This is a genomic window from Terrimonas sp. (assembly GCF_003075435.1).
In the GTDB taxonomy this organism is placed as follows: Bacteria; Bacteroidota; Bacteroidia; order Chitinophagales; family Chitinophagaceae; genus Agriterribacter.
Genome location: NZ_QCZJ01000006.1, coordinates 1 through 57671 on the forward strand (window position 1 = coordinate 1; position 57671 = coordinate 57671).

At 42.2% G+C, this 57671-nt stretch carries 41 protein-coding genes, 13 tRNA genes and 1 riboswitch; of the genes, 46 read left to right on the plus strand and 8 right to left on the minus strand.

Features of this window, described 5'->3' with window-relative positions; all coding sequences use genetic code 11:
• Positions 1 to 37: 37 nt before the first annotated feature.
• On the minus strand, positions 38 to 1321 hold the full coding sequence (locus tag DC498_RS08320; RefSeq protein ID WP_116873702.1) for a UDP-N-acetylmuramoyl-tripeptide--D-alanyl-D-alanine ligase: 1284 nt from the start codon (positions 1319 to 1321) through the stop codon (positions 38 to 40).
• 338 nt (positions 1322 to 1659) lie between these two features.
• Here DC498_RS08320 and DC498_RS08330 point away from each other — a divergent pair, with 338 nt between their 5' ends.
• Together DC498_RS08330 and DC498_RS08335 are read left to right on the plus strand one after the other, a co-directional pair.
• Positions 1660 to 2556, plus strand: coding sequence for an aldo/keto reductase (locus DC498_RS08330; protein ID WP_116873876.1), 897 nt, complete (start codon positions 1660 to 1662; stop codon positions 2554 to 2556).
• A gap of 196 nt (positions 2557 to 2752) precedes the next feature.
• A complete protein-coding gene (locus DC498_RS08335) occupies positions 2753 to 3721 on the plus strand; it encodes an ABC transporter ATP-binding protein (protein ID WP_116873704.1) in 969 nt (322 codons plus the stop codon).
• 74 nt (positions 3722 to 3795) lie between these two features.
• Here the strand turns inward: DC498_RS08335 and DC498_RS08340 are convergent, their stop codons facing one another.
• From DC498_RS08340 to DC498_RS08350, 3 genes are all read right to left on the minus strand, one after another.
• Positions 3796 to 4116 (minus strand): hypothetical protein, encoded by a 321-nt coding sequence (locus DC498_RS08340; protein WP_116873705.1) that lies wholly within the window; start codon positions 4114 to 4116, stop codon positions 3796 to 3798.
• Positions 4113 to 5222, minus strand: a complete 1110-nt coding sequence (locus DC498_RS08345) for a PA0069 family radical SAM protein (protein ID WP_116873706.1) — start codon at positions 5220 to 5222, stop codon at positions 4113 to 4115. Before DC498_RS08345 ends, DC498_RS08340 begins: the two co-directional genes overlap by 4 nt.
• A 268-nt stretch (positions 5223 to 5490) precedes the next feature.
• Positions 5491 to 6102 (minus strand): 2'-5' RNA ligase family protein, encoded by a 612-nt coding sequence (locus DC498_RS08350; protein ID WP_116873707.1) that lies wholly within the window; start codon positions 6100 to 6102, stop codon positions 5491 to 5493.
• A gap of 73 nt (positions 6103 to 6175) precedes the next feature.
• Here DC498_RS08350 and DC498_RS08355 point away from each other — a divergent pair, with 73 nt between their 5' ends.
• On the plus strand, positions 6176 to 6610 hold the full coding sequence (locus tag DC498_RS08355) for a LexA family protein (protein ID WP_116873877.1): 435 nt from the start codon (positions 6176 to 6178) through the stop codon (positions 6608 to 6610).
• Positions 6611 to 6713: 103 nt separating this feature from the next.
• Here the strand turns inward: DC498_RS08355 and DC498_RS08360 are convergent, their stop codons facing one another.
• Positions 6714 to 7226 carry a DUF4251 domain-containing protein gene (locus tag DC498_RS08360; protein WP_116873708.1) on the minus strand — a complete coding sequence of 171 codons (513 nt, stop codon included), beginning with the start codon at positions 7224 to 7226 and terminating at the stop codon, positions 6714 to 6716.
• A 169-nt stretch (positions 7227 to 7395) separates the two neighbouring features.
• Between DC498_RS08360 and DC498_RS08365 the strand changes: the two genes are divergently transcribed.
• Positions 7396 to 9933 carry a phosphocholine-specific phospholipase C gene (locus tag DC498_RS08365; protein ID WP_116873709.1) on the plus strand — a complete coding sequence of 846 codons (2538 nt, stop codon included), beginning with the start codon at positions 7396 to 7398 and terminating at the stop codon, positions 9931 to 9933.
• Positions 9934 to 11139: 1206 nt separating this feature from the next.
• On the opposite strand, the gene DC498_RS08370 is transcribed toward DC498_RS08365, so the two are convergent.
• The 3 genes from DC498_RS08370 to DC498_RS08385 form a co-directional block, all read right to left on the minus strand.
• Positions 11140 to 14418 carry a S41 family peptidase gene (locus tag DC498_RS08370; protein ID WP_116873710.1) on the minus strand — a complete coding sequence of 1093 codons (3279 nt, stop codon included), beginning with the start codon at positions 14416 to 14418 and terminating at the stop codon, positions 11140 to 11142.
• Positions 14419 to 14643: 225 nt separating this feature from the next.
• On the minus strand, positions 14644 to 15753 hold the full coding sequence (corA, locus tag DC498_RS08380) for a magnesium/cobalt transporter CorA (RefSeq protein WP_116873712.1): 1110 nt from the start codon (positions 15751 to 15753) through the stop codon (positions 14644 to 14646).
• 28 nt (positions 15754 to 15781) lie between these two features.
• Positions 15782 to 16297: a ferritin gene (locus tag DC498_RS08385; protein WP_116873713.1), complete on the minus strand. Its 516-nt coding sequence runs from the start codon at positions 16295 to 16297 to the stop codon at positions 15782 to 15784.
• A 232-nt stretch (positions 16298 to 16529) separates the two neighbouring features.
• Between DC498_RS08385 and DC498_RS08390 the strand changes: the two genes are divergently transcribed.
• The 42 genes from DC498_RS08390 to DC498_RS08585 all read left to right on the plus strand — a co-directional run bounded on the left by DC498_RS08390 (position 16530) and on the right by DC498_RS08585 (position 57573).
• Positions 16530 to 17126, plus strand: a complete 597-nt coding sequence (locus DC498_RS08390) for a NifU family protein (RefSeq protein ID WP_116873714.1) — start codon at positions 16530 to 16532, stop codon at positions 17124 to 17126.
• 89 nt (positions 17127 to 17215) lie between these two features.
• Entirely contained in the window at positions 17216 to 17800 is a 585-nt protein-coding gene (locus DC498_RS08395) for an AAA family ATPase (RefSeq protein ID WP_240627929.1), read from the plus strand.
• Between the two features lie 59 nt (positions 17801 to 17859).
• Positions 17860 to 18110, plus strand: a riboswitch (cobalamin riboswitch).
• Between the two features lie 105 nt (positions 18111 to 18215).
• Complete coding sequence (locus tag DC498_RS08400) at positions 18216 to 20102, plus strand: TonB-dependent receptor plug domain-containing protein (RefSeq protein ID WP_116873715.1); 1887 nt, start codon at positions 18216 to 18218, stop codon at positions 20100 to 20102.
• Positions 20103 to 20249: 147 nt separating this feature from the next.
• Positions 20250 to 21113, plus strand: coding sequence for an AraC family transcriptional regulator (locus DC498_RS08405; RefSeq protein WP_116873716.1), 864 nt, complete (start codon positions 20250 to 20252; stop codon positions 21111 to 21113).
• Between the two features lie 418 nt (positions 21114 to 21531).
• Positions 21532 to 24318 carry an alpha-L-rhamnosidase gene (locus DC498_RS08415; RefSeq protein WP_116873718.1) on the plus strand — a complete coding sequence of 929 codons (2787 nt, stop codon included), beginning with the start codon at positions 21532 to 21534 and terminating at the stop codon, positions 24316 to 24318.
• A 14-nt stretch (positions 24319 to 24332) separates the two neighbouring features.
• Positions 24333 to 25079 (plus strand): SDR family NAD(P)-dependent oxidoreductase, encoded by a 747-nt coding sequence (locus DC498_RS08420; RefSeq protein WP_116873719.1) that lies wholly within the window; start codon positions 24333 to 24335, stop codon positions 25077 to 25079.
• Positions 25080 to 25085: 6 nt separating this feature from the next.
• Positions 25086 to 25712: a cyclase family protein gene (locus DC498_RS08425; protein WP_116873720.1), complete on the plus strand. Its 627-nt coding sequence runs from the start codon at positions 25086 to 25088 to the stop codon at positions 25710 to 25712.
• Between the two features lie 304 nt (positions 25713 to 26016).
• On the plus strand, positions 26017 to 27036 hold the full coding sequence (locus DC498_RS08430; RefSeq protein WP_116873721.1) for a zinc-dependent alcohol dehydrogenase: 1020 nt from the start codon (positions 26017 to 26019) through the stop codon (positions 27034 to 27036).
• Between the two features lie 10 nt (positions 27037 to 27046).
• Positions 27047 to 27994: a C-terminal binding protein gene (locus tag DC498_RS08435; protein ID WP_133176799.1), complete on the plus strand. Its 948-nt coding sequence runs from the start codon at positions 27047 to 27049 to the stop codon at positions 27992 to 27994.
• 405 nt (positions 27995 to 28399) lie between these two features.
• Entirely contained in the window at positions 28400 to 29158 is a 759-nt protein-coding gene (locus tag DC498_RS08440; RefSeq protein WP_116873723.1) for a UDP-2,3-diacylglucosamine diphosphatase, read from the plus strand.
• Positions 29155 to 29988 (plus strand): hypothetical protein, encoded by an 834-nt coding sequence (locus DC498_RS08445; RefSeq protein WP_116873724.1) that lies wholly within the window; start codon positions 29155 to 29157, stop codon positions 29986 to 29988. Before DC498_RS08440 ends, DC498_RS08445 begins: the two co-directional genes overlap by 4 nt.
• A 14-nt stretch (positions 29989 to 30002) precedes the next feature.
• Complete coding sequence (locus DC498_RS08450; RefSeq protein WP_116873725.1) at positions 30003 to 31079, plus strand: mechanosensitive ion channel family protein; 1077 nt, start codon at positions 30003 to 30005, stop codon at positions 31077 to 31079.
• A 766-nt stretch (positions 31080 to 31845) separates the two neighbouring features.
• A tRNA-Ala gene (locus DC498_RS26135) sits at positions 31846 to 31919 on the plus strand.
• Between the two features lie 4 nt (positions 31920 to 31923).
• A tRNA-Glu gene (locus DC498_RS26140) sits at positions 31924 to 31996 on the plus strand.
• Between the two features lie 4 nt (positions 31997 to 32000).
• Positions 32001 to 32072 (plus strand) — tRNA-Asp (locus DC498_RS08460).
• Between the two features lie 90 nt (positions 32073 to 32162).
• Positions 32163 to 32234: transfer RNA gene (locus DC498_RS08465), tRNA-His, on the plus strand.
• Positions 32235 to 32547: 313 nt separating this feature from the next.
• A tRNA-Ile gene (locus tag DC498_RS08470) sits at positions 32548 to 32620 on the plus strand.
• Between the two features lie 7 nt (positions 32621 to 32627).
• Positions 32628 to 32698 (plus strand) — tRNA-Met (locus tag DC498_RS08475).
• A 5-nt stretch (positions 32699 to 32703) separates the two neighbouring features.
• A tRNA-Ile gene (locus tag DC498_RS08480) sits at positions 32704 to 32776 on the plus strand.
• Between the two features lie 6 nt (positions 32777 to 32782).
• Positions 32783 to 32854 (plus strand) — tRNA-Val (locus DC498_RS08485).
• A 6-nt stretch (positions 32855 to 32860) separates the two neighbouring features.
• A tRNA-Lys gene (locus tag DC498_RS08490) sits at positions 32861 to 32935 on the plus strand.
• A gap of 324 nt (positions 32936 to 33259) precedes the next feature.
• Positions 33260 to 33343, plus strand: a tRNA-Ser gene (locus DC498_RS08495).
• Between the two features lie 104 nt (positions 33344 to 33447).
• Positions 33448 to 33532, plus strand: a tRNA-Ser gene (locus tag DC498_RS08500).
• 69 nt (positions 33533 to 33601) lie between these two features.
• A tRNA-Phe gene (locus DC498_RS26145) sits at positions 33602 to 33694 on the plus strand.
• A 6-nt stretch (positions 33695 to 33700) separates the two neighbouring features.
• Positions 33701 to 33772 (plus strand) — tRNA-Trp (locus DC498_RS08505).
• 177 nt (positions 33773 to 33949) lie between these two features.
• Positions 33950 to 34708 carry a hypothetical protein gene (locus DC498_RS08510; protein ID WP_116873727.1) on the plus strand — a complete coding sequence of 253 codons (759 nt, stop codon included), beginning with the start codon at positions 33950 to 33952 and terminating at the stop codon, positions 34706 to 34708.
• A gap of 19 nt (positions 34709 to 34727) precedes the next feature.
• Positions 34728 to 35216 (plus strand): ribonuclease H-like YkuK family protein, encoded by a 489-nt coding sequence (locus tag DC498_RS08515; RefSeq protein ID WP_116873728.1) that lies wholly within the window; start codon positions 34728 to 34730, stop codon positions 35214 to 35216.
• 60 nt (positions 35217 to 35276) lie between these two features.
• Positions 35277 to 36425 (plus strand): AAA family ATPase, encoded by a 1149-nt coding sequence (locus DC498_RS08520; protein ID WP_116873729.1) that lies wholly within the window; start codon positions 35277 to 35279, stop codon positions 36423 to 36425.
• An 87-nt stretch (positions 36426 to 36512) separates the two neighbouring features.
• Positions 36513 to 36728 carry a hypothetical protein gene (locus tag DC498_RS25985; RefSeq protein WP_133176800.1) on the plus strand — a complete coding sequence of 72 codons (216 nt, stop codon included), beginning with the start codon at positions 36513 to 36515 and terminating at the stop codon, positions 36726 to 36728.
• Between the two features lie 122 nt (positions 36729 to 36850).
• Entirely contained in the window at positions 36851 to 37540 is a 690-nt protein-coding gene (locus tag DC498_RS08525) for an endonuclease/exonuclease/phosphatase family protein (RefSeq protein WP_206197560.1), read from the plus strand.
• Between the two features lie 442 nt (positions 37541 to 37982).
• Positions 37983 to 38807: a polysaccharide deacetylase family protein gene (locus DC498_RS08530; protein ID WP_116873731.1), complete on the plus strand. Its 825-nt coding sequence runs from the start codon at positions 37983 to 37985 to the stop codon at positions 38805 to 38807.
• A 17-nt stretch (positions 38808 to 38824) separates the two neighbouring features.
• Positions 38825 to 41860: a PVC-type heme-binding CxxCH protein gene (locus tag DC498_RS08535; protein ID WP_116873732.1), complete on the plus strand. Its 3036-nt coding sequence runs from the start codon at positions 38825 to 38827 to the stop codon at positions 41858 to 41860.
• 145 nt (positions 41861 to 42005) lie between these two features.
• Entirely contained in the window at positions 42006 to 43850 is a 1845-nt protein-coding gene (locus DC498_RS08540; RefSeq protein WP_240627931.1) for a neutral/alkaline non-lysosomal ceramidase N-terminal domain-containing protein, read from the plus strand.
• A gap of 265 nt (positions 43851 to 44115) precedes the next feature.
• On the plus strand, positions 44116 to 44706 hold the full coding sequence (locus tag DC498_RS08545) for an RNA polymerase sigma factor (RefSeq protein ID WP_116873734.1): 591 nt from the start codon (positions 44116 to 44118) through the stop codon (positions 44704 to 44706).
• A gap of 144 nt (positions 44707 to 44850) precedes the next feature.
• Positions 44851 to 46029, plus strand: a complete 1179-nt coding sequence (locus DC498_RS08550; protein WP_165813796.1) for a FecR family protein — start codon at positions 44851 to 44853, stop codon at positions 46027 to 46029.
• A 223-nt stretch (positions 46030 to 46252) separates the two neighbouring features.
• Positions 46253 to 49801 carry a TonB-dependent receptor gene (locus DC498_RS08555; protein WP_116873736.1) on the plus strand — a complete coding sequence of 1183 codons (3549 nt, stop codon included), beginning with the start codon at positions 46253 to 46255 and terminating at the stop codon, positions 49799 to 49801.
• Positions 49802 to 49820: 19 nt separating this feature from the next.
• Entirely contained in the window at positions 49821 to 51641 is a 1821-nt protein-coding gene (locus DC498_RS08560) for a RagB/SusD family nutrient uptake outer membrane protein (RefSeq protein ID WP_116873879.1), read from the plus strand.
• 250 nt (positions 51642 to 51891) lie between these two features.
• Positions 51892 to 53097, plus strand: a complete 1206-nt coding sequence (locus DC498_RS08565; RefSeq protein ID WP_116873737.1) for a beta-galactosidase — start codon at positions 51892 to 51894, stop codon at positions 53095 to 53097.
• A gap of 137 nt (positions 53098 to 53234) precedes the next feature.
• The gene (locus tag DC498_RS08570) at positions 53235 to 53435 is read left to right on the plus strand and encodes a hypothetical protein (protein WP_133176801.1); all 201 of its coding nucleotides are present in this window, start codon (positions 53235 to 53237) and stop codon (positions 53433 to 53435) included.
• Positions 53436 to 53672: 237 nt separating this feature from the next.
• On the plus strand, positions 53673 to 55646 hold the full coding sequence (locus DC498_RS08575; RefSeq protein WP_116873739.1) for a sialate O-acetylesterase: 1974 nt from the start codon (positions 53673 to 53675) through the stop codon (positions 55644 to 55646).
• A 59-nt stretch (positions 55647 to 55705) separates the two neighbouring features.
• The gene (locus tag DC498_RS08580) at positions 55706 to 56296 is read left to right on the plus strand and encodes an RNA polymerase sigma factor (RefSeq protein ID WP_165813797.1); all 591 of its coding nucleotides are present in this window, start codon (positions 55706 to 55708) and stop codon (positions 56294 to 56296) included.
• A gap of 95 nt (positions 56297 to 56391) precedes the next feature.
• Positions 56392 to 57573 (plus strand): FecR domain-containing protein, encoded by a 1182-nt coding sequence (locus DC498_RS08585; protein WP_116873741.1) that lies wholly within the window; start codon positions 56392 to 56394, stop codon positions 57571 to 57573.
• Positions 57574 to 57671: the final 98 nt, after the last annotated feature.

The following is a 57671-nucleotide window of genomic DNA, read 5'->3' on the forward strand; positions in this document are numbered from 1 at the left end:
TGCTGCAGATGAACAAATGTTAATGCATTATGACAACTCACAACACATCTAATATGGTTTCCATCTTCATACTCCTCGAACCCTTTACCAGCAATGAACTATTTACCGGCTTGTGTTGCTTTAACCAGGCTGTAGCTTCGGTTGCATTTTTAAAATATACAAAAGGCTCAGCAATACCTTCAAAATCTCCTCCCACCAAAATCACATTGCTCCACGTATAATTTTTTATCAGGGAAACAATGTCCTGGTGTTCTTTTTTACTTTCAGGGCCAAGTTCCATCATAGCCCCTAATACCAATACTTTATTGTCAGCCCGGATTTTTGAAAAATTCTCTATTGCCAGCTTCATGCTGCTCGGGTTGGCGTTATAGGCATCCAGTATAATTTTATTGCTTCCTTTTTCAATCAACTGTGAGCGGCTGTTTGAAGGTGTGTATTGCTGAATAGATGCAATGATCTTTTCATCAGGAACTTTAAAATATTTGCCTGCAGCAATAGCAGCCAGCACGTTTGGCAGGTTATAATCGCCTACCAGTTGTGTTTGAACAGGCATAATATTGCCGGCTTTTATCCAGCCTATTTCAAGAAAAGGTTCGCTTTTAATGGTATTGCCGGTTATATTAGCCGCATCCGTTCCATATGTATATATGGTAGGAATTCCTTTGCTCATCTCCCGCAGGTAATCATAATCCCACATTACGAAAGCAGTGCCATTATTCAGGCGCAGGTAATCAAACAGTTCCCCCTTTCCTTTTCTTACGCCTTCAATGCCGCCAAAACCTTCAAGATGAGCTTTGCCGCAATTAGTGATCAAACCGTGAGTAGGCGCAGTATATACACAATAGCCTTCTATTTCTTTAAGATGGTTAGCACCCATTTCCACTACGGCTATTTCCGCGTCTTTTTGTATAGCCAGTAATGTAAGTGGTATACCGATATGGTTGTTTAAATTTCCCTGGGTGGTATAGGTTCTGTATGCAGAAGAAAGCACAGCATGAACCAGCTCCTTGGTCGTTGTTTTTCCGTTGCTGCCGGTAATAGCAATAACAGGAATATTGAATTGCCGCCTGTGATAACCCGCAAGCTCCTGCAGGGTAGTAAGTACATTAGCCGTGCGGATGATCCTGTTATCAGAAAAGCCCGGGTCTTCATCTACCACCACAAAAGCGGCGCCTTCATCAAGCGCCTTTTTGGCAAAAAGATTGCCGTTGAAGCTTGGGCCTTTCAAAGCAAAAAAAATATCACCGGGCTTAAGTTTCCTGGTATCTGTTTCTACAGATGAAAATTGCAGGAAATGATCATATAGCTGTTCTATGCGCATAGCTGCAAAAGTAGGTAAGATTGAGCAGTCAGCGGTCATGGGTCAGCTATCAGCAGTCAGCTATCAGCTAAGGGCTGTGAGCGGTGGGCGGTTGCTGAAGTCTGAGATTGGTGTATGGATATTGAACAGAGTACAAGGTAAGGGTGTCAGGTCAATGCAGATCAGTGGTGGATAGCAGTTGTATTTTACCTGGCATGGGTGAAGCTTTAGCATCAAAATTTTTTATCCCCTAAAAGCAAAACAGTGGGCTTAGCTCTTTAGCTGACTGCTGATAGCTGAAAGCCGATAGCTCCCCGCTCCCCGCTAATCCCCTAACTTTGTATAACAAAGCATTTTCCATGAAATACCACACACCTGGAAAGTCAACCTTATCTGTAAGCGAAGTGGTGTTTGGCTGCATGTCTCTTGGCAGAGATGATGATGCCAATGCCATGTTGATTCACGAAGCAATTGATTCGGGTATAAATTGCTTTGATACCGCCAATATTTACCAGGATGGCTTTAATGAAGAGACACTTGGCAAAGCAATTAAAGAAAAAAGAAGCAAAGTAATTATTGCTACCAAGGTGGGCAACCGCCGCAGGCCAGATGGTAAAGGACTTGACTGGGATCCCCGGAAAGAGCATATGCTTACCGAAGTGGAAGAAAGCCTTAAAAGATTGCAAACAGATTATATTGATCTTTACCAGCTACATGGTGGTACAATTGATGACCCGATAGATGAAACAATCGAAGCTTTTGAAATCCTGAAGCAACAGGGCAAGATCAGGTTCTATGGTATTTCTTCTATAAGGCCGAATGTTATACGTGAATATGTGCAGCGCGCTGCTATAGTGAGCGTGATGATGCAGTATAGTTTGCTTGACCGGCGGCCGGAAGAAACCTGTTTTTCTTTGCTGGAAGAAAACAGGATTGGCATTTTGACGAGGGGAAGCTTAGCAGGAGGATTACTTGCGGGCAAACACGCTAACCCATACCTTAATTATGATGAAGACCAGGTATATAAAATGGCATCTGCGGTGCAGGCTATTTCCGGGTTGCAGAGAAATGCATCGCAAACAGCTTTACAGTTTGTGCTGGCCCGGCAGGAAGTAACAGCAGCAGTTGTGGGCATACGCACGCCTGAGCAGCTCCGCGATATTATTGCGGCTACGCTTGCTCCACCACTTACTGAAAATGAAATAGCGTATCTGCGTTCCCAGCTCCCGGTGAATTATTATGAGTTGCATAGGTAGCACATCGTAGACCGGAATTGAGTATTTTAAGCACATAGGATATATGCCGGCAAAGGTTACTTTAAATTTTTGTTTTTTTGCTTCCGCAACCGGCTAACCAGGTTACTGGTAGAAATTGCAGATGGTGTATCGGCATAATTTTTACCTGCTAATTACGGGCGTTTTAAAAACCTAAGCCTATAAACTTAATCAGCAAATGGACTTTTTAAAAATATCGGAAGTAAATAGAAAGGATGAGCTTGGATTTGAAATCAAAAACATTAACCTTTCCGTTGCTCAGTTCAGCAAAACGGCAATAGCAGGTGCAACGGGCTCAGGCAAAAGCACTTTGCTAAAAATTATTGGCGGACTAGCGCATGCCGATTCCGGAGTAGTACTGTTCAGGGGAGAAAAAGTTTTAAGCCCGCTTGAAACACTAATACCCGGGCATAAAGGCATTGCATACCTGTCGCAGCATTTTGAATTAAGAAATAACTATCGCGTTGAAGAAGTATTATCGTACGGCAATACGCTCGAAGAAGATGAAGCACAAAATATTTATACCATCTGCCGCATTGATCATTTACTGAAACGTTGGACAAATCAAATTTCAGGGGGAGAAAGGCAGCGTATAGCGCTTGCTAAATTATTGGTTAGTTCTCCCCAATTACTGTTGCTTGATGAACCCTTTTCCAATCTTGATTTTACACACAAAACCATTTTAAAATCTGTTATAGAAGATATTGGTAAAAGGCTGCAGCTTACCTGTATCCTTGTTTCTCATGATCCGCAGGATGTATTATCGTGGGCAGATAATATTTTAATCATACAAAACGGAGCAGTTATTCAGCAGGGCTCTCCTGAGGAAATTTATAAAAGACCGGTTAACGAATATGCAGCAGGGCTTTTTGGTAAATATATTTTACTGCCTGGAAGTGTAATAAATTATACTGTGCCGGATGGAAAAAATCTTTTTATACGTTCTTCTCAATGCACGGTTAACGGCACACAAAAACCAATGCTGAAAGGCGTGGTGAAGAAAGTATTATTTACCGGGGATTATTACGACGTTGATATTGCCATCAATCAACATATTGTTACTATCAAAACTGAAACCGACAGTTTAAGCGTTGATCAGCAGGTTACGGTGTCTATACAAATTCCGGAAGTGCCGTGGTTTTTGTAATGAATGGGCAATAGTGAATAGCAACAGTGAAAGTTTTAAAAGTTATTTAGCAGCAGGAGACAGGAAGCAAAAAATCATTTGTTACAATACCGGAATAATTTGATTATATCTTCCTCCTTTTTAAAATCAATTGCATTGGCTTTTATAAAATGGTTAAACCTGTCGCCAATAAAGTACTTAACTACAGGATAATATCTTACTTTGTCGATGTGAAACATCCCTGTCCGGGTTTTGGGGCCTTCAAAAGAAATGCTTTCGGAATCCACGCGCTGGTAAAATTTTATAGTTTTCTTAATGGCAATCTTATACACGTTGTCTTTACGAACCTGAAGGAGATATCCTTTGTCATAATAATACACCAGGTCATTAATCACCAGGCTACAATATTCCTTCAAAACAACTTCCCCTGTTCTCCCGGTCTTCTGAAGATCGTAGTATCCAATCCCTGCCTTCCCTCATTCATATGATAGAGCTTGCCATATTTTTTATACTGCTGCGCTATGATCTGCGCTATGGCGCCTTCACCACGCATACGCAGGCCCCAGCGGGTATCATTTACCTTACCATCGTGACTTTGTTCTATCATGTGCCAAACCTTATCCGCCCGGTCGGGGAAATTTTTATACAGCCAGTCGTGAAACAAAAATTTGATGGCGCCATTCAAACGGATAAATGTATACGCCGTAAACGTTGCACCTGCATCTGCCGCCGACTTCATGATGCGCTGCATTTCATGGTCATTAAGCCCGGGTATCATCGGACCCATCATAATGCCCATTTTTATACCGGCATTGCTTAGTTCTTCAATTACTCTCAATCGCTGAACCGCTGTAGCTGTTCGCGGCTCCATTACGCGGCGCAGCTCTTCATTAAAAGAGGTAATGGAAACCATTGCTGTTACCAGTTTTTTTTGTGCAAGTTCCTGCAATACATCTTTATCTTTTATGATCCAGGCATTTTTGGTGAGTATACCTACGGGATGATTAAATTCATTACAAACCTGTAATAATCCTCTTGTTAAGCGATACTTCTGTTCCGCCGGTTGGTAGCAATCTGTATTACCACTAACCATTATCGGCATTACTTCCCATTTGGGATGCATAAGCTGCTTGCGCAGTAATTGAGGTGCGTTCATTTTTACGATGATCTTTCTTTCAAAATCAAGTCCTGCACTGTAGCCCCAGTATTCATGCACATTGCGGGCATAACAGTATATACAGCCGTGTTCGCAGCCTGCATAGGCATTCATGCTGTAAGCCATTCCAACATCAGGGCTATCCACTTTATTCACAATGGTTTTGCTTTGCTGTTCTATATATTGGGTGGGAACATTAGGGTCTGTCCAGTCATCAATGCCTTCAATATGTTCGCGGGTAATTTCGTCTTTTAAGAATTTGTTTTTGGTATTAAACTGGGCGCCCCTGCCATGCAGGTATTGCTCGGCTTCTTCTTTATCCCGAGCAGATACTTTATAGTGATCTTGTTGTAATTTGTTGGACATATAATTTTGTTGCATCACAGAAGCAGTGAGAATACAGTGAGTCACGCGGGTCATGTATTCATATCTGCATAGCGTGATAAATTATAAAATCATTCTTTTAATTCCTTCTTTCATAGGAAGTGTGTAGCTGTATCCATCATTTGAGATGCTGACTGCTTTTCTTTTTCAGAAAGCGTTTATACAGCTGTGCTATATATTGTTCCATAATTTTCAGTAATTAAAAATTCTCTGTGAAACTCAGTGTCCCAGTATCTCCGTGATTATCCAATCAGAACAACTCACCCTGCCTCGTCATCACCGGCAAATTCTGAAATACAAACCGCTCCGCTATCTGGTATGCTTTTTCGCCAACACGCCTTTTCAGCAGCAGCATGCTATCTGCAATAAAACGTCCGGTAAAATGCCGGTGACTGTATTCCTGCCAGCCTTTTTCATATTGCCAGGGCGCCAGTTTGCGTGCAATAGTAAGATGTGGCTCCAGCATAAAATGCGGCTTATTATCATCATTTAATTTCATGAGCCGCTGTGTTTCTGTACGGATTTCCTTAACCAGGTTCTGCACCGGTATTTTTGATAGCACATTTATATATATGGTGTGCGAAGGAAAACTTCCGTAATCTTTCAGCTCCAGCTTAAATGCCGGCGAACCCATTGCCACTGTTTTCAACCGGTGTATGATTCTTGATTCCATCATTTCATACTGCACAAAGTTTACCAGGGAGATATGCGGTTTGCCCCACCTGGCAGTATCTGTTTTGTAGGTGTTGGCAAAATCTTCTTTTATCTTCATGATCTTGTGCCACAGCTCTTCCGGCGGACTTAGCACCAGCAGGTATTCGTTTACGTTATACCCGGGTAATGCCTGAATTATTTTTTGCATAACGATGATTTTGATCAATCAATTATTTAGCATAAATTTACTAAATATTTTAGTAAAACAAATTTTTAAATATATGGAAGAGAAAGTTTTTTATAAATCCAGTTATAACGGAACAAAAAAATTCAGCCAGTGGGATGTGGAGCATTCGGATGCTACAGGATTCGGAGCTGCTGCAGATGATTATATGGAACGCAGTATTGATTTGAATGAAGAATTGATGAGAAATAAACCCGCTACATTTATAATGCGTGTAGGCGGCGATGCTATGATTGATGCAGGTATTTCCAATGGTGATATTGTAATAGTAGACCGGTCGGTGAAGGCAGCCAATGGTAAAATTGTGATTGCTGTGCTCAATGGTGAAATGCTGATACGGCGGTTAGAAAAAACTTTTAACAAAACAAGGCTTATTCCTGAATGCAAAAATCTTTCACCGATTGACGTTGATATATCGGGAGCAGATTTTGCCGTGTGGGGCGTGGTTACGTATTGTATACATGCATGTTAGAAGCCAGCTTAGGAAGAAAATCTGTTTTAGCTTATAAAACGACGGATATTACGATTCGCAAAATGCAATATCCATCGTTTAAATATAACAGGCTGCCAACCAGTTATTTTACCGGCATTACCCTGCCACTGAAGCTGACAGGGCTCCTGTTGGTAAGCTGCACATTTAACTGAGCCGAGCCATTGGTAAATAAAGTAAAATTATATACCTGAACTTCGCGAACATCATTTGCCCTGATATTGATGTCCCATCTTCCTGTACCTGATTCATTCTTGTTCAGGGTAAAATTTGTTGAGCTGAAATCTAACGGGCTTGTTGTTTCGCCTATGGGTGCGGTATAGGCACGTCCAAAATAAGGAAGCGCTGATGTAAGTGTATCATTATTTAAAATAACAGTGTAGCGTGAGGTAAGCGTTCGTGAGCGGCCACGTTGAGGCATAACCTGGTTGGCAACAAATATCCATTTACCTGATGTGATCGCCTGCGCCATCTCTGCCTCAGACGCACCCACTACTTCAACAGGTTGTTTTGTGGTGGAGCAGGAAGCAAAAAAATACAGGCAAAAAAATAACGCGATACCTGGAGCAATAAAGCGAAATTTATTATACTGTTTCATAAAAGCTATTTTATGTCTATAAAGTTACAACACAGGTTATCCTTAATACAAGTGTTTGGAAAATTTTATTATGACATTGAGAAAACAATAAAAATAATAATAGCTATTAGGTATAATGTACGATATTTGAAAGGGTTGCTATTGCTCATATTAATTCAATAAATCTGTTATGGATACCCGAAGAGAATTCCTTCGTAAGTCAATGCTGCTGTCCGGCGCTGCAGGCCTTTCATCTTTTGTTCCTGAATCTATCCAAAAAGCATTTGCTATTGATCCTGCCCCCGGCAGTACATTTATGGATGCGGAGCATATTGTAATAATGATGCAGGAGAACAGGTCTTTTGATCATTGTTTTGGAACGTTGCAGGGCGTAAGAGGCTTTAATGATCCGAGAGCCATTTTGTTACCGGATAAAAAACCTGTTTGGTTTCAAACCAATGATAAGGGAGAAACTTATGCACCGTTCAGGCTTGATATAAAAGATACTAAAGTAACATGGATGGGTGATCTTCCCCACTCCCGGCCAAGCCAGGTAGATGCGCATAACGGGGGGAAGTACGATAAGTGGTTGCAGGCAAAAAAATCGGGCAATAAAAACTATTCAGATATGCCTTTAACTATGGGGCATTATACAAGAGCTGACCTGCCATTTAATTTTGGCATGGCGGACGCTTTCACCGTTTGCGATCAGAATTTTTGCTCAGCAATGACGAGCACAACGCCCAACCGCTCTTTTTTCTGGACGGGTAAAATAACCAATATAGAAAACGATATTCCCAAAGCTAATATCCGTAATGATAATTACAGCTATGGCAAAATGCAGTGGCAAACATTTCCTGAGCTATTGCAGGAGAACGATATATCGTGGAAGTTTTATCAGAATGAGATAAGCTGCGGTGGTGGCTTCCAGGGAGAAGAGCGATCATGGCTGGCAAACTTTGGTTGTAACCTGCTGGAATTTTTCGCGGCATACAATGTAAAATTTTCTCCCCGATATATTCAAAACTTACAAAAACTTGCCGATGAATTACCCGGTCAAATAACAAAACTGCAGGAAGAAAGTCCTTCAAGCGAAGATGCCGCTAAAAAAATACAAACTGAAATTGCGAAAAAACAAGAGGTGCTTGGTAATGCCCAGGAAGAATTAAAGAAGTGGAATAAGGCAACATTTGAGCAGCTGCCTGAAAAGGAAAAAAATCTTTATCGCAATGCCTTTGTTGTAAACGAAGGCGATCCAAACTATCGCAGTATTACACAGCTAAAGTACAGGGATGGCAATGAGGAAAGAACAGTAACCATACCTGCAGGAGATATACTACATCAATTTCGTAAAGATGTGAATGAAGGAAAACTTCCAACCGTTTCATGGTTTGCCGGCCCGCAAAACTTTTCTGATCATCCCAGCGCACCCTGGTATGGAGCATGGTATGTTTCTGAAGTACTGGATATACTCACTAAAAATCCGGAGGTATGGAAGAAAACCATTCTCATTTTAACCTACGATGAAAATGATGGCTACTACGATCATATACCACCGTTCTCCATACCGGATAATAATAAGCCGGGAACCGGCAAATGCTCTGAAGGCATTGATACGGAAATAGAACATGTAAGACTAGAACATGAATTAAAACACGGTATTCCTGAAAAGCAGGCAAGAGAAGCACCGGTTGGCTTAGGCTTCAGAGTGCCTATGGTCATTGCATCACCATGGAGCAGGGGCGGTAAGGTATGTTCAGAAGTATTTGATCACACATCCACCCTGCAGTTTCTTGAAACTTTCATCAATAAAAAATTCAATAAAAATATCCACTTAGATAATATCAGTAAATGGCGGCGTACTATATGTGGAGACCTTACCTCGGCATTCAGCCCCTTTGATGGTACACCGGTAAACAAAGTTCCTTTTTTGCAGAGAAATGAATTTGTAGAAGATATTTATAATGCTAAGTTTAAGAATGCGCCGGCCAGCTATAAAAATATCTCAACCAGTGAAATTGAGCAATCAGTAAAGAAAGCCGATTTATCAGGATTGATGTCATCACAGGAAGAAGGAACAAGAAAAGCCACTCCTTTATCGTATGAATTATACGCTGATAGCCGGTTAAGCAGTGATAGAAAAAACATAGCAATTAAGCTGACAGCAGGTAACGCAGTTTTCGGAAATCAATCCTGCGGATCACCATTCAGCATATATGCCCCGGGAGCGTTTACAGATGAAAAAGGTAAAACTGAAAATGGAAAAAACTGGGCGTTTGCAGTTGTAGCAGGCGATAGCCTGACATACGAATGGCCGGTTGATGCATTTGAAGCCGGTAAATATCATTTATGCGCTTATGGGCCTAATGGCTTTTTCAGGGAGTTTAAAGGAGATAAGAATGACCCTCTTGTTGATATTCTTTGTAAATACGAATCCTCTGCAACAAAAAATATATCCGGCAATATTGAGTTAAAGCTTACAAACAAAAGCGCCCGGGGATCCTTACACGTTGAGGTTATTGACAATGCATATAAAAACAAAATTGTAAAGCGAGTTATAACAAAATCTACCACAGAAAATGTTGTGCTTAACCTTGGTAAAAGCAGTGGCTGGTATGACTTTACGGTAAAAGTATCAGGCGCTGGAAATTTTGAAAAAAGATTTGCCGGCCGGGTTGAAACAGGTAAGGAAAATATTACAGATCCTTATATGGGGAGAGTGGTGTGATGCGTTTCAGCTAACTGCTTTCAACAATCGGCCATTTTACCTGAGATATGAGGTTTAACGGATTATAGGGAGTTAACAGTACTCCCTATTTTTTTGTCACGATTATTTTCTTCATCGGGGCTTTTCTCCCGAAAATCGAAGCATTATTCACCTTTACCGAAATAAGTTTTAAAGCTGCTGTTTCCTTTACATCTTTGTATTGTCAAACAGCGATACAGCAGCCACATCCTCTGAAAACCGGAAACCGTTAGAAAAGCACAATCCATCCAAATCCTGAGAAAGCCACCGAGATAAATCCGGATCCTCTGAAACTCAAATCCACTCCTAAGCAATTACCATATATCACTCCAATGCTTAAAAACCAATCCATCATCCTTAAAAAGCAGTAAACCAATACCTGGAAGCACCACTCCAAATTCTGAACAACCAACCCGTTAGAACCGGAAATCATCAGCTCCCTTATTAACCGTAAGACATCTAACCTCTGAGATTTCAAAAATATTAAAGCCATGTCGATTATGACGTGGCTTTTTTAAATTCACTATTCAATGTCATTTCCTTAAGAAAGAGTATTCCAATTTTCCGAATGTAGGTACTACTGCTATTTATGGCAGATGCCTCGTGCCTTATAATGACATCATTACGGATGAATTGAAAAACAGGTTTCCTGCGTTGCGCCGTGTGTATAATGATTTAGCATTACAACAAATACTTTTTATAGAATAGCACACGGAATACACGGATGATACTGATAAACACCGATATATTCCGTAAATATCCGCCATATCCGTTTTATCCGTGTTCCATTCTGCGTATCGGGCATGCCCGAAGTTATTTTTAAATAACCCCTGATATATTTCCTGCCACGAATTTCGGTGTCTGCCCGGCGGGAATGGGTTTGTTACACAAAGAGCCACGAAGGATACACAAAGTTACACAGAGTGTTTTATTATTCTTTGTGGCTCTTTGTGTAGCCTTCGTGTACCTCTGTGAAATAACCAGTGAATATTGCAACCGGTAAGCCGGGAACTTGTAAGCTGTAACCGGCATCCTGCCGCATAGCGGCCAACTGTTTGTAGAAAGAAAGCAAATGTCATCCTTATATTTTTCCTGATTCAGGTTTGGTACTCGGCATGACAGTTCGCGGTGGCGGCGTGACGCGTTCAAATCTTACCACTCCTCCTTCCTTCCTCCCTCTACCGTTCCCTATCTCTTTTCATACGCCGGCACCTTAGGTGGAGTATAGCCTTTCGTTTTCATCAGGTTCTTTATTTCCGTTATGGCACGTTCCAGTTGCGGATCAATGCCCTTAGCCATTGCCGTCAGGTCTTCCGGCACTTCAATATCAGGGTCAACGCCATGCCCTTCTTTAAACCAGGTGCCATCAACATTATACATACGGAAAGTAGGAACAGTTATTCCTCCTCCGTCAATCAGGTCCGGGCAGCCGCTGATGCCAATTAAGCCTCCCCATGTTCTTGTGCCTATCAATGGGCCTAATCCTCTTTTCCTGAAAAAGTCAGGAAAAGCATCACCGCCGGATCCGCTCCACCCGTTCATCAGCATTACCTTGGGTCCAAAGTTGGATTGCGGTGGCCAGGGCCAATCTTTTCCATCACGTATCGCCCAATACGCAACCGGCGGGCGATCCAGCATTTCAATAAAACGATCAGGTATCTGCCCGCCATCATTAAAGCGTTCATCAATAATCAATGCCTTCTTATCTGTTTGTGCATTCAGTTGACGCAACAGCTCTGTCTGTCCGTCAATGCCTGTGCTTGGCACGTAAATATAACCTACCTCTCCATTAGAGGCTTCTTCTACATGCTTGCGCATACCTTCAATCCATGCAAGATTGCGAAGGCGGTATTCATCATCCATCGTTTTTACCACGGCTGTTCTTGCACCTGTAAAAGATGCCGTGCTATTGTAGGTAAGCTCAATGGTTTTATTAGCTAATCCAATAAAAGCAAGGTAGGGCTCCTGCGCTGTGGTAAGCGGCACCCCATTTACTGCCAGTATATAATCGCCTTCTTTTATTTTTATACCTGATTCGGCTAACGGTGAGCGCTCTTCTGCATCCCATGAGGCGGGTTTCAGGATTTTTTTGATCCTGTAATATTTTCCATCAGCCTGCCAGTCAACACCAAGATACCCGCAGGATTCTCTTTTCTCCGTTTCACCGTCGCCGCCTCCATGATAGGTGTGGGAGGCATTTAACTCGCCAATCATCTCACCAAGAATAAAATCAACATCTTCTCTTGTTAAAGCGTCATTCAGCATTTTCATATACCTTTCCTTTACAAGATTCCAGTCAATCCCGTGCATGTTGGGGTCATAGAAATAATCTCTTTCCAAACGCCATGCGTCAGTAAATAGCTGTTTCCACTCCTGCATCGGATCAACAGTCATCATCATTTCTGCCACGCGAAGAGGTTTTTCAAATTTTTGATTTTCCTCTGGTTTAATTACCGCATAGGCGCCGGCCCGCGATACCAGCATTTTTTGTTTGTCGGCAGAAAACCAGTAGTTACCAGCTCCGTCAAGTATGGTTTTTTCGTCGCGCTTTTCAATATCATAAAATTTTACAGAGGGTTGTCCTTCCGGGGCGCCGGTATTATTGTATCGCACATAAATCACCTTGCCTTTAACCGTACTTATATTACCAAGGTTGCCGGATGAAGGTGGAAGAATAACCAGCCTTTGCTCAATATTGTCAAAATCAATATCAACCGGTTTATCTTTTTCTTTTTTATCTTCTGTTGATGGTTTGCTGTCTTTCCCCTTTTTCCTGTCGTCTTTTGCCGGCGCTTTTTCTGTTTTCTCTTCATCTGCTTTAAGTGACACGGTATCGTTTTTGGCGGCAAGAACAGAGGGCGTGTCTGCTTTTAATGCAATAGCAGCGAGCTGTGTGGAATTAGCGTAAATAAATGAATTGTCGAAGTCGCCGTAATAGGGCAGGAATTTTTGCGAGGTAAACAGGAATAAATATTTTCCTTCTGTATCAAAAGTTGGTTTGGTACAATTATAATAGCCGCTGGTTACCTGGTATTTTGTTTTATTTTTTGTATCATAAATGAATACAGCGTTGTGCCAGTTTTCCAGGTCCCTGCTATAGGCAAGCCACCTGCTGTCTGGTGACCAGCTGAACGAAAAGTTTTCCTGTTCTCCATAACTATACCGCATTGCCGCATCTGCATCGTAGGTTTGATTTGCAGCAATATCATATACTTTTATTTTATTCGCTTTATCTAAGTAGGCGAGCTTTTTACTATCGGGACTCCAGAATAAATGATAGCGGAAGCCTGCGCCGTAGCTGGTTAATTTTTTTGCACTACTTTCTTTACCGGCTTCCATCAACCACAATTCATACTCTCCGCTTTGATCGCTCCAGTATGCAATACTTTTACCATCAGGGCTCCAGGATGGATAACGTTCTGCAACACCGGTACTCATCGTCAGATTTTTAACAAACCCATCTTCTGCAGGCAGAGAGAAAATTTCTCCTCTTGCTTCAGCCAGCACACGGTTACCATCTGGGCTGATGTTTACATGCTGGATGTATTTATCCGCTTTTTCCAGTCGTGGCTTCAGTGCCGTTCTATCCATTACCACATTTATATTGATGGGCTTATATTGAAGCGTACTTAAAGAAAAGAGATATAATTTACCTGCCTGTTCAAACACAATATCATCCGGACCCATAGAAGGGTAATGCGCATCGTAATCCGTAAATTTTGTTAGCTGCTCAAATGATTTTTTGCTGATATCGTATCTCCATAAATTCATGCGCTGCTCAGGCCCGCGATCTGTGAGGAAATAAATAAAGCTGCCGTGCCACATTGGAAATTCATCTGCTCCATCGCTGTTAGCAGAAATATTTTCTGATGCCAGCGTTTCAAAATTAAAAATATGTATGTCTGCATTCCATCCGCCGCGATAGCGTTTCCAGTTGCGCCCAACCTGTGAGCGGAAGTTCAGCGCCATCTGTTTGCCATCAGGCGAATAAGCGCCATACTCCGCGTATGCCAATGGCAGTTTTACGGCGGCCCCGCCTGAGGCAGGCACTGTATAGAATTGATTGAAACGGTATTTGCCACTTTCCCTTATTGAAGCAAACAGTACGTTTTTGCCGTCATTTGTCCAGTCAACTATCCTGTCGTTGCCGCTATACGAAGTAATGCGCTGTGGCACGCCGCCGGATACAGGGATTGTATATACATCCCTGTTGCCATCGTAATTACCGGTAAACGCAATGACAGACCCGTCAGGCGAAAATTTCGGGTATATCTCCACGCCGGCAGGAGAGCTCAACCTTACTGCATTGCCGCCATCTTTTGACGCAACCCATAAGTCATTGGCATAAGAAAAAACGATTTGTGTTTTGGAAACATCCGGGAAACGAAATAATCCCGCATCTGTTTGTGCATTCGCGTTACTTACATACATTCCTGTAAAAAGCAGGTAAAAGCAAAGCTTTTTCATGTGTCTGTTTTTAATTGATTTGTTTACCACATGGAATTCGCCAATCAGCCCTTATTTTTATTGGCTGCACTATGGCTCATTTCATGTGTTTCTTTGTATTGGAAATAATTCACAAAAAGCAGGGCAAGGTAATTGCGTAAAATATTGGACGATTGTTATAATACAGGAAGGTAGATAAAACAGGATAAACGGATGGGCATTGGTTTAGGGTTACAGGATGCCTGATCAATACCAGCCTCTCTTTCTAAAAATATACAGCATTATCAATGGTATAAATAACATACCGGCTACGGAAATATAAAACCCCCATTTGTTATGCAACAGGGGAATAGCTTCAAAGTTCATTCCGAAAATACCACCAATAACAGTTGCCGGTGCCATTAAACAGGTTACGATCGCCATCACCTTCATTACTTCATTCATGCGCAGGTTTACATTATTGATATAAATATCCTGCATGCTCATCATCATATCGCGGTAGTTCTCGGTAAAATCGTAAGCCTGTACAATATGATCGTATACGTCTTTGAAATATTTTGTAGTTCTGTCTTCGAGCAGGTCACTTTCGCTGCGGATGAAACCGTTCACCAGTTCGCGAACAGGCGCGATATTTCTTTTGAGAACGATCAACTCTTTACGCAGTTGATTGATCCTTGCCAGTGAGCGGGTATTGCTGCGGCGGATGACTTCTTCTTCCAGTAATTCAATTTCTTCTCCCAGCTTTTCCATCACAACAAAATAGTTGTCAACTATCATATCGAGCATGGTATAGCAAAGATAATCCGCACCGCGCTGCCGTATTTTGCTGGCAGAGAGTTTAAGCTTTGAGCGCAGGAGATCAAACACATCCCTTGAGCTGTCTTCCTGAAAAGAAATGACAAAGTCATTGCCAAGCGCAATGCTGATCTGTTCTGTTTCAACTGTTTTTGTTGCATCATTAAAATAGAGCATATTCAGCAGGCAAAAAAGAACGCCTTCAACATCATCCATTTTAGGACGCTGCCCTATACTAAGAATATCTTCAATAAGCAGTTGGTGAATGCCAAATTGTGTACATACATTTTCAACGTCTGACTTACGCAAACCATCAATATTGATCCACGTAATATGCCCGTTATTTTTAAAGCCGGAGCAATCATTGATATGCTCCAGCTTTATTTCATTTACAATATTGGCATCGTAGTCAAAAACATAAATTTTTACATCCTTCGCCTCCTCCCTTTGAGGGAGAATGGTAGGATTTACCTTGAATAATTCCCGCGTACGCTGCGTACCAAATAATGCGGCCAAAGGCTGAGCCAGCGGTATATATCGCAGGTATTTATTTTTTATCATCGGGGGAATTAATTATGGCGTTACATCATTATTTACCTTTGCCTGCGCTTACAGCAGCTTCAAGTGTAAGGATATCCCTGTCGAATAAATAGAATCCGCCTTTGTCATCGCCGATCAGTTTTAATTTATCTATTACCCTTCTTGCCAACGCTTCTTCTTCAATCTGTTCGCTTACATACCACTGTAAAAAGTTATGTGTGGTATAGTCTTTTTCTTTCAGGCAAATGTCTACCAGCTTATTGATTTCTTCACTTACGTGAATTTCATGGTTCAACACTTGTTCAAATAAAGGTCTTACGCCTTTATATTTCATGGAAGGTTGTTCCAGTTTTGGAATTACGCCGTGTCCGCCACGCTCATTGATAAACTTTACGAGCTTCAGCATGTGTATGCGCTCTTCATCAGAGTGTTTATATAAAAAATCAGAAACACCGTTATATCCTTCCACTTCAGCCCAACTTGCCATTGCAAGATAAATCTGTGATGATTCCGCTTCCAGTTGTACCTGCTGGTTAAGTGCCTTTTCAATTTTTGGAGATATCATATTTGTGAGATTTTGTTGTGAACAATATTTAATATACAGAAAGATAAAAATTATTTCCGGAAACCCGAAAGTACATAATCAGGATTTGTTTACCTAATCTCCTGTTTTGCAACCTGTTGCTAATATTACCCGGATATAACATTTTTAGGGTCGTGTAACCACTTAAAATAATAAACCATCAACCTCAAACTGAATTATTGTTTATCTTTGTACACTTAAAATTCAGCAGTGTATGATCAGGACAGGCAACCCGGTAATAAGCATATATACCGAAATGACTCCCAACCCGGAAACGATGAAATTTGTGGCAAACAAATTATTATACCCGGGTAAGAGCATTGACTTCCCGGAGGTGGATTCGGCAAAACCTTCACCACTTGCACAGGAGCTTTTCGGATTTCCTTTTATTAAAGCGGTTTTTATAGCCAGTAATTTTGTAACACTTACCAAAACCGGCGAAACCGACTGGCAGGATGTGATTCCCAATATCAGGCAGTTTTTAAAAGAATACCTGGAAGAAGGGAAAACGGTTATTAATGAAGATGAGGTTGTGGTGCTGAAATCTGAACCATCCAACGCTGTGAGCGCAGATGATGACGATGTGGTAAAGCGCATTAAAGAAATACTGGACAATTACGTGAAACCCGCGGTGGAAATGGATGGCGGCGCTATACAATTCAGAAGTTACAATGAGGGCGTGGTAAACCTGATGCTGCAGGGCTCATGCTCCGGTTGTCCTTCATCTATGATCACTTTGAAAAGTGGCATTGAAGGCATGATGAAGCGAATGATACCTGAGGTAAGAGAAGTGGTGGCTGAAGCGGAATAATCTTAAAATCATTTAAAATAAAAATTAAAAGGTGCTGCTATTGAGCGCCTTTTCTTTTTTGCCTATATTCACCCATTCACTTTTCGCCATTGCCCAACACAAATTCACTTATAAAAAAGATCGTCATTATCGGCCCGGAATCTACCGGCAAAAGTTCATTATGTGATAAACTTGCAGAGCATTATGATACCATTTGGTGCAGGGAATATGCAAGGGAATATTTGCTGGAACACGGAACAGACTATAGTTATGATGATTTGCTCACAATCGCAAAAGGACAGCTAAGGTTGGAAGACATTGCTGCAGGAAATGTCAACGGTATGAAAGAAGAAGATAGTAATGCCGCTTCTTTATTATTTATTGATACGAACATGTATGTAATGAAAGTGTGGTGTGAATTTGTTTTCAATAATTGCCATGAGTGGATCATTGAGCAGATCATACATCGCAAATACGATTTATACCTGCTTTGCAATACTGATCTGCCCTGGGTAAAAGATGAGTTGCGTGAATATCCTGATCTTGAGACAAGAGAAAGGCTGTATAATATTTACAAAGACATCATGATAAACCAGGATGTGCCCTGGGTAGATATCAATGGTGATTATGAGGAGCGGTTTGAGCGGGCAAAGGAAGCGGTGGATAAGTTAACCGTATTTAATTTGCAGGCTTGAACTATGGGGTCTGCTGCATTTGTTAATTATTCTATTTTGGTATTCTCATTTCCCCCCATCATCTTTGCAGAATATTTGGTTGGCGCCGTTGGCGCCATTAAAAGGGAAGTCCGGTGTAAATCCGGCGCTATCCCCGTAGCTGTAAGGTTGTGAATAGGAATGGGCAACAGGCAATGCTGGTTAAGCATGTTTGCTATTGAGCTTTTACTATTCATTTGCTGATGTTTCTGCCACTGTCTCGCCTGGAACGAGATGGGAAGGCTCCGGCACAAAACCAAGTCAGAAGACCTGCCAGGTATAACTTTTACAATCAAAAGGCTTTCGGGTGAAAGGCCGGAGATGAATGCCGCATAAGTACAGCGTATGCGCATAATTTCCACTGCACCTGTTTGCCGCATTAATTAATTTAACCAAAATGAACAGCAAACATTTTTTACTGGCGGCATTTTTATTTTCATTTGTTTCAGCATCAGCACAGCAAGACAGCACAAAAGGAACTTCATTGAACGAAGTAGTAATAACAGCCACAAGGTTTCCGAAAAAGGTAAGTGAAACAGGCAAGGTGATTTCCGTTATCACAAAAGAAGATATAGAAAGAAGCAATGGCAAAGATCTTTCGCAGATATTGAATGATGAAGCCGGGTTGGTCATCAATGGCGCATATAGCAACCCCGGCAAAGACAAAAGTTTTTACCTGCGTGGAGCAAAAACAGACTATACCGTTATCCTGCTAAATGGTGTTCCGGTAAGTGACCCTTCGGGCACAGGAGGGGCATTTGATGTAAGAATGTTTACGCCAGAGCAGATTGAGCGCATCGAAATTTTAAAAGGCGCGCAATCTACCTTATATGGCTCTGATGCTATAGCAGGCGTAATTAATATCATTACAAAGAAAGGAGCAGATAAACCGGCGCAGGGCTATGCGGGTTTTTCAGCAGGGTCATATAATACCATCAGGGCTAATGCAGGTATCAGCGGCTCCGCTGAAGGCTCTTCGTATAATATTGGATTTACACATTATCAAACCAAAGGCATTTCTGAGGCGGAAGATACCACCACGGCAACAAGTTTTGATAAAGATGGGTTTAATCAAAATGCGTTTAATGCCGACTTTAATGTGAGGGTAGCAAAAGGATTGTATATAAAGCCATATTTCAGGTATACTTATTTTAAAGGCGGTTACGATGGCGGCTCTTTTACTGATGCCGATGCAACATATAAAGCGCAGATGTTTACTACTGGCTCGCAGGCTGAATATAACTTCGGCAAAGGCGCATTAACGGCCTTTTACGATTATGATGAAGTGAACCGCACATTCACCGACTCCTGGGGAACTTCTCCTTATGCAGGCAATAAAAAAACGCTTGAGTTTTTCGGCAATTATTCTTTTAGTAAGCATATACAATTACTGGCAGGTATTCATTACAATAAGCAAAAGCTGAATGATGAAACGGCTAATCCTAAAAACCCAACGGCTGAGCTTACAAGCCCATATCTTTCTTTTTTCTTAAAAGATTTGAGAGGGTTTAATCTTGAGCTTGGCGGCCGCTATAATAAACATTCAAAATACGGCGACAACTTTACGTACAGCATCAATCCTTCATTCACCATTAACGACAAAGTAAAACTATTTGCCAATTATGCTACTGCGTTTAAAGCACCATCATTATCTGCATTATACGGGCCGTACAGCGCAAATCCTGATCTTACACCGGAAACGTCTTCTACAATTGAAGGGGGCGTGCAGGCAACACTGCTTTCTGAAGTATTGGATGTAAGGGCTGTTTACTTTAAGCGTAAGATTGAAAATGTTATTATTTATGGTCCTTCTTTCCAGCTTATCAATCTTGACAAACAAAATGATAACGGATTTGAAATTGAGCCAACATTATACATTGGGAAAAAGTTGCGCATAAAAATGTTTTATGCCTATGTTGATGGAGAAGTTACCACAAAGTCAAATGGTAAAGATTCCTCATACTCCAATCTAATCCGCAGGCCTAAACACAGTTTTGGCGCTAATATAGGATACCAGGTTACACCGCAGTTTTTTATCAGCACACAAGTTAACAGCTATGCAAAAAGAAGTGATCTCTATTATGATATGAGCACATATTCACAGCAGGCGGTTACGCTGTCAGCCTATACAATGTGGAACGCTTATGCAGAATATGCTGTAGCAAAGAGCAGGGTGAAATTTTTTGCTGATATAAAAAATATCACCAATGCAAAGTATACGGAAGTATATGGGTATAGTACATTAGGGTTTAATTTCACCGGAGGAATAAGGGTAAAGATGTAGGCGCGGATATTGGATTATAATTTTAATTATGTGCGGGCTTCAATCCGCACATTTTTTATGGAATATGATAATATTTTTTTGAAGATATTCATTACAGATTCTTCCTCACTTTCAATTATTGATTTATATTGAAGTTGAATTTTTTGCATGCAACCGCTTCTTATAAAAGTTAACGTACCGCAGAAGTCTTCGTTTAGCATTAACCGCTATTCGTACAATGATCAGTTTCCCGGATTATGGCATTTTCATGAAGAATACGAATTAACCCTGATTGTGAAAAGCAAGGGAAGCAGGATGGTTGGCGACCATATTGAAAGGTTTAAAGCAGGCGACCTTGTTTTTATAGGGAAAAATCTGCCGCATACCTGGCGTAATGATACACAGGAGTCAACCGGCATTGCAGAGGCTTTAGTGATTCATTTTTTAGAAGATTTTTTAGGCAGTCATTTTTTAATGCTTCCTGAAATGTATAAAATAAAAAACCTGATGGAGCGCTCCAGGCGTGGATTGAAGATAAAGGAACCTGCTGCAAAAAAAATCGTTCCTTTAATGAAAGAGATTGAAGTTACGCAGGGCGCTGAAAGGGTAATTTTACTGCTCAATATTTTGCACATATTATCTGAGTCAGATGAATATATTGAGGAATTATGTTCTGAAGGGTTTACCAATTCGATCAATTACACTGATGCAGACCGCCTGAAACGGGTATACCAGTATATAATGAACAACTTCCAGGAAGATGTATCACTTTCCAAAGCTGCTTCGGTTGCCAATATGAGCCCTACCGCATTCAGCCGTTATTTTAAAGTAAGAACGCGTAAATCATATACGCAGTTTGTAATTGAATTGAAAATCGGCTATGCGTGTAAACTGCTGATCAATGAAAAAATGTCGGTGGCCGAAGCCTGTTATAAAAGCGGTTTTCAGAATTTGTCGAACTTTAACCAGCAGTTTAAAACAATCACCAGCCTTACTCCCAAAAAATATCAGGGCTTGCATGCTGTTCAGTAATTTTTATAGTATTGTTATAAAAGCATATTTTTTTGATATGTAACAGTATGTTTAAATAAAATCTACCCTCTAATTTCATTACAGGAACAGCATCAGTAGTTTTATAACGATTGCATAAGCAGGTTGCAGGGGCATGTTTCGAATTTTAGCGTGTATGGCAATCTTGTGCAGATGCCTCGTGCCTCGGCATGACAGGCGAAAGAATGTATATTGAACAATAGTACCAATGTTCACTAATGCAAGCAGGAGAATGTGTGTTGAACAGCAGTACAAATGTTCAACAATAGCACTAATTCCGAACACCGCACCGCAGTCTGTCATGCCGAGGCACGAGGCATCTGCCTTAGCAGTGATAGGGGCACCTGCAATAAAATTGTATAAATTGTGCATCCTGGTTTAATTGCTTAACTACGCCATAATGAAGTTGACTGCTAAATTATTATTATCGGGATTTTTATTGATGATATGTGTCGGTATAATGTCATTCGAAAAACCAGACCCTGAACCATCTTTTCAGATTGTTAATCTCCGCTGTGAATATCTTACAAACCCGCTTGGGCTTGATGCGCCACATCCCCGCTTCAGTTGGGAAATGACTTCAGGCGAAAAAGGCAAAAATCAAAAAGCCTGGCAAATAATTGTGGCGGATAGCGAAGCTATTCTTAGCAGAAATGAAGGCAATGTCTGGAATTCGGGCAAAGTTTCGTCTGCAGAAAGCTTTCATATCAGCTTTAGCGGAACGCCACTTTTATCAGGCAAAGATTATTTCTGGAAATTAAAAATATGGGATGAACAGAATATTGCTTCACCATGGAGTGAAACACAGCACTTTTCCATGGGGCTGTTGAATAAGAACGACTGGAAAGCAAAATGGATCGGCGCTCCGTCTGTGCAGCCTGTAACCACGCAGGACGAAAATATTATACCTCCTTCTCCTCTGCTGCGCAAAGCATTTTCTGCAAAAAAACAGGTTAAAAAAGCAAGATTGTATGCAGCTGCATTGGGGGTTTATGAAATGTACCTGAATGGTAAAAAGATAGGCAACAGGGTACTTGCCCCGGAATGGACTGATTATTTTACAAGGGCGCAATACCAAACCTACGATGTTACGGATATGCTTGTATCAGGAGATAATGTGCTGGGCGCCATGCTGGCAGACGGGTGGTATGCCGGCGTATTATTTACACACGGTAAGCCGCAAAGGGGTAATTATGGATTTGACAGGAGGTTGCTCGCGCAGCTTGAAATTGAATTTACAGATGGCTCAACAGACATTATAGCAACAGATGAAAGCTGGAAAATACTGCAGGATGGGCCAATGAAGGAAGCTTCTATTTTTGATGGGGAAGTATTTGATGCCAGGTATATTCCTGCCAACTGGATGAAGCCTGGATTCGACACACAAAGATGGGATAATGTTACTGTTGATAATACCGTAACTATAGCGCTCAATGCGCAAACCAACGAACCCATCAGTATTGTAAAAGAAATTAAGCCGATAAATGTTTTCAGGGCGCCCAATGGTAATTATATTTTTGATATGGGGCAGAATATGGCCGGGTGGGTACATATAAAACTGCCGTATAATCCCGGCAAAAAAATCATTATGCGGCATGCCGAAATATTAATGGAAGATAGTACGCTGTACACCCAAAACCTCCGCACCGCAAAGCAAACCGACACCTATATTCCGGCACGTGAAACAACGATTGACTATGAGCCACGCTTTACTTATCATGGTTTCAGGTTTGTGGAAGTATCAGGCCTTACGCAACCTCCCACCCTTGACAATATTACAGGTAAGGTAGTAGCTTCTGCAGCCCCGCTGGTATCTGATTTCAGCTCCTCGCATAAAGATATAAACCAGCTATGGCAAAATATTTTATGGACGCAGATCAGCAATATTCACGGTATACCCGAAGATTGCCCGCAACGTGATGAACGCTGCGGCTGGATGGGCGATGCGCAGATATTTTGCCAGACGGCTATCTATAATATGGACCTCGGCGCCTTTTATACAAAATGGTTTAAAGATATCCGCGACCGTCAAACGCCTGAAGGGCGATATCCAAATTACGCGCCGCAGGTAGGTATGGTATTTTATGATGCCCCGGGCTGGACAGACGCCGGCATCATTATTCCCTGGAAAGCATATCTTAATTACGGTGATAAGAGGATACTGGAGCAGCATTACGAATCAATGAAAAAATTTATTGATCATGTACACCAGGAAAATCCCGGGTTGATAAGAGTGAAAGCCGTAGGACAGGATTATGGTGATTGGGTGAATGGCAACACTATTAAAGCCGAAGGCTATCCCACAGACAAAGGCAGCGTTCCCAAAGACCTGTTCTCCACTGCCTTTTTTGCATATTCTACCCGGATACTTGCCAATGCTTCAAAGGTTTTAGGAAAAAATAAGGAGTATACATTCTATAATAATCTTGCTAAAAATATTAAAGCGGTTTTTGTAAAGGAATTTATTGCTGAAGACGGCACAATAAAAGGAGGTACGCAGGCCGGTTATGCATTGGCGTTAGAGTTTGATCTTGTTCCCCAACACCTGCGTGCAAAAGCAGCCAGCTTAATGGTAGATGCTATAGCAGAATATGATTACCGTGTGTCAACAGGCATTCAAACCATTACCCGGATGATGAACCAGTTGAGCCGGAATAATTATAGTGATATAGCTTATCGTTTATTGGAGAGTCACAGATTTCCTTCCTGGCTTTATTCTATTGACCAGGGGGCAACCACCATATGGGAGCGTTGGGATGGCTATGTAAAAGGCAGAGGCTTCCAGCGCTGGCAAATGAACTCCTTTAATCAATATGCTATCGGCTCGGTTGGCGAATGGATGCACAATACTATAATAGGTATTAATTATGATGAAACGCAACCAGGGTATCGTCATTTTGTTTTAACGCCCACGCCCGGCGGCACGCTTACCTGGGCAAAAGGAAGCTATAAAGCCATTACCGGAAAACTATCCGTATCGTGGAAGAAAGATGCGGGCATGCTAACTGTTGAAGTTGACATCCCTGCTAATACAACGGCCACCCTGGTATTGCCATCAGATAAAAGCATTAAGGAAGGCAATCAGCCAATAGCAGGCAGCAGGTATATAAAACAGGTTAAAATGAAAGAAGGGAAAACCACTTTAAAACTGGCATCAGGCAGGTATACTTTTACCATGCCGGAATAAATATTACTTAAGGTATGAGAGGACTATCGGGCAGAATAGCATTGATAACAGGAGGGCTGGGCGACCTGGGTTATGCCACCGCGCAGCGGCTGAACGAAGAAGGCTGTAAAATAATTTTAGCAGACGTTCAGCCGGACAGTATGGGAAAAGCAAGTTTAATTAACGCATATTTTATACAGGTTGATATAAGCAAGGAAGCTGAAGTAAAAAAAGCCTGCGATGAAATTGCTGTCAGAATTGGTAATGTGCAAATACTTGTAAATACAGCGGCATACTTTGTATTTAAAGGCGTAGAGGCAACAGAAGAAGACTGGGCTAAAATAAATGCAGTAAATATCGGAGGCACTTCGTTGATCACAAAACATATTGTACCGCAAATGCGCAGTATTGGTGGCGGAAGCATTATCAACTTTTCATCGGTAAGCGGTTTTGTGGGCCAGGCAAATTTTGCAACATACAATGCTACCAAATTCGCCATAAGAGGATTAACCAAATGTTGGGCGCAGGACCTGGCGCCGGATAAAATACGGGTGAATACATTATGCCCTGGTTATGTTTATACAAGTGCGTTTATCCATTCCTGTGAGAAGCTGGGACTTGATATTGAAGAAGAAAACAAACGTGCATCTGCCATGCATTTGCTGAACAGGCAGGGAACGGTTGCGGAAGTAGCGGCAGCTGCTGCCTTTCTTGCAAGTGATGATGCTTCTTTTATTACCGGCAGTGATTTATTGGTAGACGGAGGTTATCTCGCAAAATAAATAACTATGCAACTTATAGATTTATCACACCCGCTTGAGCACGGGCAACAAACTTTTCCCAGCGATCCTAAATTGAGTATTATACCTCACGGTAATACCAAAACGCTGAGATATAACATAACACAGATTTCTATTGGCTCTCACCAGGGCACGCACCTCGATGCTATGTACCATTTTTTAGATGATGGAAAAACATTGGACCAAATGCCACTGGATTGGTTTTACGGCAAGGCACATGTGTTGCGCATACCCAAAAAAGCAAACGAAGAAATTACCGTTGCGGATTTTCTTCCCTATGAAAAACTATTACAGCCCGGCGCTAAAATTATTTTTGAAACCGGCTGGCATAAGCATTTCGGTAAAGATTATTTCTTTGCTGACTTCCCTTCGCTTACACAGGAAGCTGCAAGATACCTTGCCGAAAAGAAAATCAGGTTACTGGGAATGGATATGCCAACACCCGGCAAAGACTGGTATGAATTGCATCATATTTTACTGCCGGCTGAAATTGTAGTGGTAGAAAGCCTTGCCAATTTAAACAGCGTGCCGGATGATATTACGTTCATGGGATTCCCCCTAAACTTTAAAGGCAGGGACGGCTCTCCCATTCGTGCTGTTGCATTAGTGGAATAAATGATTATGATACGGCATGCTTGCCGTGATCAATAAATATAATTGAAAGGTTGTTGGGCTTCGGAGGAAAGAATATTTTTTGTAACCAACACTATTGCTACTATGTAGCTTTTGTTGCGTCGCACACTTGTACAGCAGCAATACTATTCAGCAATATTCATACATCATTATGAGATATAGCAGCCGTGATGAGATACAATTATTTTAAGGCATAGTTGTGAGACTATGAAGAACATAGTTAGTCCAAAGTTGGAGGCTTTGGACAGCAAAACAATTAACCCCACACCAAACGAGATACTATATAATGAAGGCATTATACTACCCGGCGTATAGCGAATTAATTCTGGCAGATCTGCCCATGCCTGCTTACCAGCCAAATGAAGTGCTTGTGCAGGTAAAAGCCTGTGGTATATGTGGCAGTGAGCTGGAGACCTTTAAAAGCAAAAGCCTGAGAAGAATACCGCCATTAATTATGGGTCATGAGTTTTGCGGCATTATAGACAGCATTGGGTCTGATGTGAATGGATTTGCAAAAGGCGATGCTGTAGTAAGCAACTCCATTGTATCATGTGGCAGGTGTGCCAGTTGCAGGGAGGGTAAAACTAATTTATGTATTCAACGCCAGGTATTTGGCATGCATCGCAACGGAGCCTTTGGTATGTATGTAAATGTTCCGGCAACAGCTTTAATAAATATGCCTGCTGATGTAGACCCCAGGCATGCCTGCATAACGGAACCCCTTGCTAACGGGGTTCACCTGGTAAAGCTAACCCAACATATTGACATTAAAAATGTAATGATAATAGGCGCAGGCCCGATAGGCTTAATGGCTCAGCAGGCTTTCAGCGCTTTGCGTAAGGTAAAAACCATTGTGGCCGACATAAGAGAGGAAAGAATACAGGTGGCAAAATCAATAGGCGCTACAGGGGTTATCAATCCGCTAAAAGAAAATGTAGCTGATGCCATAAAAATTATTACCGACGGAACCGCGCTGGACTTGGTGATTGATGCCGTTGGCTCTCCTGATACGAATAAGCTTGCGCTGGATATGGTGAAACCCGGAGGAGTGATTTTAATTATTGGACTGTACAATAACAGCAAGTCATTATTAAGTTACGATATAGTGCTTTCAGAAAAAACAGTGATGGGTAGTTATGCCGCCACACAACAGGATATGGAAGTAGCCTTTTCATTAATAGCTACAGGCAAAGTTGATGTAAGCTCATGGGTGCATTATTACCCGCTCGAAAACAGCCGGCAGGCATTTTTTGATATGATGGAAGCAAAAGACGATCATATAAAATCTGTTATTGTATTTGATTAAATTTTTACTGATGCAAAAAATACTGATCACAGATTACGGGTTTAAGCATATTGAACAGGAAAAAAAACTGATAACCGGCGCAGGATTTATTTTACAGACCGCTCAATGTAAAACACCTGAAGAAGTATTGACCCATGGAAAAGATGCGGTAGCGCTGCTGGTTCAATGGGCGCCGGTTACCGCAGTAGTAATAGATGGATTAAAGAATTGCCGCTTAATAGTGCGCTATGGTATTGGCGTAGACAATATCGACCTGCAGGCAGCAAAAAATAAAGGTATTGTGGTTTGCAATGTTCCGGATTACTGTATTGCTGAAGTAGCAGACCACACGATAGCCTTAGCGCTGTCTTTAGCAAGGCAACTAACGGCAACACATAACCGCACCATTTCCGGGGAATGGAAAATTATTCCGCCGCAGCCGGTATTACCTTTTTATGAAATGAATTTTGCTACTATAGGTTTTGGTAGAATAGCCCGCGAAGTTTTAAAAAGGGCAGCGCCTTTTGGTTTTAACAGAATGGCGTATGATCCTTTTGTAAACCCGGAACAAATCAAGTCCGAAGGAGTGCAACCACAGGACTTTGAAACCATTATCAGCCGGGCAGATATTATCTCCCTTCATTTACCACTTACTGCGCAAACCCATCATTTAATAAATGCAGCAACGTTGAATACAATGAAAAAGGGCGCTATACTGGTAAATACATCCCGCGGCGGATTGATAGATACAGCAGCGCTGGCTGAAAAGCTGAACGAAGGAGCCATTGCTGCGGGGTTAGATGTATTTGAAAGGGAACCCCTGCCGGCAGATCATCCTCTTATGAAATGCAAAAACGTTATACTCACTTCCCATACCGCGTGGTATAGCGAACAAAGCGTTCCCACACTGCAGTTTATGGCAGCAGAAGCATTAGTAAGAGGGCTTACAGATGGTATTTTCAAAAACCGGGTGGTATGAGCGGCTTTCAGAAAGGCTGACATAGCTTACAGCTATTAAATTACTTTATGTTCAGTTTTAAGCTGGTTTTAGCAGGCTGTGTAAGCGATGGTTTTAGAAATAGTCCTGAGTTCTGCTGTTGAAGGGTCAATAAAATCAATAGTTACCGGCACATTATATTTCCCTCTTGCTTTAGCAGCCTTAAAAGTATACCTGGCAATTCCGCCATCGTCATGAGGAATATTTAGCAGAAGGGTATATATACTTCCGGTTTCAAAATCATAGCAGTAGGCGTTTCCCCGGCACTTACAGCACAGGCTTCAATGGCTTTACTTATTCCTTCCCTTACCTGCTCTGCCATTCAGAGCGGGGAGTAATAAAAATCATAGTTTCCGTTACCTTTGCCCGATATTTATTCAGCCGCCAATGCAAATTCCTGCAGGAAAAAAAATATACTTTCTTTCTGACTTTCATTTGGGTGTTCCCGACCATGCATCGAGCCTGCAAAGGGAAAAGCTTATTGTTACGTTCCTGGATGAAGCAAAAGCAGATGCTGCCGTGATTTTTATTGTGGGTGACCTGTTTGATTTTTGGTACGAGTATAAAAAGGTTGTTCCCAAGGGTTTTGTGCGCATACTGGGTAAAATGGCTGAAATAACAGACAGCGGTATACCAATGCATTTTTTTGTTGGTAATCATGATATGTGGATGAGCGGCTATTTTGAGAAGGAGCTTAACATACCGGTATATCACGAACCGAAAACATTTGAGTTTAATGGGAAAAAATTCCTTGTTGGTCATGGCGATGGTTTAGGTCCCGGCGATCATGGGTATAAATTCATGAAAAAGATCTTCCGCAATAAAATTTGCCAGGCTCTGTTTGGTATACTGCCTCCATATATAGGGATGGGCATTGCGCATCGTTCCAGCAAAAGCAGCCGTGCCGCCACAGGCGATGATGATGCAAAATTTCTGGGAGAAGAAAATGAATGGCTCATCATTTACTGTAAAGAAATTTTGAAGAAAGAGCACTTTGATTATTTTATTTTCGGGCACCGGCATTTACCTATAGATTTTCAGCTAAAAGATACCAGCCGGTATATCAACCTGGGGGATTGGATACGTTATAATAGTTACGCTGAATTTGACGGGCAGCAAGTTTACCTGAAATATTATACAGCTTGAGAATATTCCTTTTTACCATATTAGTTTGCTATGTTTTAACCGGGGCAGCACAGGAAAGTGCTGGGTTAGAAAGCTCATCGGGTATAAGCGATACAGAAGCGCTCAGGGTATCGGCCCCGGATGCAGCGGCTTTTACGGTTGACAATCTCGGCAACCTCTATATGCTGACTTCAAAAGGATTGCTTAAGAAATATAATAACAGGGGAGATTCGCTGAATGTATTTAATGACGTGCGGCGTTACGGCTCAGTATGTGCAATGGATGTAACCAATCCCATGAAAGTGTTGTTGTATTACCGTGATTTTTCTACGGTAGTAATGCTTGACAGGTTTTTAAACAGGATCAATATTGTTGACCTCCGCAAAGCTGGTATTTTCCAGGCGAAGGCTGTAGCGCTTTCTTATGATAATAATCTCTGGGTATTTGATGAGCAATCTGCAAAGCTTAAAAAAATTGGCGATGACAGTAAGTTGCTGAGTGAAACCGTTGATCTGCGGCAGGTATTGAATGCTATACCATCTCCTGATAAAATTATTGACAGGGATGGGTTTGTTTACCTGTATGATAAGGATAAAGGGCTGTATATTTTTGATTATTACGGCGCATTAAAAAACGAGCTTGCTATTACGGGGTTAACAGGTTTACAGGTGATCAACAAAACAGTATTAGGGAGAAAAGATAATAAGTTTGTAAAGTATACCTTAGGCACATTTGATATGCAGGAAGTGGAGCTTCCAGAAATGATTAAGCACGCGGAAGACATCCGGATTATGCAACTGGGTATATATGTAAGGAATAGCGGGGGCATAGCTTTGTTTAAATACCGCTAAAAAGAAAGCATGTAATGAATAGTTTTTTAGATAAAATATTTTTGGATAACAGTATACGGGAATACCTGGTGGTTGCTGTTGTCATTTTGGGCATATACATATTGAAAAAGTTTTTCAGCAAACCGCTGGTTGCTGCGATCATATTTTTTTTAAGATTAGCGGGGCGGCAGATAGATAAAAAAGCATTTAACGATCTTATCCTTAAACCGCTGGAACAGTTCCTGATTGTTTTTACATCATTCATTGCTTTGATCTCTTTAAAATTTCCACGGATATTTATTTTTAGCTTTTACAGAACCGATACTCAAATCATTCTTGAAAGAATTGGTTTAAGCCTGGTGATCGTCTATTTTTTCAGGTTGCTGATAAGAATGATAGATTACCTGGCGTATGTGATCAGCAAAAAGGCGGGTGAAGAATCGGGGCAGGAAGAAAACCAGTTGGTGATCTTTTTTAAAGATTTTTTAAAAGCAATTGTATTTATAGCGGGACTTTTTACTGTCATCAAATTCGCGTTCCGCTACCAGATATCTGAGTTACTTACAGGATTAGGAATAGTTGGTGCGGCGCTGGCGCTTTCTGCAAGGGAAAGCCTGGAAAACCTGATAGCATCTTTTATTATATTTTTCGATAAACCTTTCGCCGTAGGGGATACGCTTAAAGTGCAAAACATAACCGGCACAGTTGAAAAAATCGGACTACGCAGTACACGTATACGCACAAACGAAAAAACCTACGTAAGTGTACCTAACAAGCAGATGGTGGATAGTATAGTAGATAACCTGAGTTTGCGAACACAACGGCGGGCTGATCTCAGGCTGGAACTAAAGCCTGCTACAAATGCGCAGCGCGTACAGGAATTACTAGATGGCATCAAAACAATATTGCAACACCCCAAAATTGAAAACAGGGTATTGTTTCTGGAAGATGTTGTGCAGCAGGGGGGCTATCTTGTGCACGTAGAATATTATACTGCTCCAATTCCGGCAGAAGCATTTAACCAGGTAAAGCAAGAGGTAAACCTTGCTATTATCCAATTAATGGAAGGCCTTAATATTGAAGTTGTGGGGCCTAAGCAAGTGGCGGGATAGACATTGATGAACTCTTGATATAACAAACTCCTCATCTTAAAATTTTTTAAAACTTTTCAACAAAAAATTTGCATTGTAAAAAAAATCATTCAATCTTTGCACTCGCAAAACAAATTATATGCAACGCGCAATATTAATACATAATAAATCAATAGGCTGCTTTAGTCCGGAGGTGGATTATACAGTTTGCGGGGCACATAATGTTGTTGATTAAGTAAAAACAAAATCACTCAAATATAAGCCCCGCCTGAACCGCGGGGTTTTTTATTTTCAGCCTCCCCACCCCCTCCAAATGAAGGGCTTATAGAGGAGCTGTATAGATAAAGACATTTTGTAGGTGAGTGATTTAATATTCTTTAAATAAAAATGATAAAACAATTACGACATAAACAGTTTAGAACAGCACAGTTGAATGATGCCCTATCATTCATGATATGCCAATGGAGTGAGCAGAATTTAGGGAATATTGTACCCATAGATAATTCGTATGAAAGTAAATCTTTGTGGCCGGAATGTATGCATACATAATCTGAATTAAAAGATAATGCAGAAGCCCGGTCAAAAAAAATGACCGGGCTTTTTTATGTGACCTATAAAAAATTATACACTTCCGATAATCTCCTCCAAAGTAGGAGATGGAGAGGAGGCTTGATATTAGGTGCAGAAAGGGAGGGAAACAAGCAGTCCCCGTTTGTTCCGATGCAAGCGGAAGAGATGCAACAACGGGGATGCTTTTTCCAAATGTGCTTTAGTTCTTTGTAATAAAGGGCAGTCATGTTCCAGGGCTGGCGAAAAGCATTTGCAATGCTTTTGTGCAGGGTTCGATTCCCTGGCTGTCCACAATGATCTGTTCGTCTAATGGTCCAGGACGCAAGATTTTCATTCTTGTAATACGGGTTCAACTCCCGTACAGATTACAAAGGTTCGTTGGTGTAATGGTTAACATCACAGATTGTCGATCTGCTGCTATGGGTTCGATTCCCGTACGAACCGCACAATACCGGGTGGTGTAATTAGCAACGCGTCAGCGTTTGAACCTGATGTTCTCAGTTCAAATCTGGGCCTGGTATCAATATATAATGTTGGCTTTAGCTTAACCGGTAAAGCGCCACACTGTGAATGTGGAGAATAGAGTTCGAGTCTCAAAGTCAACCAATGGAGAAGATAATGATGAGCTAAACAGAATAGCAGGTATCCTCTTTTGTTACAGCGTTTATCCCGTAAAGTGGGCACACCTGTACAGTAAATCATTATTCATCTGCTTAAAAGCAATACGGCTTGGTGTAAAGGCAACATATTCACTCCCCTTTCTTTCTGAAAGGTAGGTAGCGGGTGATTGTTTTCAGTTCAATTCTGAAAGCCGTACAAAAACTGGCTTATAGTTCAATGCCTGCCGGACAGGCAGGGATAAGAATGCTTCACTACGGATGAAGAGATGAGCGTTCGAACATTTCTAAGCCAGCCATATTGACCCATAGCTCAATGGTAAGAGCAATAACCTTATACGTTAAAGGTTACCGGTTCGAGTCCGGTTGGGTCAACAAAAATTGCGGTTTAGAGTAATGGTAACTCAATGGTCTCATAAGCCATAGCTGCAGGTTCGACTCCTGTAGCCGCAACAGTAGATGACTCAGCTCAATTGATAGAGCACTATCCTGATACGATAGCGGTTGACAGTTCAATTCTGTCAGTCATCACTACTATGCGACTTATTTCAATGGAAGAAATCTACTGTTACAAAGTAGAAGTTAACAGTTCGAATCTGTTAGTCGCAACAAAATTGGTTTGTAACTCAATTGGATCAGAGTACCGGTCTTTTACACCGGGAGTTGTGAGTTCGAGTCTCACCAGACCAACAAGAGGTCGTGCTGGCAGACGTGGCAGTAAGCACCCGACTGCAAATCGGGAGAAAGAAGTTCGATTCTTCTGCACAACTCTTTGGATGAATAGTTCAATGACAGAAACCCGCCATTGGCGGGATTAAGCCGGGGGTTGAAAATTCGAGCCTTTCTTCGTCCGCTGAATATATGTGAGTGCGCCGGAGATGGAGAGCCGGGATGTTCTGTAAAATCATTGCTTCATAGCTGAGTAAGTTCGAACCTTACCACTCACACAGGAGATATAATCTCCGGAGAACATATAGTGTACGAAGTCTCCGACTTCGTACAGCGAAAACAAATGGAGAGAGTCCGGTTGGTCGAGGAAGCTGTCTTGAAAACAGTGGACTGTAAAAAGGTTCAGGGGTTCGATTCCCTTTCTCTCCGCGAAAGTATTTACTGGTTACACTTTGCTGCATAGCGAACAGAAAGCAGAAGAGTGCGACGCAACGGAAGCTGATAGTAGCAATACAGTTGATAACATAAAAAACGGAGAATTGACAGAGCGGTAATGTGCAGGTTTGCTAAACCCAGGCTATCGGAAACGATACGAAGGTTCGACTCCTTTACTCTCCGCAAAGTTTGTGATGAATGAATTCGATGAAGATGAATTAGTGATCTGTCAATGTTCATTGCAAACAAAAAGACAAATAGCTACCAATGGTAGAGCACCCCGCTGAAGACGGGATAGTGCAGGTTCCCTGCCCGTCCGGCAGGCGGGGAGTCCTGCTTTGTCCGCACTGTACGGGTTTGGTGTAATTGGCAACATAATGGTCTCCAAAACCATTGTTGCAGGTTGGAATCCTGCAACCCGTGCAATAAATGAAATGAACCATAATAAATTTCATATCGATAGAATGATTATGTGGAGAGTTTCATCAGACCACTAAAATAAAAAAGATAAAAGATGAAAAAGAACGCAATGTTCATAATGACAAATAGCGAAAAGCCGCAATGGCATAACAGATTTCGAACGGAACAAAACCATTCATTATGGACACAAAACTTATTCAACAGTACGGAGAAGATATTCTCTGCTACAGGCTTCGCACTGCACGACAAAAAAAGCGCATGCGGTTCGAAGATTTTGACAAACAACTTATACAACTGGATATTAAGCGCAGAGCACTGTGGGTGAAAAGGAATAATCTTGGTTGTGAACCTTTGATACCACCCATACAAAAAGGTTGGAAACGATTTTTTGTTTTGAGAGAGGATGTGGCAGGAAGTAAGCACGCTGAATTTTTTCAGTGCATACTTGATAAAATAAATACGAAGGATTGGAGTGCAAAAAGAGATTTTAAAGTAAGGCGAAGAAAGTTAGGAAGGAAAATATATGTAGTTAAACCACAGAAACTTCTTGCTCCAGATGAGCATCACTTTAGGAGATTGGGATTTACAGAGGCGGAACGACAATTGTTTTATCCTGAGCTCAGGTATGAAAAATGGTGCAACCACCCGGTAAAACGATATGTATTTGCAGAACCCTGGCGCTTTGTATTGAGAGTACAGCCTAATATGATTGATAAAGTGAGAATTAAAGATGCGGAGCTGGAATCGGAAATTGATAAGATAGATAATTATATAGAAAGGCGGGACTTAGAAAAGCGAATGGGGAAAATTTTAAGAGGCTGGCATAAATACGGTTGGTGGGATTGGAAAAATATGGAAAGATATGATGAGGTAAATCCTTATAAAAACAAATCGCTTAAGCAAATGCTGGATATGATTCGGCAGGATGAAAGAGAATGAATTTTTAAAACAATAACCAATGGAACAGGTACAACAGCAATGGCGGAAACTGAATGGCGAAAGGATAAGAATTCCGATTGCAGAAGAAATAACTAATGTATTAATGCGTGAAAGAGCGGCCGGTCATGACCTGAAAGTATGCATTGGTACTGATAGCCAGGTTAAAGGAAAGATAACCGAATTCGCAACTGTAATTGTGTTTATCCGCAAGGGCAAGGGTGGATTTATGTATATACTCAACGAAATTACCCGGCAAAAAATGAGTATAAAACAAAGAATGCTTGTTGAAGTGGGAAAAAGCATTGACGTGGCTTATGCACTGTGCAATATTTTTTCAAGATACAGTGTAGATATGGAAGTGCATGTTGACATCAATACCAATCCCAACTTTAAAAGCAACGACGCTTTAAAGGAAGCGATGGGCTATATTATGGGAATGGGGTTCGCTTTTAAAGCAAAACCTCACGCTTTTGCCAGCTCAAGCTGCGCAAACAGGATAGTGCAATAATATCCTACTTAAACCTTCCACCGCTGCGGTGGAAGGTTTAAATGGATTAAAAATACAGATATGACTACTTTATCAATATTAATTGTAATAACGCTTGTGGTATTGTTCAACAATACTACTCTTAAATGCAGGCTGCAAAGTTTTTTTGCCGGATTTTTTGGAAAAAGAAATGTTTCAATTTTCGATCACCAGTATCTTGAAGCAAAAGCATTTTATATGTTCAGGTTCAGGCGCGTGCCCAGCATAACATATATTGACGAAATAGATGTTAACAGGGCATATGCTTACATACAGGATAATCTGGGCGATAGCATTGTGGATATTTATCAAAGCTGCTTTTTTAACCGGACAGAAAATATGCAGCAGTTTAACAAAACCATTTTTGTGTTGAACAGCAAAGTGCTGATTGAACTGGCCGGACAATACGTGGAAATATTACATACAAATAAAAAATATCATTTTGCTGATAACCTGCTGAAGGTGCTTGCTGAATATAAAATACCCGGCAAGCAACAGGATTTTGAAATCAATATTATTACACTCAACAATGGCGGATTGGAGCTGAAGCCTCTGCCTTTAAAACCAACCGTGCTGGATTTGAGTATACATTATAATGATGATTTTATTCCGGTGGATGCGCTGATAAGAGAGCGGCTGAATACAGAAAACGATAAAGGAATTGTTCTTTTGCATGGTATGCCCGGCACAGGTAAAACAACATACCTGCGTCATCTCGTAGGTTCGCTGAAGAAAAAAGTATTGTTCTTATCGCCATCAGTTGCAGGTAATTTAATGAACCCGGAATTTATTGATCTGCTGATTGATAATCCGAACGCGGTGCTGGTGATAGAAGATGCGGAAAACATTATGATGGATCGTAAAGTAAACAGCGGCTCCTCTGTTTCGAACCTGCTTAACCTGAGCGATGGTTTACTGAGCGACTGTTTAAATGTACAGATCATTTGCACCTTTAACAGTAACCTGAACCTGATTGATAATGCTTTGATGCGTAAGAGAAGAATGATAGCGAGGTACGAATTTGGTAAGCTGAGTATGCAAAAAGCACAGCAGTTATCGAATCATTTAGGTTTTGATACGGCTATCTATGTGCCGATGACTATTGCAGAAATAGTGAATCAGCATATTTTAAATGCACCGGAAACAGGTGTTCATTCAATTGGCTTCAGACAACAAAACTCAGCGAATTAAACAGGATATGTGGCCGGCAACTATATAATGCCGGCCTTTTTTATTTTGTTTAGTATCTTTCAATGAGTTTCATATTTTGATAATGTTATGACGGTTTATCAGGAGCCCTTTTTAAAGAAGAGAATGAGCGCATGGAAAATAGTGTCCAATCTTGAGCCAACTGTGCCTGCTGATGCTCCCCGGAGTACTATTGATTATATTTTTTGCTATCCACAAAATAAATGGAGGAGTATTGAATCCTCTACTTATAAAGTGAATCTTTCAGATCATTTGCCTGTTAGTGCTGTTGTAGAGATGAAGTAAGTGGTAACCTGGCTGTTAGATTTTTGTTTCAAATCATAATTATGAAAGGAATACAATTTTGTGTTTGTACAGTTATATTCATCTTATCATTTTTAAATGCTCAATCGCAAACGCTCCGCATCATGTCTTACAATATTCACCACGGGGCTGATAAAAATGAAAAGAATACCTTAGATGAAATGGGTTATTTTATTAAGCAACAAAACCCGGATATTGTTGGACTGCAGGAAGTAGACAGTATATGCACGCGGTCGGGAAAAGTGGATCAAATGAAGCGGCTTGCAGAAATAACGGGTATGTATTATGCTTTTGTAAGACATTTTCCCTACCAGGGCGGCGCTTACGGGGTTGGTATACTTTCAAAATACCCGGTAAAAAATGTAGTGCCTAAAATATTGAAACTTTTGAAAGCAGGACCTAACGGGGAATCTGTTTCCATGCTGTTTGCCGTTATACAAATAAAAAAGAAAGATATACTTTTTGCAACAGCGCATTTTTCCGCCTTTGATAAGGCAACAAGAGCTTCGCAGGTAAATGAAACGCTTTATTATCTTTCAGGAAATAATTTACCGGTAATTTTTACCGGCGATTTAAACGCCACACCCGATATAGAGGAAATACAGTTACTGCAGCAACATCTGCAAACAACCGATACAGCCGGTGTTCATACTTTCCCGGATGATGTACCGGTTAAAAAGATTGATTATATATTGGTAAGCCCCGGGATATTGAAACGGATGAAAAAAGTTTCGGCGCCACTGGTACATTATTCTGATCATTTACCGTTCTGCGCTCAAATTATTTTAAAATGAGAAAGGCTAAAACATCATATATAAAAACATGTGCAGCTTGTATATGAATTATATTTAGATTGACCCCATGAATGATTTAAGGTATATAACGTGCCTGCAATGGCGCCAATGACGCACCATTGTAGGTAAATTAATATTGAATGGGTTAAATAAAATTAGTTTATGAGATAATCCCCGCTTCTGATGGAAAAGAACATGCCATGCTAACAGAAATTGGGTATTTCCGATTCCTCAATCAGCCATAGATAGAAATCCGAACCTTGTACCAAATAGCCGAAACAACCCCTGGAGGAGTTATGGAGGGAATTCCCTGCATACAACTGTAGCATAAAATCAGAGATCTGCCCGGCAGTATATTGGAATATTTTCAGTCTTTATTTATATTGACTAAACTAATGTAAAAGTTTAGAATAGCAGAACATCAATATATAAACTACCTGTTATGATTACAATACTTAAAAGATCATTTAAGCACTTAATAATTTTGAGTGCATTATTACCGGGCGTATCCGCAGTTAATGCCCAGCAAAGCGCATTTCAATGGCCCAGAGGAATAAAAGCTGCAATATCACTCAGCTTTGACGATGCCCGTTTGAGCCAGGTGGATGTTGGTACGCCGCTGCTTGATCAATATGGAGTAAAAGCCACTTTTGTACTGGTGCCATCTAATGTGGAAAAAAGAATAGATAAATGGAAACAGGTTGCGGCCAACGGGCATGAGCTCGGTAATCATACTTTAAATCATCCCTGCTCGGGTAATTTTTCCTGGTCAAAGCAAAATGCGCTGGAAAATTATACTCTTAAAAAAATGCGGGAAGAACTGGTTGAGACTAACCGCCAACTGGAGCATTTACTGAGAGTAAAGGCAACAGTTTTTGCCTATCCCTGCGGGTCAACTTATATTGGCAGGGGCGTTAAAACAAAGAGTTATATTCCGCTGATAGCAAAACTATTTGATGCCGGGCGGGGCTGGCTTAATGAAACGCCTAATGATCCATCCTTCTGTGATTTTGCTCAACTAACCGGAATGGAGATGGATGGAAAAGACTTTGATCAGCTATTGCCCTTAATTGAGAGCTCCAAAAAAAGTGGTTCGTGGATAATATTAGCCGGGCATGAAATCGGGGAGTCCGGTAATCAAACTACGAGGGTGGAGATGTTAAAAAAACTGATTGCGTATGCGCAGGATCCGGCAAATGGAATATGGATTGCACCTATGGGTGAAATTGCCCGGTATGTTAAGGAGCAAAGAGCAACATCAAATTAATTTTTAGGATTTAGATTATGATTTATTTATTCAAACCGTACACCTGCTATTTTATTGCTGCACTAATGCTGGCCGCAGTAAGCTGTAATCAAAAAAAATCATCGCCAGGTTTATCCGGTGGTGGTATAGCAGCTAAAGATGCACTGGCAACCATGCAGGTGGCAGAGGGTTTTAAGATAGAAATGATCGTTTCGGAGCCTCTGATCGCTTCTCCTGTAGATATGGAGATAGATGAATATGGCAGGTTGTACGTAGTTGAAATGCATGGTTACCCGCTGGATAAAAGCGGCAGCGGTAATATTGTAATGCTGAGCGATACCAATGGAGATGGTATTATGGATAAGCGAACACTGTTTAAAGAAGGGTTGATATTACCTACCGGCATTTTGCGCTGGAAGAAAGGCTTTTTAGTAACTGACTCCCCTGATATTTATTACCTGGAAGATTCAGATGGCGATGGCAAAGCGGATATTATGGATACTGTATTAACAGGCTTTGCATTGACCAATCCCCAGCATAATTTAAACAACCCGGTGTATGGGCTTGACAACTGGATATATGCGGCGCATGAAGGCGTTGTGAAGTCAAGAGACTATGTGAAGGAATTTGGCGATGAAGGAACTGAAATTTATTATCCTTCAAAGCCGGATGCGGTGCGCCTGCCACAAAATGCGGGCGGAAAATCAGTTCGCTTCCGTCCACATCAGTTTCACCTGGAAGAGCTGGCAAGCCGTTGCCAGTTCGGTCATACATTCGATCAGTGGGGGCACTGGCTGGGCTGCAACAATTCCAACCAGGGCTACCAGGAGATCATTGCAGAGCGTTACCTTACCCGAAATCCGCAGCTTCCTCCCACAGATCCCGTACAAAACATGTCTGATCATTTAGATGCCCCGGAAGTTTTCCCTACCACCACTAACCCCGACCGGCAGATATTTACCGATATGGGTACAATGACCTCCGGGAGTGGGCTTACCGCATATCTTGCGGATGATTTTCCGGCGCCCTATAACAATGCCACCTTTATTTCCGAGCCGGTAAGCAACCTGGTGCATGTGGATGTGCTCAGGGATAGTGGTGTGAGTTATGCTGCGGGCCGTGTATTTCCCAATAAAGAATTTTTTAGTTCCACCGACGCCTGGTCGCGCCCGGTAAATATGTATGTTGGTCCCGATGGCGCTTTGTATATTCTGGACTATTACCGCAGGGTAATTGAATCCCCGGAATGGATGTCGGAAGAAGCGATTAAAGCAGGTAATTTATATGATGGTATTGATAAGGGGCGCATCTATCGCATTACACCTGTTGACGGTAAAAAAGCAGACTGGATGCAAGGGTTGGAATTAGGTGATGCATCCGGCGATCAACTCGCAAAAGAGCTTGCGAATCCGAATGGCTGGTGGCGCATCAATGCACAAAGATTATTGGTGAACAGGGCAGATAAAAATACAGTGCCTGTATTAGAGGAGATGGCTTCCGGCAGCAACGTCATGGGCAGGCTGCATGCCTTGTGGACATTGGAGGGAATGAATGCACTTCAACCCTCACTGATCAAAAAGGCATTAAAAGACAGTGTTGCCGGGATAAGAGAGAATGCTGTTAAACTGGCTGAGCTGCATTTAAGGGATGATCCTGCATTGGGGACTGCTCTAACAGCTTTAAAAAATGATGAAGATATAAAAGTGCGTTTTCAACTGCTGCTCACATTGGGATATATACATTCAGCCGCTGCGTCTGAGGTGCGTAACAACCTGCTGTTCGGCGACATGGAAAACAAGTGGTTCCAGGTTGCCGCCCTTTCTGCTTTCCCGCTGGATGCTAATGCGCTGCTTAACCTGGTGCTGGCAAAATACAAAGCCGGTGTGCCAGCCTACGGTTCAATGGTGGAGCGGCTTGCGGAAATGATTGCCGCTACCTCAGATGATGCAGTGGTTCATCAGCATATCCAGCACGCTATTGTGCCCCGGTCAGCAGGTGAACGGCAATCGCAGACATCAATGCTTAGAGGACTGGCGCAGGGGTTACGCAACCGTAAAAATAATTTATCCATCAGCAGAGCTGATCAGCAGCTCTTGCTGAAAACTTTTTTCGACAGCCCTTCAGACGGGTTACGAAAATCGGTGCTGCAATTTTTGCAGGCCTCAAAAATTTCAGATGATGCATTACGCCTGCCGGCAGTTGCAAAGGCTGCATCTGTTGCGCAGGACACCAGCATTTCAGATGTGAAAAGAGCTGATGCCATTGACTTCCTTGCATTTGGTAATCCGCCCGAATATCAATCCATGCTGCAGGGATTACTGACGCCACAGGAGCAGCCGGCTGTGAAATTAGCGGCACTCAGGGTGCTGAACCTGGTACCCTCTACTGCTGTAAGCGAATTTTTGGTGGAACAATGGCCGGGGTTAACCAAAGAAATAAGAGATGCGGCAGTTCGCGTATTCATGAGTGATATTGACAGGATGAATATATTGATTACAGCAATGGAACAAAATAAGATATCTACCAACAGTGTAAGCTTCTGGACCGGCATTGCACTGATGCAGGTGGCCGATGACACACTTCGTGAGCGTGCCAGAGATGTATTCTCCAAAAATGCGGAAGAAGCCAAAAGGATAGCGAAAGAGTACCAGGCAGCTCTTGATGTAAAAGGAGATGCAGAAAAAGGGAAAGCTGTATATATGCAGAGCTGCGCGGTATGCCACCAGGTAAGAGGACAATATGGTGTTGCCTTCGGCCCCGATCTTGGCACCATTCATAACTGGAAGAAGGAGGATATCCTGGCAAATATTCTTGATCCCAATCTTTCCATCATGGCGGGATATGATCTCTGGGAAATTATATTAAACAACGGTGAATCGCTGCAAGGTATCATTGCTGCGGAAACCGCCTCGGCCATCACTATTAAAAACATGGGAAATTTTGAAAAGACGATCAGCCGGCAGGATATTAAATCATTGAAATCGCTTAGTATTTCGGCTATGCCCGGAGGTTTGGAAAAAAATATAAGCAAAGAGCAAATGGCAGATCTCATCGCTTTTTTGCGGCAAAATTAGGGGTTTCACGCAGAGCGCGCAGCGGAGCAAAGTTCGAAGGGAGTTTCGCTGTGTGCGCCGCTCCGTTGCGTGCACCGCGTGAAACCGGCTAAAAGAAAAAGACAACTTCATTTTATAAAAAGTTTAAAGGACTAAAACAGCGTATATGAAATTATCGGAAAATGGGATTCTTCTCCTTTCGACAATCCACTATAAGTTCACCCGCATTATAGATGTGATCGTACTGATCATTGCATGTTGCTTCATAATATCTCCGGGCTTTTCTAATTCATTCGCAAACATGCCCGGATTAAATCATGCCGCTATTTTTCGTGCTGCTGTTGTTAAAATTGATATTACGCCTGATGAGCCTAAGATGCTGCTGGGCTATAATGCGCGGCAGTCTACCGGGGTGCATGATCGTATCTACCACCGCATCGTGGTGCTGGATGACGGCATCACGCAGTTCGTGCTTGTATCATCTGATATCTGCGTGACCTCTCCGTCAGAATACGATCATATTGCATCGCTGCTGCTACGCAGGTTTGGTATTGCTTCTGAAAATTTCTGGTGGTCGCTTACCCATACTCACTCCGCACCCGAAGTAGGCGTACCCGGTTTACCCGAAGTATTTATGGGAGAAAGATATAAGCACCCGGTAGACACTGCCTATACCTCTTTTGTTGGGCAACGATTGATACAAGGAGTTGAGCAGGCAAGAAAACAACTGGTAAAGGCAAAGCTCGGCGTGGGCTGGGGACATTCCAATGCCAATATCAACAGGCGGGGAATTGATGTAAACGGAAAGGCATCTTTGGGTATGAACCCCGATGGCCCGGTTGACAGGAGGATTGGTATTATCAGGATAGATAAAGAAGACGGAACACCACTGGTATTACTTTCCAATTACGCCATTCACGGCACTGCATTAGGGGCGCCCAACCTTCAGATCAGCGCAGATGTGCCGGGGATCGTATCGGAATATGTTGAAGAACAAACAGGAGCACCGATGCTTTTTATAAATGGGGCTGCAGGAAACCTTGCCCCGATATACAGCACTTATCCCAATCCGTCTTCGGCACATTTGTCACAATTCAGGGTATTGCTGGGCGATAAGATACTGGAGGCTAACAGGCAGATCACTGCCACTACAGATAAGGTACGATTGTTTGCGGGTAAAACGATCATCGAAACTCCAAGAAAAGAAAACCTGGACTGGCCATCCGACCTGGGAAATTATACCCGCAGTATTGGTAAGGATAAACATTTAATAAAACTACCTGCCCGGTTTTTAAAGATCAATGATGATATTGCTATCTGGAGCCTGCCGGTGGAATTGTTCTGCGAGATATCCAACGAAATACGCGACCACTCTCCCTATGCTTATACTTTCTATTACGGCTACACGAACGGCTGGCTGGGATATTTGCCTGCAGCCAATGAGTTTAAACACGGCGGCTATGAAGTGGAGATTGTTTGCCCGTATACGCAGGCTGCAGAGCAGGATGTAAAGCATGCAGTGTTAAATTACCTGCAGGGCGATTTAAAAGATAAGCTGTCTGCTGAGCGTACGTCACTAAACAGGCCTGCATTGATTGAACCGGATGAAGCGGGTGTATTTATATTATCTGCGGAAAAAGGTAAAGCTATCGGACCGGATATCAAGTATATGCCGGAATGGAGTGCATTCGGATGGTTTATGCAAAAAGATAAGGTGGGATGGGAGATCAGTATTAATGCGGCAAAAACATATACGGTGATCCTCGAGTGGTCTGTAGCCGACGATCATTCAGGGCAACCCTTTAAACTTGAGAGCAGTACAGGTACAATAACAGGTAATGTGGGAAAAAGCAGCTCCTGGGAAACCTTTACTACAGCCGTAATAGGAAAGCTGGAATTAAAACCCGGTAAACAAAAACTTACATTTAAGCCCGGTAAAAATTTTGATCCGAAAAAAGCGCTGCTGGATCTGCGGAAAATAATTTTGGTGCCTGTAGATACAGGGTACTAAAAGGAAAGAACAACCGGGTTATTTTCTCTTTGCAGGTCATGGCGTCCAGATCCGGCCAGGGAGCAAAGCGGTACAAAAGATGGTAGAAATAATGAATAACCTTTGGCCGACAAAGCAAAACCATAATTGAATCTAAAGTTGAAATAAATAGGACTATCTCCTATATGTTGCTGCGCATTTGCCGGGTAATTTGGAATACGACCCTCAATCACGGATAATCGTTAATTTTCCATAATTTCAAACCTCAAAATCTTTCATTGCCCCAATGCTTGCAAACAGAGAACAGGAATTGCTGCTGGAGATCGCATCAGGAAGCGAACCTGCATTCAGGGAATTGTTCCAGGCATATCGCAGAAAACTGTTCAGCTATATTTTTAAAACAACAGGATCAAGTGAAATTGCCGAGGATACCATTCAGGAGATTTTTCTAAAGCTTTGGTCTATCCGCGAAACCCTTCCTGCTATCGGGAATATTAATGCCTATCTGCACCGGATGGCTCATAATTATGCCTACCACGGATTCCGTCGGCTGGCAAAAGAAACCTTACTCCTTGATCATCTGAGCAAGCAGGAGAATAGAGATACATGTAATCCTGTACAGGAACTATTGTCGAAAGAAGTAACAGCTTATATTCAGCGCCTGGTTGACCAGCTCACTCCCCAACAGCGCAAAGTCTTTTTGCTGAGCCGGGAGGATGGCTTGAAACAGGAAGAAATTGCCAGCAGGCTCAATGTTTCTATCTCCACAGTTAAAAAGCACATGGTTGATGCTCTGGCTTTTCTCCGGGAAGAGATCCGGCAGAACTATAGCCTGTATGCAGTTGCGCTGTTTGTTATTCATCGGCTCTACTTGTGATGAGGTGTCAGCTATCAGCAGTCAGCTATGAGCCATCGGTTTGCAGCTCCAAGCTCATCGCCCAAAGCCTATCGCTCAAAAAAATTGATTTCATCTTCTCCTATCTCCTCTTTTTTTACTCTTACTATTCGTAACACCCGCTTTATGTCGAACAGATTAAAAGAATTATTCAAGCGCTTTCTTGATAACAACATTTCGCCTGAAGAAAAAAAGGAGTTAATGGGAATGGCGCTGGAGACTGGCTTACAGGACGAGTTGAAGCAGGTCATTAAAGATGCCTGGCAGCAGACTGGGGAAGACGAAGATATTACAGACGTTAAAGCCGGTGAGCTGATGCAAAAAATATTTGCGAAAGCCCCGGAGCGTAATAATAAGCTGGTATCAATCGGCAAAAGAACCAAGTGGAGAAGCATTGCAGCGGCAGCTGCAATTGTGATCGCTATTGGAGCAGGAGCATATTATGCAATTTCTCATAAGCCCCGGAAGCCTGCTGAAATAGTAAAAGTTTCTGAACTTCCTGCAGATATAACATCACCTCAAACCAACCGGGCAACCATTACAATGGCTGGTGGCAAAACCGTGTATTTAGATAGCGCCGTTAATGGAACACTTGCGGTGCAGGGCAATATACAGGTGATCAGGCTGGGTGATGGCCAGATAGCCTATCGTGGTTCAGCCAAAGAGTTGATCTATAATACACTTACTAACCCACGGGGCAGTAAAGTCATTAATATGACTTTGTCTGACGGCAGCCAGGTTTGGCTGAATGCAGGTTCATCCGTCACCTACCCGGTTGCATTTATCGGCAATGAAAGAAAAGTATCCATTACCGGTGAGGCCTATTTTGAAGTGGCGCATGATAGGACAAAGCCATTCACTGTAAGCAAAGGAGACCTGCAGGTGCAGGTATTGGGTACCCGGTTCAATATAAATGCATATGATGATGAGAGCGATGCCAGGATCACGCTGCTGCAGGGCTCAGTAAAAATAAAGCATGGTAAAAAAGAAAGTATGCTGCAACCGGGCCAGCAGGCACAGATCACATCAGGAATAAAAATCATCAGCAATACAGACGTAGAACAGGTAATGGCATGGAAGAACGGCTTGTTTGTATTTGACAGGGCGGGTATACAGGATGTGATGCGGCAACTGGCACGCTGGTACGACCTGGACGTGCACTACAGAGGCGAAGTACCGGAAGGGAAGTTCAAGGGAGAGATTTCAAGAGACCTGAGCCTGTCGCAGGTATTGAAGGGGCTGACGGCAACGAGAATTCATTTTACAATGGAAGGGGGGAACAGGATCACCGTTTTGCCGGAATAGGCTAATGCTATGTCAAACGTGAGACGTGAAAGGTAAGACGTGAGATTTTCACGTTTGACTTCGTTTCACGATTAACATAGTACCAGGGAAAACAGCGATACACTAAATAAAAACTTTGGCTGAAAATAAAAACCGGGAGAAGATTGGACCCTTACCCGGCTTTATTCAGGCTAATGATTAACGGGCATGACTGCTTATTATTTAACCTAAACAATGTAAAAGTATGCAAATTAAATCTCTTCACGGGCCCTCCGTTTCTTTTGAATTGGGCGCAGCAGAGATCTTTACCAAAACCTGCCCCGCAGGGTTACGCGGGATACTGTTAGTTATGAAGCTAACGACTGCTTTACTGCTTGCTACTATCTTGCAGGTGTCAGCGAAATCCAATGCGCAGACGGTCACTTATGCTGCAGAGTCTGTGAGCCTGGAGAAAGTTTTTGTTATTATCAAAAAACAAACAGGATATGTATTCTTCTACCGCGAGGAAGATATCAAGGGTTTACCGGCTGTTTCCGTTGCTTTCACAAATACACCTCTTATAACAGCTCTTAAGGAAACATTAAAAGGGCAGCCGCTGCAATACAACATACAGGGTAAAACCATTTTTATTACATCAGCAGGCATCAACAAAAAGAAAACTACAATACAGGAGGAAACGATTTCAGAAGACTTATCGAGAGAAATAACAGGTGTAGTGAGAGATGGAAAAGGAAAGCCACTGGAAGGCGTAAGTGTAACGGTTAAGGGCACTCAAATGGGCACTACCACCAATAGAGACGGACGGTTTCAGCTATATGTACCATCAGTCAATAAGGTGGAACTGGCTTTTTCTTTTGTGGGATATACAGAACAAACGGTAAAGGCGGGAGGCAGGACTGTATTTGAGATAATATTGGAGGAGTTGGTTTCCAATTTAAGTGATGTGGTGGTGGTAGGATATGGTAAGCAAAAAAAGATCAATGTAACAGGTGCCGTGAATACCGTAAATATGAAAGAAGTAGCAGGCAGCAGGGCTACTACCAATATAGCGCAGTTGCTGCAAGGTGTTATACCCGATCTGCAGATCACCTATTCATCAGGTGAACCGGGAGCTTCCACAGGACTGAACATAAGGGGCACCACAAGCATAGGTTCCGGCTCAAACGGATCCCCGCTCATCCTGCTTGATAATGTACCCGTGGCCTCACTGTCTTTGATTAACCCGAATGATATTGAAACTGTAACGGTTTTAAAAGATGCAGGATCGGCTGCAATATATGGCGCCAGATCGGCATGGGGAGTTATCCTACTTACCAGTAAAAACAAGTCGGGAGCCAGGAAAACAACGATTGATTATTCTAATAATATTGTCTTCAGCCGTCCGCTGGAAGTGCCTCAAAAAGCTACTCCGCTTCAAACCGTTCAATCTTTTAAAGACATGAACTTTGCACCGGGAACCGGGCAGAATGTAGACGAGTGGTTAAGCTTATTAAATGATTACGCTCAAAACCCGTCTCAATACGGATCAGGATATACCGTTCAAAACGGCGTTATCTATCCTTTACGGGAGAACGATATATGGGGCGAAATGGTTTCTAAAAACGCTTTTCAGCAAACGCATAACCTGGCAATAAGCGGCGGAACAGAAAAAACTTCCTACAGAATTGCGGGCGCTTTTACCAATGAAGATGGTATACTGATCACCAATAAGGACAGCTACAAGCGATACAACCTCACCGGCTTCATCAATTCTCAGATTACCCCCTGGGCAAATGCGCAGTTGAGTACCATGTACTCCAATGCCAATAAACATTTCCCCTATACGGGATATGCGTTCGGCATATTTGGACTGGCATCTGTATTGCCTTCTTACAGCCTTACAGGAGATTCTCTTATTGATGGAGCATATGTGCCTTACGCCACGCCAAAGAACCTGATTGAGAATGCAGCAGTGAGCAATAACAGGTTGGATAATATAAGGCTGTCTGGTAAAGTAACACTAAATATATTTAAAGGATTTAACGTGGTGGGTGAATACACCTATGATAAAACAAATAGTGTAAACACCAGCTATGACAGGCCATTTGATGTAATTACATTAACCAGTTTTGTTCCCACCCCAACCGTTACGGCTGATAAGGCAAAATATTATAAATACAACGACTTTACAGATTACCGCGCACTGAACATATACGGCAACTACGAAAGAAAACTGGATGATCACCTGTTTACATTGGTTGCCGGCTTTAATCAGGAAAGCTCCTATTTTGAATTGCTGAATGCCCAGATGTCGAACATGATCAACCCTAATCTGCCATATTTAGATGGCGGAACCGGCATTATTCAACCGGATGGTAATGGTTTTGACGGATTTTCTGAATACGCGGTACAGGGATATTTTTACAGGTTCAATTACGCTTATAAAGGAAAATATTTGCTGGAAACCACAGGCAGGTATGATGGCTCCTCCAAATTTCCTGAAGGAAGAAGATGGGGATTTTTCCCTTCGGTATCAGCCGGCTGGCGGATATCAGACGAGGCATTTATAAAGGTACTCAAACCCATTCTGTCTGATCTGAAATTTAGAGCAAGCTATGGTAATGTGGGCAATCAGTCTATCGGCAATTACCTGTATTATTCCGGAATGAAAACCCGGCCTACTTCCAATTGGGCAGATGTTTCAGGGGTTAGGTATCTTACATTAGATGCTCCGGGATTGATCAGTGGCGACTTTACATGGGAAAAAGTAACCACCAGGAATTTCGGGGTTGATCTCGGACTATTCAGTAACAGGTTTACCGGCAGCTTCGATCTATTTAAACGCACCACAACAGGCATGCTGATTCCTGGTGCACAACTGCCTGCGGTATTGGGTGCCAGTACCCCTCTTCAAAATACAGCCGATCTGAAATCTACCGGCTGGGGGTTACAGGCTGCGTGGAAAGATCAGATAGGCAAGGTGAATTATCAGTTCGGAGTTACGCTTTCCGATAACAAGGCATTTATTACCAAATACGATATTAATGCAACCCATCTTCTCACGCAATATTATGTAGGCCAGCAAATAGGGGAAATATGGGGGTATGAAACAGATGGATTCTATACCGTTGGGGATTTTGAAGAAGGTAGTTTGAACAGCAATCTCCTGGGAGGAAAACTGCTTGAAGGAGTAATTAAGTACCAGGGGCAAAACCCCAACCCGGGAGATATTAAATTTAAAGATCTTGATAAAGACGGGAAAATATTTACGGGAGACAATACGGTAGATAATCCCGGCGACAGAAGGATCATCGGTAATACCAATCGCCGGTACCAATATGGCTTTTCAGCACGTGCCGCCTGGCAGGGGTTTGATGTTTCGATCTTTATACAGGGTATTGGCAAAAGAGATGTATTTATTGCAAATGACCTCACTTTTCCCTATGCCTCCAACTATGGCACATTGTATAGCAACCTGCTCGATTACTGGACTATTGACAATACCGACGCCTATTACGGGCGCATCTATAATTTAGGGGGCGGCAACAGCAGCTATAACAAACTCGTGCAGACACGGTTCCTTCAAAACGGGGCCTATATGCGCATAAAAAATATCACGTTGGGCTATAGTCTTCCCCTTCAATGGATGTCAAGGGCTAAAATAAATTCCATGAGGTTTTTTGTGAGCGGAGACGATCTGCTTACTAAAAAGCATTTGCCCAAGGGAGTGGATCCCGAACTCAGCGATCAGGGTTATGGTGCGCAATATCCTCTTATGCAGAAAATGAGCATTGGACTCAATCTTAACTTTTGATTTTTTAAAGCTTAACATTATGCAACAAAACCGTTTTTATATATTATTGTTCGCTGTTGTGCTGATGGCATCCTGCAATAAAGATTTTTTGAATAAGGTTCCTTTAGATCAGCAAACAGAGGCTACTTCATTTAAAACGTATGAGAATTTCAAAACATACACCTGGGGGTTGTATGATTTTTTTGATGGTTACGGGCAGGGTCCTATCCTGAATACAGCCACTTTTCTTTTTGAGGAAGCCAATTCAGATAATCTTTGCTACAATGCTTCCCTCAATTCCAACCAATGGGCTTATCAGCTCGTAACAATCCCCTCTTCAGGAGGTGACTGGGATTTTTCTTTTATAAGGCGGGTGAATATTATGCTCGACAATATAGATCAGTCTGTTATGTCGCCCGCAGAAAAAGATCATTGGAGAAGTGTAGGGTATGTTTTCCGGAGCGCCAGGTATATGCAGTTGCTTTCCAAATTTGGCGACGTACCATGGTTGGAGCATGTAGTAAAAGACAATGATCAGGATATATTATATGCATCGCGTACTCCTAGAGATGTAGTGGCTCAAAACATTCTCGACAATCTTTTATGGGCAGAAACACATATTAATCCGAAAGGCGATGGTACCAATACCGTTAATGTGCATGTAGTAAGAATGCTGATCTCCAGGTTTGGATTGTTTGAAGGCACCTGGAGAAAATATCATGGACTGGGTAATGCAGAGCCGTACCTGCGGGCTTCTGTTACTGCCTCTGCTAAGATTGCTTCGGATTTTCCAACACTTTTGTCAGACTATGACCAGATTTTCAACTCGGAAGACCTGGCCGGAAAAGCCGGTATTATTTTGTACCGTTCTTATGCAGCCGGGCAAAACCTTCATGGAATACAACGTTACCTACGTACTTCAGAGTGGTATTTTGATGTATCAAAAGATGCTGTTGAAAGTTATTTGTGCAGGGATGGCAAACCAGTCAGCACAAGCAGTCTGTATGAAGGGGATCATACTATGTATGATGAATTCAGGCATCGCGACCGGAGGTTATACCTTACCGTTTTGCCTCCCTACCGGGTTTTCACTACTACCGATGCAACGGGCAATGTAGTCACTTCACAAAACACCATTTTCTGGAAACATACAGATAATGCAGCAGAGAGAGAATACATAGATACCATGACTGCTATTTCATCACCCGGCAATAAAAGGCTTCCTTATTTGCAATGGGCCGGAAACGTACTGAGAACCTCCCCTCACTTCAGGAAGTTCAATGAAGGGCAGGGATTTGTAGTATCACAGTTGGGATACTATTTCTACAAATTTTATAATTCCACTACCGATGCTTCCGGTTTTGTTAACACCACCGATGCCCCGATATTCCGCGTAGAGGAAGCGCTATTGAATTACGCTGAAGCAAGCTATGAACTGGGTGAATTTGACCAGGCAATAGCCGACCAGACTATAAACAAACTTCGCAGGAGAGTGAAGATGCCCGATATGATAATTGCCAATATAGATGGTTCTTTTGACCTTAACCGGGATATAGAGATAGAAGCTGTTTTATGGGAAATACGTCGCGAACGGCGCGTAGAGCTGATGGGAGAAGGATTTCGTTTCAATGATCTGCGCCGTTGGAAAAAAGGAAATTACCTGAATAAACAACAAACAGGTTTATGGGTAGACAATACCCAATATGGAAATAAACTGACCATATCCGGCGGTGGTACGGAGGGATATGTGGAGTACAACACTATGCCGTTAGGCTGGCTGGACTACTATTATCTGTATCCATTACCGGCAGATCAACTTGTATTGAATAACAGCCTTGTACAAAATCCGAATTGGAAATAGATTAGTGAAAGTGTTTTCACGCAGAGGCGCAAAGGAAATCGCAAAGAGCGGGGCTGACCAAAAAGGTCGCTGAACATCATTGCGAGGGAGAGCTGACCGAAGCAATCCCATTGAACGATTACGGATTAAGTATTTGGGATTGCTTCACTTCGTTCGCAATGACGACTTTTTTGGTCAGCCCCGGTTTAAAAAATGCAACTGACTCAAGCCAATCTTAATATTTTAACTCTTTATATTCAAATCATCAGTAATGAGACTCAACCTCCTGATAAGCTGTTTATTTTATCTAATAACTGCTATAAAGTTACATGCCGGCACAGCGGATACCACAAAAATACCCATTTTTGCATGGGGCGGAGTACCTCCCCATGAGGCAAGTGTAGCCCGTTATGAAGAAATGAAAAATGCAGGACTCACTATCAGCCTTACACGAAGTACTTCGATAGACTCTATGGCAAAGATGCTGGACATGGCAGCAAAAGCCCGTGTACAATTGGTTGTACGTTGCCCGGAATTGCAAACAGCTACTGAAAATACAGTAAGGCGTTTTATGCATCATCCTGCCACAGCAGGATATTTTCTAAAAGACGAACCATCCGCAAAAGATTTCCCCTACCTGGGTAAATGGATGAAAAGCATACATGCTATAGATAGTCAGCATGCCTGTTACATCAATCTTTTCCCCAATTACGCTCTGCCGGCACAATTGGGAACTGATACTTACCAGCAATACTTAGATGAATATATAGCAATGGTAGCTCCCCCGGTATTGTCATTCGATCACTACCCTGTAATTGAAACTAAAGGAGAGCGGCACTTGCGGAAGGAATGGTTTGCGAACCTGGAAATGGTGGCTAAAACAGTTCAAAAAAACAATAAGCCTTTATGGGCTTTTGCCCTAAGCGTGGCGCATGGTTTATACCCGGTTCCAACGCTGGCAGAAATAAGATTGCAGGTATTTGCCAACCTTGCCTATGGTGCACAGGGAATACAATATTTTACCTACTGGACTCCCAGAAACAAATCTCAATACGTATACCATCATGGTCCTATAGATGATAATAACAAAAGAACAGATGTATATGAAATGATCAAAACAGTAAACCGGGAAATCCAAAGTCTTTCGGGTATTTTCCTGTCCTCTAAAGTTATTTCAGTTGAGCATACCGGTGAAAATATTCCTGCCGGTACACAACGTCTTATTGAACCTCCGAAAGGAATAAAGAAAATAAGAACGAAAGGAGAAGGCGCCATTGTATCCCTGATCGAAAACGACAAACAACATTATGCCATCATTGTAAACAGGGGTTTTAAACAGCCCATGAAACTGTACATTAAAGGAAATGGAAAACTGGAAAGAGTATTTAAAGACATCTATAAACCGGAGTTAAAAAGCAGGTCATTTGCATTGTTAATAGCGCCTGGGGATATAGCTGTTTTCAGGATCAGCAAATAACGTTGGCGTGTACTCTTCAACGTCCAAACTTCACCCCAAGGAATAATAAAAGATCCTGGATACACGGTATGAAAATGTACAATGGTTGTAAGTAAATGATATATCTGATTTTTTTAAACACTAAAAAGCACAGCACAATGAATATATTTTTCCCGCTCAATCATGTCTTTTTGGTAGTGGGAATTTTATCCACCCTCTTTTTAGGAGATTATCCAAAGAAAGATATAAAAAAGTCTAACCTGCTTTTTATTTTCCCGGATCAATTTCGTGCCCAGGCAATGGGATTTATGAAAGAGGATCCTGTAAAAACTTTACAAGCATTTAAAAACGAGGAATAGCTTAATTATTCCATAAGATTTAATGCAACTTTATATATGTCTTAAAGAGCCAGAGGTATCTGTTTTGTGCAATCAACTGTTTCATTCTTTATTGTCAAAACCTGTTTGCCCTGAAGAGGATGTTGCATAAAACCATTAAATTATTGTAGATTTTTTCCCAAGGCTCTTTAGGATACAATAATATACTTGCCAAAACCCTGAGTAATATTCTATTCATTCATCTTTTATATCAATTTTATGAAGTTCTCATTATCCCTTTTCCCTCCGGCCCTTCTTTTTGCTTGCCAGGTGTATGCAGATGTTCATCTGCCAAAAATTTTTAATGAGCACATGGTGCTTCAGCGCTATAAGCCTATACCTGTTTGGGGTTGGGCTGATGCCGGTGAGAAAGTAACAGTTGAGCTGACAGGTAATGGAATTTCCGGTAAAATAAAAACGGTAAAAGCAGGGAAAGACGGTAAATGGATGCTCCGCCTCGATGCGGAGAAGGAAGGCGGTCCTTACAAATTAATAGTAAAAGGGAAAAAAAATACCATCACCCTTAGCGATGTATTGATCGGTGAAGTTTGGATATGTTCGGGTCAGTCTAATATGCAATGGACTGTTAATAGATCTGATAATGCAAAAGAAGAAATAGCTGCGGCCGATTACCCGTTGATCCGCCATTTTGAAGTGCCACGGGAAATCAGCCTGACACCCCAGGACGATTTGCGAGGGGGGAAATGGAAGCCCGCCACTCCGGAAAACGTGGGAGGTTTTACCGCGGCAGGTTATTTTTTTGCAAGGGAATTGTATCGTCAGCTAGGCGTTCCTGTTGGATTAATTAACACCTCGTGGGGTGGTACTATTGTGGAAACCTGGATCAGCAAAGAAGCAATGAAAAGCTTTAGCGCGTTTTCGAATGTGGTAAATACGATGCCTTCATCTATAGAAGAGCTTGGCGCGAAACGTAAAGTAAAGCTTGGCAATGCCATTAACGAGTCGCAGGGTGGATTACCCACACCTGCTGAAGTGCAGTCCTGGTCGTCTGCTTCTTTTGACGACAGCAACTGGAAAACGATTGAGTTACCTCGTCACTTCGACCGTGGTAATTTCATACTTCATGATGGAGCGGTATGGTTTCGTCGTGAGTTTGACCTACCTGATTCTCTTTCCGGACAGCACCTGGCACTTTCGCTCGGTACCATTGATGGTTTAGATGATACATACGTTAATGGTGTTAAGATAGGAAGCACTGCTATTAAAACTTCAACAGAACGAATTTATATACTCGAACCCTCTCAGCTTCGTACACAAAAAAACAGGATTGCTGTTCGTATTGAAGACCCGGGTGGAAGAAGCGGCTTTACTGGTAAGCCGGAAGACATGAAGATCAGCCGGAACACTTATGAGCAATCGCTTGCCGGAACCTGGAAGCACAGGATAGAATCTTCGGTTGACAATAAACAGTTTGCCGGGCCTAATGATGCAGGCACTCTATTGTATAATACCATGATCGCTCCGCTCATTCCTTACGCTATGCAGGGCGTTATCTGGTACCAGGGCGAATCCAATGCGGGCCGCGCTTACCAGTACCGCAAGTCTTTTCCACTAATGATTAAGGACTGGCGCGACCGCTGGAAGGAAACCTTCCCCTTCTTATTTGTACAATTGGCCAGCTTTGATGCCGCAGGTGGCAACAGCGCCAAAGGAAGCAGTTGGGCTGAGCTTCGGGAAGCGCAGGATCTTACGCTCCAGGCTTCTCCTAAAACCGGAATGGCGGTTATACACGATGTGGGCAATCCAAAAGATATTCATCCCACCAATAAGCAGGAAGTGGGAAGAAGGCTGGCGCTTGAGGCGCTGCAGATGGCATACGGACAAAATGTGATTGCGGAGGGACCGCGCTACCAGTCCATGCAAAAAGAAGGGAACAAAATAACGCTCAGCTTTAGCAACACCGGCAGCGGTTTGGAAGCTCATAATAAATATGGGTACCTGGATGGTTTTGAAGTGGCTGGCGCCGACAGGATATTTCATTGGGCTAAAGCGGAAATACGTGATGATAAAGTGATTGTCTGGAGCGATGCTGTTGCCGATCCTGTAGCGGTGCATTATGGCTGGGCTGATGACAATATGGAAGCCAACTTGTTTAATAAAGAAGGGTTACCTGCTGCGCCCTTCCGTACAGATACCTGGAAAGGCATCACCGAAGAAGCCCGGTTTAAATAGTACAAAATAGTTTCTGATGTTTTTTTAATAATTTCACTGTTGCATAGCGATTGAGTGCTTTGGAACAGATATCCCTTCATAATGAGAAAGACCTGTTGCTCCGGGTAGCAGAAGGCAATGAAGTTGCTTTCAGAATATTGTATGATCATTATCGTAAAAAAATATACGCTTCAGGTTTATTCCTTACCAAATCCGAAAACCTGGCACAGGAGCTGGTGCAGGATGTGTTTATGAAAATATGGGAGAAGCGTGAGCAACTGAGGAAGATTGATTATTTCAATTCGTGGCTGCGCACCATTGCCCGCAATACCGCTATTAATTATATGCGTGCCAGGGCAATGGAAAAATTGGGCATTAACTATATACCAACACCTGAAATCAATAATTGCTTTACCGAAAATGATGCTGCCGACCGGGAATATGCTGTTTTATTACAGGCTGCTGTGAACCAGCTTCCGTCACAGCAGCAAAAAGTATATATGCTTCACCGTCAGCAGGGGCTTTGCCACGAAGCTATTGCCGAACAGCTAGATATATCTGTACTGACCTCTAAAAAATATATGAAGCTGGCGCTTCGTTCCATCCGGATATTCCTGGAGCATCGCATGGATGCCGCAATCTCGCTCGCGCTTGTTATTTATTTTTCCTGAATTTATTTTTCGCCAATGGCCCCCTGGATGCATCCCGGTTTGTCTAAAGTATTCAGGCAGGCAAGTTTGTGTGCCTGTTTTTAGACAGATAATGTATGAAAGAGCAACGCTTTGATGAACTATTCCGGCGGTATATGCAGCAAGGCCTGACTGATGCTGAAGAAACGGAGCTGTTTCAGCTTTGGCTTGACCCTTTGCTGAAAAGCAGGATAGCCCAGACGCTTGATGAGTTTTATGATGAGTTACCCCGGGATAAAGACATGCCTGCAGAAGATGCTGATTTTATTTTTAAACAGATAGTACAAAAAGAAGCGCCGGTACGCCGCCTGCCGGTGAGTGCGGGGATATCTACCCGGCGCCGGTTGGCTGTTGCCGCCGCTGTATCATTCATAATTGGCCTGAGCGGTTACTTTTTGCTGTTTAACAAAAAACAGCCTGTTTCACAGGAAATAGTGAAGGCTTCACACGCCGGTGATGTAGAAGCTCCGGAAACCAACCGTGCAATGATCCTGCTTGCGAACGGGCAAAAGGTTTACTTGGACAGTGCCGCCAACGGCTCGCTAACCATGCTGGGAAGTATACAATTGGTAAAGCTGGCGGATGGTAAGATCGCTTATGAAGCAACCGGCACTTCATCAGGCGAGGTAAGCTATAATACACTTTTAAACCCCCGCGGCAGTAAAATAATTGATATCACATTGGCTGATGGCAGCCGGGTATGGCTGAACGCCGGATCTTCCCTTACCTACCCTGTTGCTTTTACAGGTAACGAAAGAAAAGTTTCAATAGAAGGGGAAGCATATTTTGAAGTAGCGCACAACGCATCAAAACCATTTATAGTGAGTAAAGAAAACACCGATATAAAAGTATTGGGAACGCGATTTAACGTAAATGCTTATGATGATGAAGCCGATATGAAGATCACGCTCCTGCAGGGCGCTATCCGCGTAACCAATAATCAGCAGGCTGCTATAGTAAAGCCGGGAGAGCAGGCAATAGTGAAGTCAGGCAGGATAGACATGGCAGATGCTGTTAACCTGGAACAGGTAATGTCGTGGAAAGAAGGATATTTCAGGATGAAAGGCACTGACCTGGCATCATTGATGCGCCAGATAGCAAGATGGTATGATGTGCAGGTGGTGTATAAAAACAAGGTACCGGAGGGCAGGTTCGGGGGACTCATCAATCGCGAGGTAAACCTGTTGGATGTGCTGAATGCGCTTGAGCAGTATGGAATATATTCCAGGTTCGAGAATGGTAAAATCATTGTTCTGTAAAAAAAGGTAATCTGAATAAAAAAGCCAGAAGTGTCACTACCACCTCTGGCCGGAGTTTAGATTAATTCAATTATAACAATCGTGTAAGATCGCTTATT

Bases quoted from the DNA above. Each gene is read 5' to 3' on its own strand.
- DC498_RS08320 (WP_116873702.1), bottom strand. From the start codon at position 1,321: ATGCGCATAGAACAGCTATATGATCATTTCCTGCAATTTTCATCTGTA.
- DC498_RS08330 (WP_116873876.1), top strand. From the start codon at position 1,660: ATGAAATACCACACACCTGGAAAGTCAACCTTATCTGTAAGCGAAGTG.
- DC498_RS08335 (WP_116873704.1), top strand. From the start codon at position 2,753: ATGGACTTTTTAAAAATATCGGAAGTAAATAGAAAGGATGAGCTTGGA.
- DC498_RS08345 (WP_116873706.1), bottom strand. From the start codon at position 5,222: ATGTCCAACAAATTACAACAAGATCACTATAAAGTATCTGCTCGGGAT.
- DC498_RS08350 (WP_116873707.1), bottom strand. From the start codon at position 6,102: ATGCAAAAAATAATTCAGGCATTACCCGGGTATAACGTAAACGAATAC.
- DC498_RS08355 (WP_116873877.1), top strand. From the start codon at position 6,176: ATGGAAGAGAAAGTTTTTTATAAATCCAGTTATAACGGAACAAAAAAA.
- DC498_RS08360 (WP_116873708.1), bottom strand. From the start codon at position 7,226: ATGAAACAGTATAATAAATTTCGCTTTATTGCTCCAGGTATCGCGTTA.
- DC498_RS08365 (WP_116873709.1), top strand. From the start codon at position 7,396: ATGGATACCCGAAGAGAATTCCTTCGTAAGTCAATGCTGCTGTCCGGC.
- DC498_RS08370 (WP_116873710.1), bottom strand. From the start codon at position 14,418: ATGAAAAAGCTTTGCTTTTACCTGCTTTTTACAGGAATGTATGTAAGT.
- corA (WP_116873712.1), bottom strand. From the start codon at position 15,753: ATGATAAAAAATAAATACCTGCGATATATACCGCTGGCTCAGCCTTTG.
- DC498_RS08385 (WP_116873713.1), bottom strand. From the start codon at position 16,297: ATGATATCTCCAAAAATTGAAAAGGCACTTAACCAGCAGGTACAACTG.
- DC498_RS08390 (WP_116873714.1), top strand. From the start codon at position 16,530: ATGATCAGGACAGGCAACCCGGTAATAAGCATATATACCGAAATGACT.
- DC498_RS08400 (WP_116873715.1), top strand. From the start codon at position 18,216: ATGAACAGCAAACATTTTTTACTGGCGGCATTTTTATTTTCATTTGTT.
- DC498_RS08405 (WP_116873716.1), top strand. From the start codon at position 20,250: ATGCAACCGCTTCTTATAAAAGTTAACGTACCGCAGAAGTCTTCGTTT.
- DC498_RS08415 (WP_116873718.1), top strand. From the start codon at position 21,532: ATGAAGTTGACTGCTAAATTATTATTATCGGGATTTTTATTGATGATA.
- DC498_RS08420 (WP_116873719.1), top strand. From the start codon at position 24,333: ATGAGAGGACTATCGGGCAGAATAGCATTGATAACAGGAGGGCTGGGC.
- DC498_RS08425 (WP_116873720.1), top strand. From the start codon at position 25,086: ATGCAACTTATAGATTTATCACACCCGCTTGAGCACGGGCAACAAACT.
- DC498_RS08430 (WP_116873721.1), top strand. From the start codon at position 26,017: ATGAAGGCATTATACTACCCGGCGTATAGCGAATTAATTCTGGCAGAT.
- DC498_RS08435 (WP_133176799.1), top strand. From the start codon at position 27,047: ATGCAAAAAATACTGATCACAGATTACGGGTTTAAGCATATTGAACAG.
- DC498_RS08440 (WP_116873723.1), top strand. From the start codon at position 28,400: ATGCAAATTCCTGCAGGAAAAAAAATATACTTTCTTTCTGACTTTCAT.
- DC498_RS08450 (WP_116873725.1), top strand. From the start codon at position 30,003: ATGAATAGTTTTTTAGATAAAATATTTTTGGATAACAGTATACGGGAA.
- DC498_RS08510 (WP_116873727.1), top strand. From the start codon at position 33,950: ATGGACACAAAACTTATTCAACAGTACGGAGAAGATATTCTCTGCTAC.
- DC498_RS08515 (WP_116873728.1), top strand. From the start codon at position 34,728: ATGGAACAGGTACAACAGCAATGGCGGAAACTGAATGGCGAAAGGATA.
- DC498_RS08520 (WP_116873729.1), top strand. From the start codon at position 35,277: ATGACTACTTTATCAATATTAATTGTAATAACGCTTGTGGTATTGTTC.
- DC498_RS25985 (WP_133176800.1), top strand. From the start codon at position 36,513: ATGACGGTTTATCAGGAGCCCTTTTTAAAGAAGAGAATGAGCGCATGG.
- DC498_RS08525 (WP_206197560.1), top strand. From the start codon at position 36,851: ATGTCTTACAATATTCACCACGGGGCTGATAAAAATGAAAAGAATACC.
- DC498_RS08530 (WP_116873731.1), top strand. From the start codon at position 37,983: ATGATTACAATACTTAAAAGATCATTTAAGCACTTAATAATTTTGAGT.
- DC498_RS08535 (WP_116873732.1), top strand. From the start codon at position 38,825: ATGATTTATTTATTCAAACCGTACACCTGCTATTTTATTGCTGCACTA.
- DC498_RS08540 (WP_240627931.1), top strand. From the start codon at position 42,006: ATGAAATTATCGGAAAATGGGATTCTTCTCCTTTCGACAATCCACTAT.
- DC498_RS08545 (WP_116873734.1), top strand. From the start codon at position 44,116: ATGCTTGCAAACAGAGAACAGGAATTGCTGCTGGAGATCGCATCAGGA.
- DC498_RS08550 (WP_165813796.1), top strand. From the start codon at position 44,851: ATGTCGAACAGATTAAAAGAATTATTCAAGCGCTTTCTTGATAACAAC.
- DC498_RS08555 (WP_116873736.1), top strand. From the start codon at position 46,253: ATGCAAATTAAATCTCTTCACGGGCCCTCCGTTTCTTTTGAATTGGGC.
- DC498_RS08560 (WP_116873879.1), top strand. From the start codon at position 49,821: ATGCAACAAAACCGTTTTTATATATTATTGTTCGCTGTTGTGCTGATG.
- DC498_RS08565 (WP_116873737.1), top strand. From the start codon at position 51,892: ATGAGACTCAACCTCCTGATAAGCTGTTTATTTTATCTAATAACTGCT.
- DC498_RS08570 (WP_133176801.1), top strand. From the start codon at position 53,235: ATGAATATATTTTTCCCGCTCAATCATGTCTTTTTGGTAGTGGGAATT.
- DC498_RS08575 (WP_116873739.1), top strand. From the start codon at position 53,673: ATGAAGTTCTCATTATCCCTTTTCCCTCCGGCCCTTCTTTTTGCTTGC.
- DC498_RS08585 (WP_116873741.1), top strand. From the start codon at position 56,392: ATGAAAGAGCAACGCTTTGATGAACTATTCCGGCGGTATATGCAGCAA.